The following is a 56495-nucleotide window of genomic DNA, read 5'->3' as shown; positions in this document are numbered from 1 at the left end:
AGGCTAGCGGCAGGTGCCGGTCAGGCGCCTCTGACCAGGTCCACGTCGTCTCGGAAGGCGGCGTAGAGGGCCAGTTCCTCGCTGATGGGCTCGAGCACCTTCTGCTCGGTCACCGTCGCGATGCGGTCGCGCATGTGGCGTTCCATGCGTTCGCCGTGCTTGGTGGACGAGAGGGCCACCAGGTTCCGGGAGGTCGCGGTGGTCAGCCAGCCCATACCTAGCGTGCAGACCACAAGGACGGCCACGTACGGAATGAGCCCGGCCTCGCCGACCCAGCCGCTCGGGGCCTTGGCCACGTGGGCCACGCCGTAGGCGACGAGCAGGCCGATCCAGGCCAGGCCGAGGACGGAGACCAGGACGAGGAAGTACTGCCAGGTCTTCACCAGCCACCACCAGCGTGGCACCTGGTTGAAGCCTGGAAGCGCGTCCCGCATGGCCTCGCCGAGCTCTTCGGGCAGGTCGGCGGCGTTCCGGCGCGCGGCGGCGCGGACGGAGCGGGCCCAGGCCGCGGGGAGGTCCGCGACGACCTCGTCCGTGACGTCCAGCAGGGCGGTGTCGACCTCGCCCTGCTGCGCGCCGGTCGGGCCGGTGAAGGCGCCGCGCAGCTCCTCGCGGAGCCGTCCCAGGCGCATGCGGCGCAGGGGGTCGCTGCGGAGGCGGGCCGCCATGGACAGGATGGGCCAGTTGATGAAGTCGGCGGCGCGCAGCTCGTAGGCGCTCTCCATGGCCTCGGCCACGGCGGGAGCGCCCGCGGCGTCCGTGAGGGCGCGCTTGAGGGCGTCGCCGTGGGGAACGTCGACGGCGGTGGGCGGCTCGGCCTCGCCCTTGTAGGGCGCGAAGCGTTCGCCGATGTCGTTGACGTCCACGGCGAGGCGGTCGCCGCGCACCTGGCGGGCGGCGACGGTGTCGACGAGCACCTCGCGCAGGCCGCGCACGCCCTCGTCCGTCACGGCGGACGTGGTGACGATGCGGGGCTTGGCCAGGCCCTCGGCCTCCAGGAGGCGGCGCAGGTCGGCGACGCACTCGTCGACCTCGTCCGCGGCGAGCCGGTCGACCTGGTTCAGGACGATCAGCGTCACGCCCGCGTGCCTGGCGAACGGGACGATGTAGTTGCGGTGCAGCGCGGCGTCGGCGTATTTCTGCGGGTCGACGACCCAGATCAGCAGGTCGGCGACCGAGACGAAGCGGTCGACCTCGGCGCGGTGCATGGCCTGGATGGAGTCGTGGTCGGGCAGGTCGATGAGGACCAGGCCCTGGAGCGAGTCGTCCGCGCGCTGGAGGTCGAGGGCGGACGCGCGCGCGTAGCGGTGCCGCTTGTCGACGTCGAGCCAGTCGAGGAGCGGGCCCGCGCCGTCCAGGCCCCAAACGCACGCGTGCGCGCGGGAGGTCATCGGGCGGCGCATGCCCGTCGGGGACAGTTCCAGACCGCAGACGGCGTTGAACAGCGAGGACTTGCCGCTGCCCGTGCCGCCCGCGAGGGTCACCACGGTGTGCTCGCCGGACAGGCGGAGCCGCTGGCCCGCGCGGTCGAGGAGGACGGCGGCGTCGTCCAGCAGGGCCGGGTCGAGGCGTCCGGCACCCGCGGTGGTGATCCGGTCGAGCGCGTCCAGCCTCGCGGTCAGGCCCGGGGCGGCGGCCGGATCCCGTGGCAGGTCGGCGACGGCGGGCGGGGCCGAGGTGGTCATCGGGCGACCTCGAGGTTGTAGACGGCCTGGTAGAGCCGGACGGGGACGGTCTCGTCGGGGATGCCCGCGGAATCGAGCGCCTGCCCGAACCGCAGGCCCTCCTCGTCGAACAGCATCGCGATCCGGCTGCGCAGGTCGGCGCGCGCCTTGGCGCCCATGCCGCGCAGCGACTCGGCGCCGAACAGGGCCTTGAGCAGCCGCTGCGGGACGGCGCTGTTGCCGCCCTCGACGTTCACCTCGGACGTGCCGTAGCCGAGCAGCCCGATCATCAGGACCAGCGCGAGCGCCTCGGTGTCGAACGACACGACCTTGGCGACCGAACGCTTGGTGACGCCCTCGGTGCGGACGAGTTCCTGCACGTGGTCCTGCCAGGAGCTGACCGCGCGCGAGACGCGGCGGGACAGCTCGGGCGAGATCTCGCCGAGGCCGGAGACCGACGATCCGGCGAGCACCTGCGCTCCGGCCGGATGGTCGCGCCAGGCGGTGACGGCCTGCTCGGCGGCGTGTTCGGCGGACGCGATGATCAGCGACTCCAGGCCGCTGCGCAGGGCGCCCTTCAGCGCGCGCACACGAGCCGGGCTGCGGTGCCGCCGCGCGGAGCGCCGTCCGAAGCCGAGCTTGTTGCGGCGGGTGCGGAGCGCGCGCAGGAGGTCGCCGGTGCCCGCGAAGTCCTGCCAGCGGGCGAGGACCTCGCCGCGCAGGAGGGAGCCGTTGCGGGTCGCCTCGTCCAGCTCGGCGAGGTTGCCGCCGTAGGCGGACTCGACCAGCCCGGCCAGCTCGGCGCGCACCTCGACCTGCGCCTTGACGTGCTCGGCCAGCTCGGGGACGCGGGTGCGGAGACTGTCCAGGACGCCGCCGAGGGTGTCGCCGATCACCACGCGGCGGTGGTCGGGGTCCTCGGCGATGCCGGTCATCCAGGCGCGGATCTCCTCGACGGCCTCCTCGGGCAGGCGGCTCTCCTCGACCCGGGTCTCGGGGACGGTGAACCGGCGCGCGTCGCCGACGCCGTGCTCGACGAGCATCTCGCCGAAGTGCTCGACGATCTCGCCGCCCGCGCCGTCCTGGACGCGGGACAGCACGACGCCGATGGTCGCGCCGTTCTCGCGGGCGCGTTCGAGCATCTGCCAGACCATCGCGTCGGCGTACCGGGACGCGGTGACCACGCACAGCCAGACGTCGGCGGCGGCCATGAGCTTGGTCGCGAACTCGTAGTGGTCCTCGAAGACCGAGTCGAAGTCGGGGCTGTCCAGCAGGGCCAGGCCCGGCGGGATCTCCTCGCTGGTGATCACGACGAGCTGGTCGCCAGCGATCGCGTCCGGCGCGGGGCCCTTGACGCGGCCCATGCCGGGCAGCAGCGGGCCCTCGAGGAACCACTCGGCGTGCTCGGGGTGGCAGACCAGGATCGGGCTGGACGTCGTCGGACGCAGCACCCCGGTCGCGCTGACCCGGCTGCCGACCAGCGTGTTGACCAGTGTGGACTTGCCCGCGCCGGTGGATCCGCCGAGCACGACCAGCATCGGGGCGCTCGCGCCCTCGATGCGCGGCAGCGCGTAGTCGACGAGCTGGTTGCGCAGGTCGAGCCGCTGCTCGCGGGCCTCCTCGACACCGGGGACGGGCAGGACCAGCTCGAACGCGCCGAGCTGGTCGCGCAGCCCGGACAGCGCCCGGGTCAGCTCGCCCTGGCGCGTCCCGACGCCGGGCAGCGTCCCGGCCTCGGCGGCCTTCGCCGCGGCGACCAGCTTCTCGCCGGTCGTCCAGCCCCCGATGCCCGCGAGGTCGACGTCGTCGGGGGTCCTCTTGGCGGTGTCGGCCGTGGACGGGCCGTCCCCGGGGGTGGGCTTCGGTCTCGGTTTCGCCGTGCTGAACAGGACGTTCGCTTCGGGCGCCGTCGTGGCGCCGGTGCCGGTGGACGGTTCGGTGGCGGTGCCGGTGCCGGTGGCGGTGCCGGTGTCGCCGGCGGGAGCGGGTGCGGAGACCGGCGCGGAGTCAGGATGGACGCTCATGTTGGACGTGTGGTCCTCGGGCGACGGAGGGTTTGCGGCGGGGGTTGCCGGAGCGGCGGACGCTGAGGGTTCGGCGGACGCTGAGAGGTCGGCGGACGTCGTGGGTTCGGCGGACGCTGGAGGTTCGGCGGACGCTGGAGGTTCGGCGGACGCTGGAGGTTCGGCGGACGCGGTGGGATCGGCGGGCGGTGCGGAGTCGGAGGGCGCGGCAGAGTCGGCGGGCGCGGCGGATCCGGGGGACGGCGCGAGGCCGCCTGGGCCGACGCGATCCGCGGACGGCGCGGACTCGCCGGACGGCGTGGACTCGGCGGGCGGCGCGGAGTCGGTGGGGCGGTCGGGGTCGGTGGGGGGTGTGGGCTCGACGGAGGTCGGGCGGGCATGGCGGGGGGACGGAGCGCCCTGCCGGGCGTCCGGGCCGGCGGGCCGGTCGCCCGCTCGGGGGGCGTCCCCGCCGGGGGCCGCGCTCTGCTCTGCCGGGGGTCTCACGGATCCCGCCCCATGTCCGCTCGGATGATGTCGACCTGCTGTGCCACGGTGACGACGTCGCCCACGACCACGATCGCCGGAGGCCGGACGCCGGAGGCCGCCATCTCCTCGGTCACCGTGCCCAGCGTGGCGGTGAGCGCGCGCTGACCGGGGAGCGTGCCGTCCTGGATCACGGCGACCGGCGTGTCGGACGAACGACCATAGCGCATGAGGCTCGCGGCGATGCGATCCATCCGCTCCACCGCCATCAGCAGCACCAGGGTGCCGTGCGAGCGGCCGAGGGCCTCCCAGTCGACGGTGGACGCGGGGTCGCCGGGGGCGACGTGCGCGGAGACGACGTGGAACTCCTGCGCGACGCCGCGGTGGGTCACCGGGATGCCCGCCGCGGACGGGACGGCGACGGCGCTGGTGATGCCCGGGACGACCAGCACGGGGATGCCGTGCTTCGCGCAGTGGATCACCTCTTCGCCGCCGCGGCCGAACACGAACGGGTCGCCGCCCTTGAGCCGGACGACGAACTTGCCGAGCGCGACCTGCTCGACGATGTGCTCGTTGATCCGGTCCTGGGTGACGGTGCGTCCGTAGGGGATCTTGGCGGCGTCGATGATCTCGACGTCGGCGGGCAGCTCGTCCAGCAGCTCGCGGGGGGCGAGGCGGTCGGTGATCACCACGTCCGCCTGGGCGAGGAGCTGGCGTCCGCGCACGGTGATCAGGCCGGGGTCGCCGGGACCGCCGCCGACCAGGGCGACGCCGGTCGGCTTGGTGCGGGAGTGCCGGGCCTCGAGGGTCGCGTCGCGCAGGCCGTCCACGACGGCGTCGCGGATGCCGGCGGCGCGGCGGGGGTCTCCCCCGGCGAGCACGCCGACCGTGGTCTCCCCGACCTGGCCGGACGCGGGGGTCCAGGCCGCGGACGCCTCGGCGTCGTCGGCGCGGACGCACCAGACGCGGCGGGCCTCGGCCTCGGCGGCGACGGCCTCGTTGACCTTGGCGTCGTCGGTCACCGCCTGGACGAGCCAGACGCCGTCGCAGTCACCGGTCTCGAACGGGCGGGCGTGCCAGGTGATCCGGCCGTCGGCGACCAGGTCGTCCAGGGCGGGGGTGACCTCGGGCGCGATCAGCGTGATGTCGGCGCCGGCGGCCAGCAGGGCGGGCACCCGGCGCTGGGCGACCCGTCCGCCGCCGACGACGAGGACGCGTCGCCCGCCGAGGCGCAGGCCGAGCAGGTACGGAGGCACGGAAATCTCTCGTTCGGTGGACCAGGTGACGGACATGGCTGTTTGTGGACCAAAGGTACTCGGCCCCGGGGGCCCGTGCCGAGTTGTCCCCGGCACTCGACACCCGAGCGTGACTCAAAGCGTGATCATCGTGTTACGCGCCCGCGTCCTTCTCGTTCACGCCCGCCTCGTTCACGCCCGCCGGTTCCTCCCCGGCGCCCGCCGGCTTCTCGCTGACGCCCGCCGAATCGAACGTGGCGACCTCGTGGAGCACGCGGACGGCGCTCTGGACCAGCGGCAGCGCCAGCAGCGCGCCGGTGCCCTCGCCGAGCCGGAGCTCCAGGTCGACCAGGGGCCGCAGGCCGAGGTGGCCGACGGCGGCGGTGTGGCCGGGCTCGGCGGACCGGTGCCCGGCGACGCAGGCGCCGAGCGCGTCCGGGCAGAGCGCGGCGGCGACGAGGGCGGCGGCCCCGGCGATCACCCCGTCCAGGACGACCGGGACGCGCAGGGCCGCCGCGCCGAGGACGAACCCGGCGATACCGGCGTGCTCCAGACCGCCGACGGCCGCCAGGACGTCCAGCGGATCGCGTCCCGGCATCGGGTGGACCAGGTCGTGGCGGCGGAGAGAGGCGCGGACGACCTCGACCTTGTGGGCGTGGGTGGCGTCGTCGATGCCGGTGCCGCGGCCCGTGACGTCCTCGGGCGGGAGGCCGGTGAAGGCGGAGATCAGGGCGGCGGACGCGGTGGTGTTGGCGATGCCCATGTCGCCGGTGATCAGGCAGCGCGCGCCGGACGCGACCAGCTCGCGGGCGACCTCGATGCCCGTCTCGACCGCCCGCCGGGCCTGGTCCGCGGTCATCGCGGGCCCCTGGGTCATGTCGGCGGTGCCGGGAGCGACCTTGCGCGGGAGCAGGCCGGGGGCGACGGCCAGGGGCGTGGCGACGCCGATGTCGACGATCGTGACCCCCGCGCCGACCTGGCCCGCGAAGGCGTTGACGACCGCGCCGCCCGCGAGGAAGTTGGCGACCATCTGCGCGGTCACCTCCTGCGGCCACGGCGTGACGCCCTGGGCGTGGACGCCGTGGTCGGCGGCGAAGACGGCGACGGCGGCCGGTTCGGGCAGCGGCGGCGGGCACGTCCCGGCGAGGCCCGAGAGGCGGACCGAGACGTCCTCCAGGACGCCGAGGGAGCCCGGCGGCTTGGTGAGGCGTCCTTGCAGGTCGCGGGCGTCCTGCATGGCGGAGGCGTCGAGCGGCCGGATGGCGGCGACGGTGTCGGCGATCAGATCCACGGTGTCCACGATGTCCTCGGTGTCCTCTTCCGGCAGCGCGCGCCGCCCGTCTTCGTTGCTGTCAGGTGCCGAGGTCACGGAGGGCCTCGAGGAGTTCGTCGTCGGCCGCGCGGTCGCGGACGGCGATGCGGAGCCAGTCCGGGCCGAGGCCGGGGAAGGTGTCGCCGCGCCGGACGGCGAAGCCGCGCTGCCGCAGCAGGACGCGGATGCCGAGGGCGTCCGGGACGCGCAGGCACAGGAAGGACGCCCGCGGGGACGGCACGACGTACAGGCCGCGCGAGGTCAGCTCGGCGGCGAGGCGGTCGCGTTCGGCGCCCATCTCGGCGGCCCACGCGTCCGCCTCGGCGACCGCCTCGGGGGCGCTGCACGCCTCGACGGCGACGAGCGCGGGCGTCGAGACGGCCCAGAGCGGCTGCGCCGCGCCCAGCCGGGACACCAGGTCGGGCGCGGCGAGCAGGTAGCCCGCGCGCAGCCCGGCCAGGCCCCAGGTCTTGGTGAGGCTGCGGACGACGACGAACCCGGACGGCAGCCGCCCGGCGAGGCTCTCGGGCTCGCCGGGAACGCAGTCCATGAACGCCTCGTCGACGATGACCGTCCGGCCGGGCCGGACGAGCGAGGCGATCGCGCCCGCCGGGTGCAGCACCGACGTCGGGTTGGTCGGGTTGCCGATCACCACCAGGTCGGCGTCGGCCGGGATGTCGGCGGGGTCGAAGGTGAAGTCCTTGGCGAGCAGGACCCGCTCGACCTCGTGCCCGGCGGCGCGCAGGGCGGCCTCGGGCTCGGTGAACTGCGGGTGGACGACCACGGCCCGGCGCGGCCGCAGGACGCGCGCGAGCAGCACGAACGCCTCGGCGGCCCCGGCGGTGAGCAGGACCTCGTCGGGCGAGCGGCCGTGCCGCCGGGCGACGGCCCGGCGGGCGGGCTCGGGATCGGGATAGGCCGCCAGGTCGGCGACCGAGGCGCGGATGCGCTCGGCCAGCCACGCGGGCGGGGTGGCGGTCCTCACGTTCACCGCGAAGTCGCGCAGTCCGTCGCCCACCTCGGCGTCGCCGTGGTGGGAGAGATCGACATCGTCGCCGGTCAGTGCCTCAAGGTTCACTTGGTACCCCAACGTCTCAGCGGGCGTGAACGTGCCCGTGGCCGTGATCGAGGCCGTGGTCATGGGCGTGGCCGTGACCGTGGCCGGAGGGATCGTCCGGATGGTGGTGGGGGGTCTGCGGGGCTCCGACCTTGTCCTCGAAGCCGGGCATGGCGATGCGGTAGACGCAGGTGTCGCAGTTCATGCGGATGTCGCCGCGCAGGGCCTCGCGGTACCGCTCGACGACCAGGTCGGCCAGGCCGTCGCAGTCGCCGATGACCTCGGCGCAGCGTACGTCCACGCCGGGGTGTGACGAGGCCCACTCCCGCGACTCGGCGACGACCCGGTCGGGCAGGACGCCGGAGAACAGGAAGTAGGGAAGCACGACGATCCGCTCCGCGCCCAGGCGGCGCAGGCGTTCCAGGCCCTCAGGGACGCTCGGGCGGGCCAGCGAGATGAACGCGGGCTCGACGGCCGAGAGGCCGTGGCCCTCGCCGGGGCCGCCCGCGCCGCGTCCTTCCCAGAACAGGCGGGCGACCTTGTGGACCTCGGCGTTGGCGTCCGGGTCGGTGGAGCCTCGTCCGACCAGCAGGACGGCCGTGCCGGGGCCGGGCTCGGGGCCGGGCTCGGGCGAGACGGCTTCCAGGCGCTCCTCCAGGAGGGTCAGGAGCGTCGGATGCGGGCCCAGTGGACGTCCGTACGCGTAGGACAGTCCTGGATGGCGGACGGTCTCGCGTGCCATCGCGCCCGGGATGTCGCCCTTGCCGTGTCCGGCGCCGACCAGGACCAGCGGGACGGCCGCGAGCCGCCGGTGGCCGTCCGCGTACAGGCCCGCGACGGCCTCGGTCAGCGGCGGGCGGGACAGCTCGATGAACCCTCCGGCCACCGGCGTCCCGGCCATCCGGAGGGCGAGCCGCCGGACGAACCGTCCGAAGTCGGCGACGCCGTCCGCCGACCGCGTCCCGTGGCCGACGAGCAGCAGCGGCGCGTTCACTGGGGGTCCCCCTCGTAGTAGAGCAGTGCGTTGCAGGCGGCCGCCGCGACGGCGGACCCGCCCTTCTCGGAGACGTTGCTGACCTGCGGCAGGCCGCTGTCGCGCAGGGCCTGCTTGGACTCGGTCGCGCCGACGAAGCCGACCGGCATGCCGATGACCAGGGCGGGCCGGACGCCGCGCTCGATGATCTCGGCCAGCGCGGTCGGGGCGCAGCCGACGACCCAGACCGCGCCGGGGCCGACCTCGGCGTAGGCGAGCCGGACGGCGGCGGCCGAGCGGGTGATCCCGGCGGCGCGGGCCATCCGTCCGGTCGCGGGGTCGGCGACCTGGCAGACGGTGTCGCGGGCGGTGATCCCGGCGGCGACCATCTCGACGTCGGTGACGATCGGCGCGCCCGCGCGCAGCGCCGCCAGCCCGGCGGCCAGGTGCTCCTCGGTGGTGAGGACGTCGACCGCGTACTCCAGGTCGGCGCTGGAGTGGATGACGCGCTCGGTGACCGCGCGCCAGAGCGGCGGCATGGGCGACAGGTCCACGCGGGACCGCAGGATCTCGAACGACTCGATCTCGATCGGGTGCGGCTTGCGGACCCTCGGGTTCGCGGCCCGCTCGGCTCCGCCCACGCCGCCGTTCGCGGCGGGGTCCATGGTCGCTTGGTCGGTCATCGTGTGGGCTCCTCTTACGGTCACGCCACCTCCTCGATGGCGTCCACCGGACAGACTTCGACGCACTCGCCGCAGCCGGTGCACAGGTCGGGCAGCACGAGCAGGGGGTCTCCGTGCGGCCTGATCGCGTGCTCGGGGCAGGTCAGCAGGCACGCGCCGCAGCCCTGGCACCGGTCGGTGACGGCGACCAGGGTGACACGGCCCGGGACGGTCACGCCCATCGGTAGCCCCGAGGGGTGACGAACCGTCCGGCGACGTCCCGCGACCGGCTCGACCCGACCAGGACGACCGTGAACATGTCCACGTCGGCGGGGTCGAGGTCGGCGAGCGTGGTGAGCGTCGCGGTCTGGTCGCGGCGGGTGGCGTTGCGGACGAACCCGACCGGCGTCTCCGGCGGACGGTGCTCGGCCAGGATCTTCAGGACGGCGGCCAGCTGCCAATCGCGCGCGCGTGAGCGTGGGTTGTAGAAGCAGACCGTGAAGTCGCCCTCGGCGGCGGCCCGGACGCGGCGCTCGATGACCTCCCACGGCGTGTGCAGGTCGGAGAGCGAGATGTAGGCGTGGTCGTGGCCGAGGGGCGCGCCGAGCAGGTTGGACGCGGCGAGCGCGGCGGTGACGCCGGGGACGCCGTCCACGTCGACGCGGGCGTCGGCGAACTCCAGGGCGGGGCTCGCCATGGCGTAGACGCCCGCGTCGCCCGAGCCGATCAGGGCCACGGCGTTGCCGCGCGCGGCCTCCTCGACGGCGGCGCGGGCGCGCTCCTCCTCCTGGCCGAGGCCGGTCTCCACGACGCGGGTGCCCGGACGGACCAGGTCGCGGATCTGGTCGACGTACTGGTCGAGGCCGACGATCACGGCGGCGCGGCGCAGAGCGTCCTCGGCGCGCGGGGTGAGCAGGTCGCGGGCGCCGGGGCCGAGGCCGACGATGCTGAGCCGTCCGCGCGGGGTGAGGCGGGCGACGGCGCAGGTCGCGTTGGCGGTCTTGCTCTTGGCCGCGACCAGCTCGCCCGCGCGCCCGAGGACGCGGGCGGCGTGCAGCGCGGAAGCCTCGGCGACCGACGGCGTCCCGACCTCGGCCTGGACGACCTCGGACGGGTTCGGCACGTCGACGGCGGCGAGGGCCTCGGCCGGGTAGGTGACGACGTCCCAGCCGCGCTCGCGGGCGGCGTCGAGGATGCCCTGCTCGTCCGCCTTGAGGTCGATCGTGGCGACGCAGCGGACGGACTCGGGGGCCAGCCCGGCCTCGGCGAGGGTCCGGTCGACCAGCTCGCCGACCTCGGCGGACGTGACGCCGCGGGCCGAGCCGATCCCGACGACCAGGGACGGCGGCCGGTACACCAGGCGGCTGCCGAACCAGCCCTCGTGGCACATGCAGGTCGGCTCGGCCTCGTCGCTGACCAGGATGCCGGTCGCGGCGTCCGCGGCGTCCTTGGAGACGTTGGGCGGGAGGGCGGGGAGCGGCCAGGGGTCCGCGCCCTCGATCAGCACCGGCTCACCGGACAGGACGGCCGCGCCGACGTGCGCGAGCAGCTCCGGGTTGTGGACCGTGAAGCCGAGGTCGCGGCCGAAGGAGTCGAGCGCGGAGACGCCCGCGCCGTCGCTGGCCGTCGTGATCACCGGCTGCGTGCCGAGGACGCCGGTCAGCCTCCTGGCCAGCAGGTTCGCGCCGTGGTGGCCGCCGAGGACGGCGACGGCGAAGCGCATCGACTCGTCCACGCAGACGACGGCCGGGTCCTCGGTCTTGTGGCCGAGCAGCGGCGCGAGGACGCGGACGGTAGCGCCGACGGCGAGGAACGACACGACGGCGTCGCAGGTCCGCCACGCCTCGCGCAGCGCGTCGGCGGGCTTGCGGCCTTCGGCGTGCTGGTCGGGCAGCACCCGGACCTCGCCGGGCCAGGCGGCGGCGAGGGTGGCGGCGGCGGTGCGGCCGCTCGCGGTGGCCGCGATGACCCCGATCACAAGGCGCCTCCAGGCAGGTCGGTGATGGGCCGCCGGTGCGGCGGCTCGGGCGGGCGGACGGTCGTCGGGTTCCGTTCGCCCCAGACGACATGGACGGGATTGGTGGCGGCGAGCCTGTGCACGTCGCCGGGCAGCGGCGACAGGCGGTTCGCCTGGAGCTGGACGGCCTCGACCGTGAACCCCTCCGCGCGCAACGCGTCCATGGACGGACGGACGCGTTCGAGCGCGGCGAGCGTGACGACGACGGTACGCAGTGCCCGCTCCGCGCACGCGCGCACGACGTCGGGTCCGCCGCCGCCCACGAACACGGCGTCCGGGTCGGGCAGGTGCCGGAGGACGTCGGGGGCCGTGCCGCGCGAGACCGCGACCTTCACCTCGTGCGCGCGCACGTTGGCACGGATGCGTTCGCAGGACGCCTCGTCCTTCTCGATGGCGATGACGGCCGCGCCGAAGCGGGCGCACTCGATCGCCACCGAACCGCTGCCCGCGCCCACGTCCCAGACCATGTCCCCGATGCGCGGGCCCAGCTTGGCCAGGGCGAACGCGCGGACTTCGGCCTTGGTGACGAGGGAGTCGCGGTGGGCGAAGGCGTCTTCGGGGAGGGCCCAGACGGACGGCCCGGGGCGTCCGCCCGCGAGCCAGCCTTTGGCACCGACCGCATGGCGTGGGTCCAGGACGAGCACGACGTTCGGGTCGCGCCACGGACGGGTCGACGCCTCGGCCGGACGGACGTGCACGACCCGCTCGTCCGGTTCGCCGAGGTTCTCGCAGACGACGAACGTGCGCGGGGTCTGCGGGAACAGCTCGCGCGCCAGCTCGGCGGGCCCCGAACCCGGCGCGGTCAGGACGGCGACCTTGGGGTGCGCACGACACGCGTTCACGACGCGCCGCAACTCGCGCCCCTGCTCGGACGCTCCATAAGCGGGGGCTCCCTGCGTGGGGGATCCGTGGGCGGAGACGATGAGGGCGTCGTCCCAGGGGAGGCCTGCGCGCGCGAACGCCTGGGCCACCGACGACACGGCGGGCAGGACGCGTGGCTCGTGCCCGCGCGCGCGTAGGGCGCGGACGATGCCGAAGAAGCCCGGATCGCCGCTGGCCAGCACGACGACGTCGCCGGACGCGTCGGCGACGGCGTCCAGGGCGGCGGGGACGTTGCCCATGACGACCGTCCGCGCGCCCGGGGGCACGGGCACGGCGGCCAGGTGCCGCGCGCCGCCGACGATCAGCGACGCGGCCGCCAGCAGTCCGGGGAGGGAGGGCGGGGGCGGGCCGCCGTCCAGGCCGACGACGGTGATCATCGCGATCTCGCCATCCGGCCGAACATTCCGACCATCTTCTCTCCGGTGAAGTCGACCAGGACGACCTGCGCCGCGATCGGGCTCCGCTCCGTCCCCGCCTGTTCGGCGGCGAAACGTTCCAGGACGTCCGCGACGCGCCTGCACAGTTCACGGCCGCACGGCCCGAGGACCCCGGCGGCCTCCCAGAGCTCGTAGGCGTGCCGTCCGGTGTTGGCGACGGCGACCTGGGCGGCCAGTTCCTCGTTCCCGGTCATGTCGCGGGTGAGGTCGCCGAGCAGCGCGGTGTCGACCTTCGAGCGGGTGTAGTGGGTCATCAGGATCCCAGCGGCGAGCTTGGTCAGCTTGCCCGCCATCCCGACGAACACCAGCTGCGTGACGCCGTGCTCGACGGCGCGCCGGATCGCCGCGCCGGTGAAGTCGCCGACCTCCACGAAGCACACCTCGGGAAGCTTGGGCAGCATCCTCATCGCGCCCTTCTCGGTGCGTCCGCCCGTGCACAGGACGAGCGTCGACTCACCCTGCGCGGACATGACCGACACGGCCTGCTCGACGCTCGCGCGCCACGACGCCGTGGAGAAGGGGCGGACGATGCCGGTCGTCCCGAGGATCGAGATGCCGCCGAGGATGCCGAGCCGCTTGTTGGTCGTCTTGCGCGCCATCCGCTCGCCGTCGGGGACGGAGATGACCACGCGGACGCCGCGCCCGGTCGCCGGGTCGGAGCACTCCTCTGGGCCCGGGGCCTCGTCGAACACCGCGTCGTGCAGGGCCTCGGCGACGGCCCGAGTGATCATCGCGCGCGGGACGGGGTTGATCGCCGGGCCGCCGAGGTCCAGGCCGAGGCCGGGCTTGGTGACGACGCCGACGCCCTCGCCGCCGTCCAGGTCGAGGCCCGGCTCGTCCCGCCAGGACACATCCGCGGTGATGTGCGCGCCGTGCGTGACGTCGGGGTCGTCGCCCGCGTCCTTGACAACGACCGCCCGCGCGCGCCCGCGTTCGCCGTCCGTCGCGGTCTCCTCGATCTTGAAGGTGACGCGGTTCCCGGACGGCAGGGCGATCTCCACGTACCCCGGCAGCTCCTCGCCGCGCAGCAGCAGCGTCGCGGCCTTGGCGGCGGCCGTCGCGCAGGATCCGGTCGTCCAGCCCGTGCGCAGCGCCTTTTGCCGCACCTTCATCGTTCGGGGAAGGTCCGGTTCAAGCAGGGTTCGGGGAAGGTCCGGTTCGCGCAGTTCGCGGTCGTCGGTCATGGGTGTTCTCCGTCGCGCGTCGGGGTCAGGACGACCGACGAGCCTCTCGAAGAGAGCGGCGCGCGGCGGGCTCGGCACGCCGGAAACCGTGGAAGTGACCGGGGTGGTACAGGTGCGAGCGCGTGCCGCCCGCGGCCAAAGCGGGACCGACCAGCACGAGCGTGTGCTTCCACAGCTTGTGCGCCTTCACGGTCGCCGACAGCTCGCCGAGCGCGCACCGGACGATCAGCTCGTCCGGCCAGCTGCACTGGTAGGCGACCACGCAGGGCGTGTCCTCGGGGTAGCCGCCCTCGATCAGCTCGTCCTGGAGCTGGCCGGAGCGCGCCGCGGACAGGAACAGCGCCATCGTCGTCCCGTGCCGGGCGAACTCGCGGACCTCCTCCCCCGGCGGCATCGGCGTCTTGCCGCCGCCGAGCCGGGTCAGGACGACCGACTGCGCGACCTCGGGGATCGTCAGTTCGCGTCCGACCGCCGCCGCGACCGCGCTGAAGCTGGACACGCCGGGGATGACCTCGGTGTCCAGGCCCATCTCGACGCACCGGTCGAGCTGTTCCTGGAGCGCGCCCCACAGCGCCGGGTCGCCCGAGTGGATGCGCGCGATCGTCAGCCCCTCGGTGAGGGCCCGCTCGTAGTAGGGCAGGACGCCTTCCATCGGGAGCTGCGCGGAGTCCACGATCTCGGCGTCCTCGCGCGCGTGCACGAGGACGTCCGGGTGGACGAGCGAGGCGGCCCAGATCACGACGTCGGCGTCGGCGATGGCCTTCGCTGCACGGAACGTCAGTAGATCGGCCGCACCAGGCCCGGCCCCGACGAACAGGACGCGTCCGGTGCTCACAGTTTGCCTCCTCGGCTGGTCCGGCGGCCCGGAACGATCAGGGTGGAGAGATAGGGGACGGGACCGTCGATCGCGGCGGCGGGCCCCACGGCCTCGCCGGGCAGGCCGAGCCGGGCCCCGTAGACGGCGTCGTCGAGCCGTCCGGCGTCCTTGAGCGCGTCCACGACCTCGGACGCCCTGGAGCCGAACTTGTAGGCCACGACGGTGTCGCCGGTCTGGAGGGCGTCTTGGAACGTGCCGTTTCCAGCGGTGAGCGGGACGAGCACGACCGACTCGGTCCCCTCCGCGAGGACGGTCCCGGAGCGGGCGGCGAGGTCCTGCATCGCGGTGATGCCGGGGACGGTCTCGACCACGACGTCCGGACGTCCGGCGCGGACGCCCTGCGCCAGGTAGGTGAAGGTGGAGTACACGTTCGGGTCGCCGATCGTGGCGAACACGACCGTCCGGGCCCCCTGCTCGAAGGCGTCCAGCACGCGCGCGGCAGCGGCGTCCCAGGCGGCGGCGCGCTTCTCGGTGACGCCGCCCCGGTCGTTGAGCGCGAAGACGACGCGTTCGGCCTTCGCCGTGTACTCCCGGACGACCGACTCGGCGCGGCCCGGCTCGTCCAGTGCCAGGACGGGGACGAGCACGACGTCGGCCTCCTGCAGCAGCCGGACGGCCTTGGCCGTGACCAGCTCCGGGTCGCCCGGCCCGACGCCGATGCCGACCAGCCGCACCGGGCCGTCCGCCGGGACGTCGGTGGCGAGCCGGGAGAACATGACCAGGTCCTGGCGCCTGCCCGCGCCACGCTGGACGCCCTCGCGCCGGAACCCGGCCTTCTCCGCGACGCGCATGGACGCGATGTTGTCGGTGAGGGTCCGCAGCTCGATCCGGTGCAGGCCGCAGTCGTTCAGCGCCCAGTCGGCGCCCAGCAGCAGTGCCTCGGTGGCGTGGCCGCGTCCGCGCACGCCCTGGCGGAGCGCGTACCCGACCTCGCAGGAGTCGTGCGTCGCGTCCACCCGGAACAGGCCGAGGAACCCGACGAGCGTGTCGGTCTCGCGGTCGGCGATCGCCAGGTGGACCGACACCCCGAACCGCTGCCCGTTCGGCACCGACACCGTCAGCCAGTGCGCGAGCGCCTCGGCGTCGTGCACGCCCTGAAGGGTCTGCGGCAGGATCTCCGGCTCGGTCCGGACGATGGAGACCAGCGCCTCCGCGTCGTCCAGGGTGAGCTGGCGGACGATCGTCCGGTCGGCGGTCAGCCGGACGGGGCGTCGGAACACACTCTCGTTCATAGGGTGGCGGCCTCCACGAGACGGCGGGCGGAATCAGGCGATCCCGCCCAGTGAAGATGCAGGTAGGAGGCGACGCAACCGCCCTGGACGAATCCGGCCGCTCTGTCCTTGCTCCACTGCCATGCGGCGGTCGCGCCGTGTACGGGGTCGGTCGCGGTGCGGTGGAACTCGTGCCCGTGGAAACGCTCGCCCGCGCGCGCGACCACCGAGTCGGACACGGCGACCGCCGCCCGGTAGCCGAGCGTGAGTTTCGAGGTCATCGTCGCCTTCACACCGTGCAGGACGCCGCACATCGGTTTTCCGTCCAGCTCGTCCGCGAGGTAGAGCAGGCCGGCGCACTCGGCGTAGAGCGGGCCGGTGAAGGCGGAGATCTCCTTGCGCAGCGGCTCGTTCGCCGACAGGTCCGCCGCGTACACCTCGGGGAAGCCGCCGCCGATGACGACGGCGCGCGTCCCGTCCGGCAGGTGCTCGTCGCGGAGCGGATCGAACCGGACGACCTCCGCACCCGCCGCCGCGAGCAGTTCCTCGTTCTCGGCGTAGCCGAACGTGAACGCCGCGCCCCCGGCGACCGCGACGCGCGTGCGCGCGGGCTCGTCGTACGGCGGCGACCACGGCTCTTCGTGCAGGTCAGGGGCCGAGTGCGCGAGCGCCGTGAGCGCGTCCAGGTCGCAGTGCGCCGCGACCAGCTCACCCAGCCGCCGGACGGTCTCGACCGCCTCGGCGTGCCGTTCCGCCGCCGGGACCAGCCCGAGGTGCCGGGACGGCTTGGCGATGTCGTCCGTCCTCGGCAGCGCGCCCAGCACCGGGACGCCCGTCTCCTCGATCGCGTCCCGGCACAGCGCGGCGTGCGCCTCCGACCCGACCCGGTTGAGGATCACCCCCCCGAACCGGACGGATCTACCCCGACCAACCGACCCCGACCGACCTCCCGTGCCGAAACTCCGGAAACCGTGCACGGTCGCGGCGACCGAACGGCTCGCCGCCGACGCGTCCACGACCAGGACGACCGGCGCGTCGATCAGCGTCGCGACGTGCGCCGTCGACGCGAAGTCGCCGCCGGACGCCCCGCCCGGACCGGCCTTCGCCGCGCCGTCGAACAGCCCCATGACGCCCTCGACGACGGCGATGTCCGCGCCGCGCGCGCCGTGCAGCAGCAGCGGCGCGACCAGCGCCTCCGAGGTCAGCCAGGGGTCGAGGTTGCGGCCCGGACGCCCGGTCGCGAGACCGTGGTAGCCGGGGTCGATGTAGTCGGGGCCGACCTTGTGCGGCGAGACGGCGAGGCCGCGCGCGGCGAGCGCCGCCATCAGCCCGGTCGCGACCGTCGTCTTGCCGCTCCCGGACGCGGGCGCGGCCACGACGAGCCGGGGAAGCGCTACCACTCGATGCCCTTCTGCCCCTTCTGTCCCCGGTCCATCGGGTGCTTGACCTTGCCCATCTCGGTCACCAGGTCGGCGGCGTCCAGCAGGCGCGGATCGGCGTCCCGGCCGGTGATGACCACGTGCTGGTTGCCCGGCCGGGCCGCGAGCGTCGCGACGACGTCCTCGACGTCCACCCAGCCCCACTTCATCGGGTAGGTGAACTCGTCCAGGACGTACAGGCGGTAGGTCTCGGCGGCCAGGTCGCGCTTGATCTGCTCCCAGCCCTCGCGGGCGTCGGCGGCGTGGTCGGCGTCCGAGCCCGGACGCTGGATCCACGACCAGCCCTCGCCCATCTTGTTCCACGCGACCGTCCCGCCCTCGTCGCTGTCGCCGAGGACCTTCAGCGCGGTCTCCTCGCCGATGCGCCACTTCGCGGACTTCACGAACTGGAAGACCCCGATCGGCCAGCCCTGGTTCCAGGCGCGCAGCGCGAGCCCGAACGCGGCCGTGGACTTCCCCTTGCCGGTGCCCGTGTGCACGACCAGCAGCGGACGGTTCCGGCGTTCGCGCGTGGTCAGGCCGTCCCTCGGGACGTACTCCGGCTTGCCCTGCGGCATCGTCAGGCCACCTTCCGCACATCTCGGACGACCCCGGCGAGGGAGTCGGCCCCCAGTTCCTCCAGCCGGACGACCTCGCCGCCCAGCCGCTCCCCGAGCCGTCCGGCGAGGCCGAGCCGCACCGGGCCGGACTCGCAGTCCACGACCACCGACGCCACGTCCGCGAGCAGCGCGGCGACGCGCGTCGGGTCGTCGCCGTGCGTCGCGCGGCCGTCGGTCACGACCACCAGCAGCGGACGCCGCGCCGGGTCGCGCAGCCGCTCGACGCGCAGCACCTCGGCGGCGCGCGTCAGCCCCGCCGCCAGGGGCGTCCTGCCGCCGGTCGCCAGCCGCTCCAGCCGCCGCGCGCCCGCGTCCACCGAGGACGTCGGAGGGAGTGCCAGCTCGGCGGACGTCCCCCGGAAGGTGATCAGGCCGACCTTGTCGCGGCGCTGGTAGGCGTCCAGGAGCAGGCTGAGCACCGCGCCCTTGACCGCCCGCATCCGCTGCCGGGCGGCCATCGAGCCCGACGCGTCCACGAGGAAGAGGACGAGGTTGCCCTCCCGTCCGTCGCGGACGGCCTCACGCAGGTCCTCGGACGCGACGACCAGACCGGGTCCGGATCGTCCGCGTGCCTTCTGGTGCGGCGCGGCGGCCCGCAGCGTCGCGGTCAGGTGGACGCCGCGCGCGCCCGGCCTCGCACCGGCGACGCGTCCGAACGGGCTGCGCGCCTTGGACCTGCGTCCCGGCGCTCCCGTCCCGGTGCCGGGCACGGTGAACAGCCGTGGCTTGTACTGGGCGGCGGGCTCGGCGGCCTCCTGCTCACCACTCCCCTGCCGCTGGCCCTGCTCCTGCCCGCCGTCTCCGGACGGCTGCCGGGCGTCGCCGCCCGACGCGTCCACACTCTCGGGCTCCGGCGCGCCGCCGGGGCCTCCGTCCGGGCCTCCGTCCGGGCCTCCGTCGGGGTCGCCATCCGGGCCGCCGTTCGGGGGTTCGGGTTCGTCGTCGTGCTCGTCGAGGACGTCGTCCAGCCGCTGCTCGTCCAGGCCGGGCGCGTCGAACGGGTCGCGGCGGCGACGGTGCGGCAGGGCGAGCCGGGCCGCCGTCCGGACGTCCTCGGACGTCACCGACGTGCGCCCGTTCCAGGCGGCGAGCGCCATCGCCGCCCGCGCGGTGACCAGGTCGGCGCGCAGGCCGTCCACCTCGAACGCGGCGCACACGGCGGTGATCTGGCGCAGCGCGGCGTCGGTCAGCTCCACCTCGGGCAGCAGCGCGCGGGCGGCGGCGACCCGCAGCGCGAGGGCGGCCTCCGCGTCGGTCCAGGCGGCGGCGAACCCGGCCGGGTCCTCCTCGAACCGCAGCCGCCGCCGGACGACCTCGGCGCGCTCGGCCGGATCGCGGGTGGCGGCGACCTCGACGGTCAGGCCGAACCGGTCGAGCAGCTGCGGACGCAGCTCGCCCTCCTCCGGGTTCATCGTCCCGACCAGCAGGAACCGCGCCGCGTGCCGCACCGACACGCCCTCGCGCTCGACGTGCGACTCGCCCATCGCCGCCGCGTCGAGCAGCAGGTCGACCAGGTGGTCGTGCAGCAGGTTGACCTCGTCCACGTACAGGACGCCCCGGTGCGCGGCGGCCAGCAGGCCCGGCTCGAACGCCTTCACGCCCTCGGTCAGCGCCCGCTCGATGTCCAGGGACCCGGTCAGCCGGTCCTCCGACGCCCCGACGGGCAGTTCGACGAGCCGGGCGTCCCGCTCCTCGCCGGGAGCGGCGTCGTGCGGCCCGTCCGGGCACCGCGGGTCGGGATCGGCGGGATCGCACGAGAACCGGCACCCCGGCACGACGCCGACGGCCGGCAGCAGCGCCGCGAGCGCCCGGACGATCGTGGACTTCGCGGTGCCCTTCTCGCCCCGCACGAGCACGCCGCCGACGGCGGGCGACACGGCGTTGACCAGGAGGGCGAGCTTGAGGTCGTCCATTCCGACGACGGCGGAGAACGGGTACCGGACGGCGGAGCCGCGCGTCATCGGCGCATCAGAGAGCGCATGCCTCAGAGTCCTTCCCTCGGGTGTCCACGCCCGTGGTCGGCGGTCGGTGTCACGACGACCGGAGTTCCTGACTCACCGGCTCCCACCGGCTCACAGTTGCGGGCACAGCCCCGGATTCGCACCGGGTTCCTCCGCCTTCGTCGCCTGGACAGGATGACACACCGCCCCGCCTCCACCCAAGCCGCCACCACCCAGGAACACCCGCCCGAGCTGGGACGCCACGGTCACCCGGGGCCGGATCAGGCCGCCGCGAGGACCCCGTTCCGGACGTCCATATCCAGCTGCGCGACCGCGCACCGCATCACGTCGACGCACTCGGTGGCCGGACACGTCCACGCGCCGTACGCGCCGAGCGCGGAGGCGCTGGTCTCCGGCCCGTCCGGCATCACGTGGATGCGCGGGCCGACGCCGACGACCGTCCGGTACGAGCACTGCGCGCCCGTGCTCGCCTGGCCGGACGGCGCCCGCACCCGCCCTGGACGCCGAGCCGTACGAGGCGGCCGTCCCGCTGGTGAAGCACCGGCGCGCGGCCCCCGACTTCGACCACGAGGCGCTGACGGCCAGTTGCCGAAGGTGGAGTCCGGCGATCTGGACGCCGGTCTCGCGCTGCTGGCCGGAATACGCGACACCCTGAGGACCGCGGCCTGGTGGCCGTGCGGCTCGGCCGTCCGCACATCGAGCGGCTCGCGGAACTCGCCGCGTCGCGTCCGGACGACCCCGACGCCCAGCTCTGGCTCGGCTCGGCGCGCATCACCCACGCGTGGGAGGCCAGGACCAGCGGGCTCGCGGAGAACGTGGACTCCGTCCGGTTCCACGCCTTCTGGCGGCGGCTGGCCCTGGCGGGCGAGCCGCTGTACCGGGCCGCCAGCTGCTGCCGGAGGACCCCGCCCCTGGGAGCGCCTCCAGTGGCACGCGATCGGCCTCCAGCTCGGACGGCCCGAGCTCGACCGCCTCTGGGACGAGGCGGTGCGGCGCGGCCCGGCCCTGTACGCCGCGCACCAGGCCCGGCTGCAGGCCCTGTGCCGCAAGGGGTGGGGCTCGAACGCCGAGGTCCTCGCGTTCGCCGAGCGGGCCTCCGCGGACGCCGGACCCGGCGGGGTCGTGCCCTCCTCCACGTACACCCGTGTACCGCAGGCCCTTGGTCATGTAGATCGAGGCGTGCCCGTCCGCTTCCTCGTGCGAGTACTCCGCGTCGAGGAACGCCGCCGTGAAGAGCGCCATGTGCGTCGCCGTGAAGGCGGCGAACAGCGCGAAAACCGCCACCGGAACGTCATTGATGGCGCGCGCCGCTGACCGGTGGGTCGAGACGTCCCGGCGGCGCCTGGACGGCCCTCGCGCGCACAACGAGTTCGGGACGGCTTTCTCCTACGCGGGCGACTTCGAGCGGGCGCGGCGGCACCTGAAGCTGGCGGGCGTGGTCTTCCCTGGGGAAGCGGCGAAGGCGATGCGCCGCGACCTGGGACTGAAGCCACGCCACATCCGGCGGCCCGCCCGCTGACCATCCCGGCCGCCTCCGACCGGCCTGCTCACGGCGGGGCGGTCAGAGGGGGACGGCGAACCAGACGGCCTTGCCGGGCGACGGGGGGCCGAGGCGGGACGTGGTGCGGACCATGCCCCAGCGGCCCTCGGAGAGTTCGCGGACGATGGACAGGCCCCGGCCGCAGTCGCCGGACGTCCAGGAGTAGCCGGGCAGGTCGCAGGCGAGGCGGTCGAAGATGGCGCACCGGACCTCGTGCCCGTGGCCGGGCGGGCCGTCGGCGAGGTACAGCCAGAGCTCGTGCGGGGCGTGGTCGCCCGCGTGCTGGTAGGCGTTGGTCGCGAGCTCGCTGACCATGAGCTGGGCGTCGGAGATCTCCGAGCGGCCCGCGCCGAGGTCGGCGAGGGCCTCGCGCAGGACGGCCCGGGCGTAGCCGGGACAGGCCGGGCCGCCGGGCAGCGCCCACACGCGGCTGCGGCGCGCGCCCTCGGCGCTCGCGCCCCTCGCGCTCGTGTGCCCTGCGCTCGTGTGCGCCGCGCTCGTGTGCGCCGCGTTCCTGTTCCCTGCGCTCGCGTTCCCTGCGCTCGTGTCGCCCGAGCCCGGGCGGGGCGCCAGGGCCAGGCGGGCGGACTGGTCGTCCACGGCGTCTCCGGCGATGTCTGGAGAGGTGGTCACGGGGTTCCCTCCCTGGGAGCGGACGGCGGGCGCGAGAACCGGCCGCAACCCTCACGGTGAGTATCTGGTCACGTAACTCTGGTTACGCAACGACACCGAACGGTCACGGTTCTCAGAATCGCGTGAGATTCTCAGTACCGCAACACCGTTGGGCAGATTGCTCTGGCGGGAGAGATTCCTCTACCCGGTTCGTCATTCCCGTTGTGGAACGTGGGGCGAACGGCGAGACTCCCCGCCATGAGCTACCGGCCCACCGTCCGCGGCCGCCGCCTGGCGCGTGAGCTGCGGACGCTCCGTGAGAAGCGCAACCTCACCCTGCAGGAGGTCGCCGACAGGCTGAGCATGTCGCGGGCGACCGTGTCCCGGCTCGAGACGGCCCAGACCAGGCCGAAGGCCGAGGACATCGACCGGTTCCTCGACCTGTACGGCGTGCCGAGCCCCGAGCGCGACGCGCTGTCCAACCTGGCGAACGCGGCGCAGCGGCGCGGCTGGTGGACGGCCTACTCCGACGTGTTCACCGGCAGCTACGTCGCGATGGAGCACGAGGCGTCGCTGATCCGGACCTGGGACCCGCAGCTCGTCCACGGGCTGCTCCAGACCGAGGACTACGCGCGGGCCGTCATCACGGCCGGCCGCATGCTGCCCAACCCCGAGGACGTGGAGCGGCGGCTCGCCGCGCGCCGCACCCGGCAGGCGCTGCTGGACCAGGCGGAGGCGCCGCGCGTGCACATGGTCGTGGACGAGGCGGTCCTGCACCGCCCGATCGGCGGACGGGAGGTGCTCGCGGAGCAGTTGCGGCATCTGGCCCGGCTGGCCGAGCGCGACCGGATCACTGTCCAGATCCTTCCGTTCACCGTGCGTGAGCACGCCGGACTCGACGGCCGCTTCACAATCCTGTCGTTCCCGGACCCCGCGGACCCCGATATCGCCTACGTGGAGGGCACGATGGGCGACGTTTATGTCGAAAGCATCGCGGAAATAGCCAGTCACGGGGAACGCTTCCAGCGGATCGCCGAGGCGGCCCTCCCTCCGGAGGAGTCCGCGCGACTCGTCGCCGACTCAGCAAGGAGAGCTTCGTGAACCCATGCCCCGCAGACGAGTTCGACGGCCCGATCGACCGCGGCCCGGGTGGTCCCACGGGCCGCTCGCTCGACCGCTCGCCCGCTCGCGAGCTCGACACCGCGCTGTGGACCAAGTCGTCCCACAGCGGCAGCGGCGACCAGTGCGTCGAGGTCGCCGCCCTGTCCGGCGCGCGCCGCGCGGTGCGCGACTCCAAGGACCCGCGCGGCCCCGCGCTGCTGCTCGCGTCCGGCGAGTGGCGCGCGATGCTCGACAGCGTCGCCCGCCTCTGACCAGCACGCCCTCCGCCCGTCCCGCACCACCTCAGTTCGACTGTTCATCTGTTCGTCCAGCGTTCCCCCCGTACGTCGCACGTTCCCCCGCGTTTCGCGTCATTCCTGATCGTCGTGCGCCCCCCGATCCCTGTTCGCTTCTGATCCGTGTTCGCTCCTGATCCGTGTTCGCTCCTGACGTCCGCGGCCTCCGGCTCCGGCGTCCCGACTCCCGCAGGCTCCGGCCCCTCGTCCCCGACTCCCGGCGGCGCCGCTCCGCGCGCGGCCCGCCGGCCCTTCCGAGAAAAGTAGAACGTGTTCTAGCATCGCGGTGTCCCCCCACGGGTGTTCCCCTGCGGGCGTTCCCCCTACGGAAGGTGCCACCGTGACCTCTGCCGACCTGAAGCTCGGGATCAACGTCGGCTACTGGCAGCGCGACCCGGACGACCAGACCGAGACCGTGCTCGCCGCCGAACGGCTCGGGTACCACGCGGTCTTCACCGCCGAGGCGTACGGATCGGACGCGTTCACCCCGCTCGCCTGGTACGCGGCCCGCACGTCCCGGATCAGGCTCGGGACCGCCGTCGCGCAGATGTCCGCGCGCACGCCCGCCGCGACCGCCATGCACGCCCTCACCCTGGACGCCCTGTCCGGCGGACGGATGATCCTCGGCATCGGCGCGTCCGGTCCGCAGGTCGTGGAGGGCTGGTACGGGGTGCCGTTCCCCAGGCCGCTCGCGCGCACGCGGGAGTACCTGGAGGTCATGCGGCGGGTGTGGCGGCGGGAGGAGCCCGTCACCAACGACGGCCCGCACTATCCGCTCCCCTACCCGGGCGGGACGGGCCTGGGCAAGCCGCTGAAGTCGATCGTGCATCCGGTGCGTCCGGAGATCCCGGTGTACCTCGGCGCGGAGGGGCCGAAGAACATCGCGCTCGCCGCCGAGCGCACGCAGGGGTGGCTGCCGCTTTTCGTGGACCCGGCGCAGATCGACGCGCTGTTCGGCGCGTCCCTGGCGGGCCGTCCGGCGGACTTCGAGATCGCCGCGACCGTGACCACGATCGTCACCGACGACCTGGCGTCCGCGCTGGAGTTCGCCAAGATCCCGCTCGCGTTCTACATCGGCGGGATGGGCGCGAAGGACCGCAACTTCCACCTCGACCTGATCGGCCGCCTCGGGTACGCCGAGCAGGCCGCGCGCGTGCAGGAGCTGTTCCTCGCCGGACGGCGGGACGAGGCGGTCCGGGCCGTCCCGGACGAGCTGGCCGACTCGATCTCGCTGCTCGGCCCGATCGGGCGGATCAAGGAGCGGCTCGAGCTGTGGCGGAACAGCCCCGTCACGACGCTCCTCGTCGCGGGCGTCCGGGACGAGCCGACGCTGCGCGCCGTCCGTGACCTGGTGCTCGGCTGAGCGGAGCGACACGCTCGGGGTGAGGTTGGCCACAGCGGGAAATGCGCCGGGGGGTGAAGGATGCTCTCCAGGCAGCACCCCACAACAACACCCCACAGCACCACCCGACCTCACCGAGGAAGAAGGACAGGCGATGTCCACGCAGGCGGACGCAGCGAAACTCCTGGTCCGCACCCTGGAGGCCGAGGGCGTCGAGTACGTCTTCGGCATCCCGGGTGAGGAGAACATCCACTTCGTCCAGGCATTGGACGACTCGTCCATCCGCTACGTCCTGGTCCGCCACGAGCAGGGCGCGGCGTTCATGGCGGAGATCTACGGGCGGCTGACCGGCAGGGCCGGGGTCGCGTCCGCGACGCTCGGGCCCGGCGCGATCAACCTCCAGCTCGGCGTCGCCGACGCGCAGACCAACTCGACCCCGGTCGTGGCGATCTCCGCGCAGGTCGGGCTGGACCGGATCTACAAGGAGTCGCACCAGATCGTCGACCTGGTGTCGCTGTTCCGGCCGATCACCAAGTGGTCCGAGCTGGTGCCGACGCCCGAGGCGCTGCCGGAGATCGTCCGCAAGGCGTTCAAGACCGCGCAGACCGAGCGTCCGGGCGCGGTGTACCTGGCGATCCCGGAGGACGTGGAGTCGGCGTCGGTCTCGGTGGACCTGAAGCCGCTGCCCGTCAACGTCGTCCAGCCGCAGGAGCCGTCCGCGGCGCAGATCGCGCGGGCCGCCGACGTGCTCGCGATGGCGAAGCAGCCGGTCGTCCTCGCCGGGCACGGCGCGACGCGCGCGCACGCGAGCGAGGCGCTCGTCCACTTCTCCGAGAAGCTCGGGCTGCCGGTCGCGACGACGTTCAACGGCAAGGGCGTCTTCCCCGACGACCACCGCAACGCGCTCGGCGCGGTCGGGTTCATGCGGCACGACTACGTGAACTTCGGGTTCGACGAGGCGGACGTGCTGATCGCGGTCGGCTACGAGCTGCAGGAGTTCGACCCGGTCAAGGTCAACCCGAACGCCGACAAGAAGATCATCCACATCCACGCGATGCCCGCCGAGGTGGACGACCACTACCCGGTCGAGGTCGGCATCCAGGGCGACATCTCGCGCTCGCTGCGCGCGCTCGGCGACGCCGTGCACCGCCGCTGGGACGTGAACGGGACCGGCCGCCGGATCCGCGAGCTGATGCGCGACGAGCTGGCCCAGGGCCGCTCCGAGGACGGTTTCCCGCTGTCCCCGCGCCGCATCGTCGCCGACGTCCGCGAGGCGATGGGCCGCGAGGACATCGTGCTGGCCGACACCGGCGCGGTGAAGATGTGGATGGCCCGGATGTACCCGACCTACGAGCCGAACACGCTGCTGGTGTCGAACGGGCTGTCGTCCATGGGCTTCTCGGTGCCGGGCGCGCTCGCGGCCAAGCTCGCGCACCCGGAGCGCAGGGTGCTCGCCGCGACCGGCGACGGCGCGTTCCTGATGAACTCGCAGGAACTGGAGACCGCCGTCCGTGAGAACATCCCGATCACCGTCCTCATCTGGGAGGACGACGCGTACGGGCTGATCGAGTGGAAGATGGACCTGGAGATGGGGCGCAGCTCGAACATCAAGTTCGGCAACCCCGACTTCGTCGCCTACGCGGAGAGCTTCGGCGCGCACGGGTACCGCGTGAACTCCGCGGACGAGCTGCTCCCGACACTGCGGAAGGCGCTCGCCGACGAGGGCGTGTCGGTCGTGACCGTCCCGGTCGACTACTCGCACAACATGCAGCTCACCGACAAGCTCGGCGAGCTGACCGACCCGTTCTGATCTGACCTGCACTGACCCGACCGGCCCGTGTGGGCCGGTCGGGTTCGCATGTCAGGTGCGGCAGAGGATCTCGCCGTGCTGGGCGGTGAAGGTCCCGTCGGGCGCGGCGGCCCACTCCTGCCAGCCCTGGTGGATGCGTTCCAGGTCCTCGCGGGTCGCGTGGCCCTTCTCGACGGCCGTGTCCGCGAGGGTCGAGTGGAGCATGCGTCCGCCCCACGATCCGCTCCACCACTCGCGCTCTTCCGGGGTCGCGAAGGCCCACGCGGACGAGGTGAACGTGATGTCGGTGAAGCCCGCTTCGCGCGCCCAGGAGACGAGGCGGCGTCCGGCTTCGGGCTCGCCGCCGTTGCCGCGCGCGACCTTGGAGTAGACGGGCAGCCAGTCGGCCATGGCGGGCGGCTCCGGGTACCAGGTGAAGCCGCCGAAGTCGGCCTCGCGGGCGGCCACGACGCCGCCCGGCTTGCACACGCGCCGCATCTCCGACAGCGCCCGGACGGGTTCGGCGATGTGCTGGAGCACCTGGTGCGCGTGGACGATGTCGAACGTGTCGTCCGGGAAGGCCAGGTCGTGGACGTCGGCCACCGCGAACTCGATGTTGTCGCGTCCACGACCGGCCGCGTGCGCCCGGGCCTGCTCCAGGACGGTCTCGGCGGCGTCCACGGCGACGACGCGTCCGGGGGCGAGGCGTTCGGCGAACTCGGTGCTGATCGTCCCGGGGCCGCATCCGACGTCCAGGAGCGTGAGGCCCTCGCGCAGGTGTCCGGCCAGGTAGGCGGCGCTGTTCTCGATGGTGCGCCAGGTGTGGGAGCTGAGGACGGTCGGGTGGTGGCCGTGCGTGTAGACGGTCATCCGGATCACCTCTCGTGGGATCGGCCGGTCTGCGCTGTGCCACGACCCTGCCACGGTTCTCAGGGATTGAGAAACACGTCTCGGAGAATGAGATCCCAGAAACCTAACGTTTGCTGATAAATCCACCGAACGCGATCATCTTTCACTACCGTGACGTTCGCGACTGAAGGGGCGAACGTGCGCAAGAAGACCGAACGCAAACTTGCCGTGGGCGCGGTGGCCGTCGTCGCCGCCGTGCCGACCGCTCTCGTGCTGATCCCGTGGGACGGGTCCGGCGGGCAGCAGCCCGCGGCCGGGACCGCCCCCCTGGGCGCGCAGGCCTCCGCGTCCGACCCGAAGCCGGTCAAGCAGACTCCGCCCGCGCCGTCCCCGGCGCAGGGCAGGATCTCCAAGCTGCCCACCGCGCAGCCGACGACCGCGCCCGTCCCGACCCAGGTGCCCACCAACCCGCCGAGCACCCCGCCGAGCGGCGGCGGAGGCCTGAAGGGCTGGGCCGCCGCCGACGACGGCGCGGTCGTCACCCGCGCCAAGTGGTCGGGCAAGTACCAGGTCGACCTGAGCGTGAAGTCCCCCGCCCTGGGGACGAGCCGCTACGTCCGGGTGCTGGTGCCGCGCGGCTGGAAGGCCAAGACCACACAGACCTGGCCGACCCTGTACGCGCTGCACGGCGGCAACGACACCTACGTGTCCTGGACGCGCAGCACCGACATCGCGACGGTCGCCCGCCAGTGGAACACGATCGTCGTGATGCCCGAGGGCTCGAACGGCTCCTACACCGACTGGTACAACGGCGGACGCGGCGGCACCCCGCGCTGGGAGACCTTCCACACCGCCGAGGTCCGCCAGCTCGTCGAGCGCAACCTGCACGCCGGGACGACGCGGGCCATCATGGGCATCTCGTCCGGGGCGCAGGGCGCGGTCACCTACGCGGCGCGGCACCCCGGGATGTACAGGTACGCGGCGTCCTACAGCGGTGTGCTGTCGATGCTGTCGCCCGGCATCCCGGCGCTGCTGCTCTACATCAACATGCGGCCGGGCACCAACCCCATGGACATCTGGGGCGACCCGTTCACGGCGCGCGCGAACTGGGCCGCGCACGACCCGGCGACCCTGGCGAAGAAGCTGCGCGGGACGAAGCTGTTCGTGTCGTCCGGGAACGGCAAGGAGGGCCCGCTCGACAAGCCCGGCAAGAGCCCCTGGGACATCGGCTACCTCAGCGAGAGCCAGGTGCTGCGCGCCACCGGCGACTTCGTCACGGCCGCGAAGGCCGCGGACGTGCCGGTCAAGACCGACTTCTACGGCGCGGGCTCGCACAGCTGGCCGTACTGGAAGGCCGAGATGCACAAGACGTGGCCCGAGATCATGGCGAGCATCGGCGCCAAGAAGTTCTAGGCGGCCGGGAGTTCTAGGCGGCTGGGAGTTCTGGGCGACCGGCCTGTGACGGGCCGGTCAGGCGGGCTGGAAGGTGTCGCGGTACGGCTGTGGCGCGACACCGACCACCTTGCGGAAGTGCGGGCGCAGCGCGACCCCGTTGGCGAAACCGACCTGCCGGGCGATCGAGTCGATCGGCAGGTCGGTGCTCTCCAGGAGCCGCTGCGCGTGCAGGACGCGCTGGGACAGCAGCCACTGCAGGGGTGAGGTGCCCGTCGCCTCGCGGAACCGGCGGTCGAAGCTGCGTCGGCTCATGTGCGCGCGGTGGGCGAGGGCGTCGACGTCCAGGGCCGGGTCGTGCAGGTTCCGTACGGCGTGCTCCAGGACGGGCGCCAGCGGGTCGTCCATGCCGGGCTCGGGGATCGGACGCTCGATGTACTGCGCCTGCCCGCCCGACCGCTGCGGCGGGACGACCATCCGGCGCGCGATCGACGCCGCCGCCCGTGCCCCCGCTTCCCGCCGGACGAGGTGGAGGCACGCGTCGATCCCCGCGGCCGTGCCCGCCGAGGTGACGATCGACCCCTCGTCCACGTACAGGACGGCCGGGTCGACGCGGACCTTCGGGTAGCGCTCGGCGAGCGCGGGCGCGTACCTCCAGTGCGTGGTCGCGCGGAGCCCGTCGAGCAGGCCCGCCGCGGCCAGGACGAACGCGCCCCGGCACAGGCCGACGACGGTCGCGCCGTCGGCGTGCGCGGCGCGCAGGGCGTCGAGCGCGGCCTCGGGCGGCTCCTCTTCCCCGAAGCGCCAGCTCGGGACGACGACGAGGCCCGCGTCGTCCAGCGCGTCGAGGCCGGGGGGCGCGTGCAGGACCAGGCCCGCCTCCATCCGGATCGGGCCGGGCTCGGCCGCGACGGCGCGCACCTCGAACGGCGTCGCGCCGCGCGGGTCGCTGCCGAAGACGCTGAGCGGCACGCTCGTCTCGAACATCGGGACGCGGTCGAACAGGAGCACCGCGACCGTCCGGGGATCACGCATGGCTGGAATCTATCGCACGGTGGCTTTCTCGCCACTCACTCCCGGACCCGTCCGGGCGGCAGGATCGGTGCCATGACGATCACCATCACGGCCCTCGGCGGCCCCACCTCCCTTCTCGAGCTCGGCGGCCTGCGGATGCTCACCGACCCGGCGTTCGACGAGCCGCGCGACTACGTCCTCCCCGGCAACCGCAAGGTGACCAAGACCGGCCCGACGGCCCTCACCACCGACGAGGTCGGCCGGATCGACGCCGTCCTGCTGTCACACGAGCAGCACCCCGACAACCTGGACGAGTCGGGCCGCGCGTTCCTGCCGAGGGTGCCGCTCGTCCTGACGAACGCGTCGAGCGCCGCGCGCGTCCCGGGCTCGACGGCGCTCGGCCTCTGGGAGCACCACGACATCGCCCGTCCGGACGGCGGGACGCTGCGGGTCACCCGCGTCCCCGCGCTGCACGGCCCGGAGGGCGCGGAGGCCGTCACCGGTGAGGTCGCGGGCTTCGTCCTGACCGCGGACGACCTGCCGACCGTGTATGTCAGCGGCGACAACGCCTCGCTGGACGTCGTCCGCGAGATCAAGGAGCGGTTCCCCGTCATCGACGTGGCGCTGCTGTTCGCGGGCGCGGCCCGGACGATCCTGCTGGACGGCGCGCTGCTGACCCTGGACAGCGCGGGCGCGGCCGAGGCGACCCGGATCCTCGACGCGCGCCACACCGTCCCGCTGCACTTCGAGGGCTGGGCCCACTTCACCGAGGGAGGCGACCTGCTCACCAAGGCGTTCGCCGAGGCGGGCCTCACCGACCGGCTGACCCTGCTCACCCTGGGCGGGTCCGCCACGCTGTGACCCGGCCGGGGCCGGGACAGCGGCCGGAGGACGGATCAGGCGACGGCCAGCCCCTCGGGGCGCCCGACGGGCTGGCCGACGAGCTGGGGGGCTCGCCTCAGCGTCACGACCTGGCCGTCGACCGGCTCGTCGGCGTAGGCGTTGAGCGGAAGGCGGGTCAGCTCGCTGAGCCACGGTTCGACGATCGTCCGCTCGGCCGGGCCGGTCAGGCTGGCCCGGGAAAGGTGCCGGGAAAACCCGTTCACGTAGCCCACAACGACCCCTTTCCATGCCACCGCCGAACCGTCCGGCTCGGGGTGTTCCCCCACGTCACAAGGCAAACTCTAGGCACCGCCTACGACATTTCCGGGGGACCGGAGCAGGGGCGGTCAGAGCCAGCGGGCCACGCCTCCGTGGTGCGAGCAGGTGCCGCGCCGATGCTGCGAGAAGGAGAACGTCCCGTCCCGGCAGATCGCCGTCGCGCCAGACGGGAACCGCGGCGTCTTCGGCTTGGCGCTCGGCCTCTGCGGACTCGGCGTGGACGGCTTCGGGCGGTGGACCGGCGACGTGGACGGGCGCGGCGTCGGCGGTGACGACGGCCGCTTGCGCGGGGGCGTCGTCGTGACCGTCCTGCTCGGGGATCCGGTCGGCGAGGTGGCGGACGGGCTGTTGGTCGGGATGACCGCCGCCTTCGGTTCGGGAACCGCGTTGCAGCCGGTCAGCAGGACGGCGGAGAGCAGGACACCGGTGAGGCTCTTGCGCATGGACCACTTCCTCGGTGCGGGCGTGTCAGGGGAGGACGCCGGTCCGCCCGCCCTGGTTCACCGTCCGCCGATGTCGGCCACGGCGCGGCCCGTCAGTCCGGACGCGGGGCCGGGTCGGTCGTCACCGCGCGGAGCAGCGGACGGCTCAGGGCGCTCGCGGCGAGGACGCCGCCGAAGCCGAGGACGAGGAAGCCCGCCAGGGTGACGGCCCCGGAGGTCCCGAGGCCCATGGCGAAGGGCGCGGCGAAGAACAGGCCGGTCAGCACCGAGCCGCCGCCCATGACCAGGAGCGGGATCAGGGTCTCCTGGCGGCGGGCCTTGTCGAGGACCGCCAGCGGGGTGCCCGCCAGGCGCAGCATGGCGTAGGTCTGGCGGCGGTCCAGGACCGCGGACGCGCCGGTGATGCCCGCGCTGGTGATCGCGATGAGGAACGAGACGCCGAGGACGGTCAGCGCGCCGGTCCGCAGGTCGGCCAGGAGGTTGCCGGACGCGACGGCGGCGTCCGCCTCGGTGGTGGCGGTGTGGCCGGGGACGAGGCCGGTGAGGGCCGTCCGGGCGCGGTCGACGTTGTCCTGGCCGCCGTCCACGGTGGCCTGGAGGGTCGTGGAGTCCTTCTGGCGCGTGCCCTGCGGGCTGGCGTTCTGCCGCGGGGCGTCCTTCCGGTGGTCGATGGTGACCTTGGCCGGGAGGCCGCGCAGGCGGTCGCGGGCGGCGGACGCGAGTCTCTCGGCGGACGCGGCGGGCACGGAGATCTCCAGGCGGTCGGCCGACTCGTGCCGGAGCGCGCCCGCCGACGGGTTCAGCAGGGCGAGGAAGCCCGCGACGAAGCCGGTGAGGGCGATGCCCGCGACGGTGCGCCAGGCCGAGCGCGGGTCGTCCATGAGGCGGCGTCCGGCGAGCAGGCGGGCGGGGCCGCGGGCGGTCCCGGCGGCGATCCGCCCGATGAGCGCGACGATCCACGGGCCGACCAGGTTGATGCCGAGGAAGGCCAGGGCCAGGAAGACCAGCAGGATCACCAGGCCCGCCCGGCCGAGGGACGTCAGGGTCCCGGCCATCAGGCCGAAGACGACCACGATCGCGAGGAAGACCAGCGGCCGGACGGCGCGGAGCGCGGGCGGCGTCTCGCGGCGGGCGACGCCGAGCGGGCCGACCACGACGCGACGCAGCCCGACGACGGCGCTGATCCCGACCAGGACGGGCACGGCGAGCAGGACGAACGGCGTCCAGACGCCGGGCCACAGGTCGGAGGCGTACCACGTGCCGCCCGCGATGCGGATCCGGGTGAGGGCGGGCAGCGCGGCGCCGAACAGGGCCGTCCCGAGGACGGCTCCGGCGGCGGCGGTCAGCACGGCCTCGGCGGTGGTGACCGCGACGACCTGCCCGGGCGTCGCGCCGACCAGCCGGAGCGCGGCGAGCCGCTGGTCGCGGCGGGCGACGGTGAGCCGGGCGGCGGCCCCGCCGAACACCAGCAGCGGGACGACCATGAGCACCGACGCGATGGCGGCGAGCACCTGGTAGAGGAACGCGTTGGAGGAGTCCGACGCCGCCGCGTAACGGTCGATGCGGGTCGGCGACGCGACGTCGTCGACGGCCGACGTGTCCGCGCGGACGGCCGTCATCGACGGGTCGGACGCGGCGCGCCCGACGACGGCGACGAGTTCGCCGGGGTGGGCGACGGCGGCGCGGCCGAGCGTCCCGGTGGGCGCGTGGGCCGGGAAACGCCGGGAGAGCCGGTCGGCGGGCAGCGTCCGCATGAGGTCGGCTAGCGCCGGGGACGTCCAGACCTCACCGGGCTTCGGGAAGGCCCTCATCCCGGGCGGGACGGGCGCGTCCCCGGACAGCGCGGCCAGCTCGACCACGGTGACGGGCTTCCCACGCACGTAGTCGGTGGTCAGCGCCTCGATCGCGGTCGGCGTGCCGTGCGCCCGGGCCGGGTGCCGCCACGCGTCGGCCGCGGACCGGGCGGCGAAGGCGTGGTTCGCGCCGACCGCGAACAGCAGCAGGCCGGTCGAGACGGTGACGGCGGCGAGGGTGAGCAGGGAACCGAGCAGTCCCCGGCGTCCGCCGCCGCGCAGCAGCCGCCAGGAGAGGTCGAGCGTCGTGCGCATCACGCGGCTCCGCGGGACGAGAACGGAAACGGAGTCTGGGGTGCGGAGGACGGTTGGGGCGCCGATGGGGGCGGGGGTGCGGAGGACGGTTGGGGCGCCGATGGGGGCGGGGGCGCGGACGTGGGCTGGGACGGGGTGAGGAGGCGGCCGTCACGGACCTCGACGGTGCGGTCGCACCAGGCGGCGACGCCGGGGTCGTGGGTGACGACGACGAGGGACGCGCCGTTGTGCCGGGTGGCCTCCACGAGCAGGCGCATCGTGTCGTGGCCGGTGGCCTGGTCGAGGGCGCCGGTCGGCTCGTCCGCGAAGACCACGGCGGGCTCGGTCACCAGGGCCCGGGCGATGGCGACGCGCTGCGCCTGCCCTCCGGACAGCTCGCCGGGACGGCGGCCCTCCAGCCCGGCCAGGCCGAGCGGCCCGAACCAGGCGCGGGCCGCCCGCACGGCCTCGTGGCGTCCGGTGCCGCCGAGCATCAGCGGCAGCGCCACGTTCTCGTCCGCAGGCAGCTCGGAGAGCAGCTGCCCGAACTGGAACACGAATCCGAACCGGGTGCGGCGCAGGGCGCTGCGGCGGCGCTCGCCGAGGTCGTCGATCCGGTCGCCGAGCAGCCGCACCTCGCCCCGGTCCGGGCGCATGATCCCGGCCAGGCAGTGCAGCAGGGTGGACTTGCCGGACCCGGACGGGCCCATGATCGCGACGGCCTCGGCGCGGCCGACCGCGAGGTCGACGCCGCCGAGCGCGACGGTCGGGCCGAACGCCTTGGCCAGTCCGGTCCCGCTCAGGACGGGTGGGGCGGGGACGTTCACGCGGCGGCCTTCCGGTCGGTGCGGTCGATGATCTCGGGACGGTCGATGGCCTCGGGGCGGTCGATGGGCTCGGGGCGGCCGGTGGGCTCGGGGTGGTCGGCGCGGAGGCCGATCGGGTCCGTCCGGCCGTCCGGGCCGCGCGGGCGGCGGTGGCGGGGGGAGAGCGAGTCGCGCATCTCCTTGGCGGGCATGACCAGCCCGCCGTAGATGACGAACGTGACGAACGCGACAGCGACGGGGATGTAGACGAGGGAGAGGCCGTTGAAGTCCATGCCCCCATGGTTCGCGAGCGCCCTGGTCCGGCACATCGGACGCAGGATCGGTCCTCGGAGGCCGGGCATCAGCCGAATGGTCGATCCGGGCATAGCCCCCAAGCCGTAGCCTCGGTTTCCATGAACGCGACGGGGGGCGTGCCGGGGACGCCGTACGGGACTCCGAACAAGGGGCCCGAACCGGAGCCCCGGCAGCCGGACCGGCTGGCCCGGGTGCAGTCGGTGGGCGGCTGCCTGTTCCGGCTGATGGCCTGGGGCTGCGCCGCGCTCTACCTGCTGCTCTGCCTGGCGGGGACCTACCACCGCCGGAGCCCGTGGGACCTGGCCGGGATCCTCGTCGCGGCGCTCGTCGCCTACGCCTGCCTGACCCGGCGCGGCCTGGAGCGGTGGGCGGCGGCGAGCGCGTTCGCGTCCCTCCTGCTGACCTGGGCGGTCGCGGCGCTCGACCCGAGCATCCAGGACCAGGCGGGGGTCGTCGAGGTGACCGGGCTGCTGGTGCTGGTCTCCCGGATGGCCTGGACGGCCCCGCAGAACCGGCTGGTCGCGATGACGGCGCTGGTCGGCGTCCCGGTCGTGGTGCTCCCGCTGCGCGGCTCGTCGATGCTGCTGCTCGGCCTCGCCGGGCCGATGGCGGTGCTGGTCGCGGTCGCGATCGGCGCGGGCCTGTACCTGCGGGCGCTGGACGCGCGCCGCCGCCGGTCGCTGTCGGACGCGCGCCGGGACGAGCGCCTGGAACTGGCCCGCGACCTGCACGACTTCGTCGCCCACCACGTGACCGGGATCGTCGTCCAGGCGCAGGCGGCGCGGTTCGCCGCGTCCTCGGGGGCGGCGGCGCAGTCCCCCGAGCAGCTGGACAGGATGTTCGGGCAGATCGAGAAGGCGGGCACCGAGGCGCTGACGTCGATGCGGCGCATGGTCGGCCTGCTCCGGGACGCGCAGGACGCCACCCGTCCGGGCGGCGCGTCCGAGGGCGGGGCGACGCGTCCGGTGGGGGATCTGACGCAGATCGCCGACCTGGTGGACGGCTTCGGCGACACCCCGCCCGCGACCCTCGCCCTGGCCGACGACCTGGGCGAACTGCCGCCCGAGGTGGTCACCTCGGTGCACCGGGTCGTCCAGGAGGCGCTGACCAACGCCCGCAAGCACGCCGCGGACGCGTCGGTCGTGCGGGTGTCGGTGGCGCGGCTCGGGGACGGCTCGGTCGAGGTGGCCGTCCGGGACGACGGGCAGGGGCGCGGGCGGCGGCTGCCGTCCGGCGGGTTCGGGCTCGCCGGGCTGGCCGAGCGCGTGGACGCCGTGGACGGCCGCCTCACCGCCGGGCCCCGGCCCGAGGGCGGCTGGGAGGTCGTCGCCGTGATCCCCGTCCCGGACGGGGCGTAGCGTCGTGGTGATCCCGGTTTCGGAGAACTGAGAGAATCCCACCCGTGACGATCCGCGTACTGATCGCCGACGACCAGGAGATGGTCCGCACCGGCTTCCGGATGATCATCGACTCGCAGGGCGACATGGAGGTGGTCGGGGAGGCCGCCGACGGCGCGGCGGCCGTGGAGCTGGCCCGCCGGCTCCGTCCCGACGTGTGCCTGTTCGACATCCGGATGCCGCACATGGACGGCCTGGAGGCGACCCGCCTGCTCGCCGGCCCGAACGTGCCGGACCCGCTGCGCGTCGTGATCGTCACCACCTTCGACATGGACGAGTACGTCTACCGGGCGCTGCGCGGCGGCGCGGCCGGGTTCCTGCTCAAGGACAGCGGCCCGGCGCTGCTGGTGGAGGCGGTGCGGGCGGCGGCGAACGGCGAGGCGCTGGTGTCGCCGTCGGTGACCGTCCGGCTGCTGGCGAACCTGTCCGCGCCCAGGCCGGAGCCGCCCCGGCTGCCCGAGCCGCTCACCGGGCGGGAGCTGGACGTGGTCCGGCTGGTCGCGCGCGGGCGCACCAACGAGGAGATCGCCGCCGAGCTGTTCGTCTCGCTGTCCACGGTGAAGACGCACCTGGGCAGCGTCCAGCGCAAGCTCGGCACCCGTAACCGCACCGGGATCGCCGCCTGGGCCTGGGAGTCCGGCCTGATGCGCGGCTGATGGCGGCCGGGACCATCGGCGGAGCCTCCTGGCCGCTGTTCACCGTGTGGATCGTCGCCGCCGTCGGCTGGGGCGCGCTGCTCGCCATGCTCCGCAGGTCGGGGGCGGACGGGTCGGCGGCCTTCCTGCACGTGATCACCCCGCCGACGCTGGTGCTCGGCTTCGCCTTCGTCGGCTACGGCTCGCTGCACGCGACGGTCTTCATGGCCGTCCAGTGGTGGACGCTGATCGCCGCCACCGGCGGACGCCCCGAACGGCTCCTGCGCGGCGGGCCGTCCGCCGTCTGGACGGCCGTCCTCTGGCTCGTGCTGACCTTCGCCGCCGCCTACGCCGTCACCCGCGCCCTCCTCTGACGGCGTCCGCTGCGGGCGCCCTCTGAGGACGTCCGTAATTGTCACCTGCGGCGTTCCGGCCCGGCGCGCGGTATGAGGCAAAGGTACGTAGTATCCGAGGCAATGGACGAGTAAGTCCTCGGAGGTGTCCCCCATGCCGTGTGCGCTGTGCGGCGACATCGTCCCGGCGGACGTCGCGCGCTGTCCGGCCTGCGGAGCGTGGGCCAGGCGCAGGGACTTCCGCGCCGTCGGGGTCGCGGTGTTCATGCTGCTGGGCTTCCACGCGTTCCTCGCCCTGGGCGCCGGGATCAGCCTGCTCCGGATGGAGCATCCGCTGCGGACGGCCACCCAGGACGGCTACGACCCGGCCTCGACCCGGCACTCCCTCGTCCCGTTCGCCGACCTGTTCGTCATCTGCGCGGTGCTCGCCGGGGTCACCGGGGTGATGTTCGTCTCCTGGCTGTGGCGGGCCTACACCCAGTCCCCCGGCCCGCACCGGCACCGCCGGGGCTGGGTGGTGCTCGGCTGGATCGTTCCGGTCGCCAACCTGTGGGTGCCGCCGCGCCTGCTGTACGACGTGTGGGTCACGACCGGCCGCTACCGGATGTCGCAGCGGCACGTCGCCGGGGGCCTGATCACCGCGTGGTGGCTGAGCGTCCTGCTCACGCTGCTGCTGTCCCGCTCCTTCGCGCGGGGCGGGGCCGACTCCCTCGCCGACGCCCGCCTGACCGTCCACGTGGGCGTGGCCGCGGCGGCCCTCCAGTCCCTCGCCGCGACCCTCGCGATGACCGTCGTCTACCAGGTCACCCGCCTCCAGATCTCCCGCCCCGACTAGTGCCGGTCAGGGGCCGGTTCAGGGATCCGTTGGGCCGGAGCTGCCCTGGCTGGCGTGCCAGAGCCGGGCGGGCGGCCCGCGCCGGACCTGCGGGCCCGCGTGGCCGACGTCGGCGTACGGGCTGACGGCGAAGCCGGAGCTGTAGGTCGTCCGGCGGCCGATGGGCCGTCCGCCGGAGGACGGCCCGGACGCGGCCATGATCCGCCGGACGGCCCCGATGCCGCCCTCGCGCCACGCCTCATCCAGGACGCCGAGGTCCCAGCACTCGGACGCGGTCAGGGACGCGGCCCGGAAGCCCGGCTTGTGGACGCGCCCGCGCGCGAGCAGCAGCCACGACCCGAACACCGTCGCGGCGCAGCGGTCCTGGACGGACTCGAAGAAGGTCAGGTCGACCGGGCCGGTCGCGTCGTCCAGGGTCGCGAAGATCACCCGCTGCCCGGACCGGACGGCCGGGGTCTGCGTCGCCACCTTCACCCCCGCGACCAGCACCTCCTCGCCCTTCCCGCGGTCGGGCAGGTCGCGGGCCGGGACGACGCCGAGCGCGCGCAGCAGGTCGCCGTAGAAGCTGATCACGTGGCGGCTGACGTCCATGCCGAGGATGTCGAGCTCGGCCTCCACGATCTCCGACGGCGCCATCGGCGGCAGCTCGCCCAGCGGGACGTCCTCCAGCATCCCCGGCTCGGGCGTCGCGAGGTCGTCCCCGAGCGGCAACTGCCCGGCGACGAGCCCGGCGGACGGCCGCACCGACGAGGCCCGGTCGAGCGCCCCGACGCGGCACAGCAGGTCGCGGCGTCCGACCGGGGTGTCGCGGTACAGCGCGTCGAACGCGCCCGCGAGGACGAGCCGCTCCACGGTCGGGCGGGACGCGTGCGCCCGCCGCCAGAAGTCGCCGAGCGACGCGTACGGGCGGCGTCCGGCGATCCGCTCGACCTCGACCTCGCTGATCCCCCGGACCTCGGCGAGCGCCACCCGGATCCCGCCGTCCTCGACCCGCCAGAGCGCCTGCGAGTGGTTCACGTCCAGCGGCAGGATCGGCACGCCGAAGTGCCGCGCGTCGTCCAGGATGACCCGTTTCGGGTACATGCCGGGGTCGTGGCTGAGGACCCCGGCGAAGAACGCGGCCGTGTGGTGCCGCTTCAGCCACGCCGACTGGTAGGTGGGCAGCGCGAACGACGCGGCGTGCGCCTTGCAGAACCCGAACGCGCCGAACGCCGCGAGCGTCCGCCAGACGCGCTCGACGGTCGGGCCGTCGTACCCGCGCGCGTGCGCGCGTTCCCGGAACCACGTCCCGACCGCCTGCAGCCCCTCGTCGCTGGACATCCGGCGGCGCATGCCCTCGGCGTCGGAGAGCCCGCACCCGGTCATGACGTCCAGGACGCGCAGCACCTGCTCGTGCCAGACGACGATGCCCTGGCTCTCCCGCAGCACCGGCTCCAGGTCGGGGTGCGGGAAGACCGCCGGGCGGCGTCCGTGCCGGGCGTCCAGGAACGGGTTGACCATGTCCGAGCCGACCGGACCCGGCCGGAACAGGGAGATGTCGACGACCAGGTCGTCGACCGTGCGCGGCAGCAGCTTGGCGACCAGCTCGCGCTGGCCGGGCGACTCGATCTGGAAGCAGCCGAGCGTCCGCGCGGACCGGATCATCTCGAAGGTCGGCTCGTCCGCGCGCGGGACGGCCGCAAGGTCGAGGCGCTCGCCGGTCGTCCGCTCGATCTCGGCGACCGTGTGCGCCATCGAGGACTGCATCCGGACGCCGATGACGTCCAGCTTCAGCAGGCCCATCGTCTCGACGTCGTCCTTGTCGAACTGGCTCATCGGGAACCCGGCCGTGCTCTGCTCGACGGGCGTCCGGTCGCGCAGCGTCGGGTTGGACAGGATCACGCCGCACGGGTGCAGCGCGATGTGCCGGGGCAGGCCGTCCAGCCGCTCGGCGATCCTGAAGATCACGTTGAGCTGCGCGTTGTTCAGGTTCGACCGGCGCAGCTCGGGCAGGTCGGTGAGCGCCGCCCGGATCTGCCGCGCCCGGATGTGCGGGAACGCCTTGGCGATCGCGTCGATCTCCTGCGGCGGCAGGCCCATCGCGCCGCCGACGTCCCGGATCGCGCTGCGCGCCCGGTAGGTCTCCATCATCGACACGCACGCCGTCGCGTCCGTCCCGAACCGGTGGAACAGCGCCTCGTACGCCTCCAGCCTCCGCGCGGACTCCACGTCCAGGTCGATGTCGGGCAGGCCGGGACGGCTGTCGGCGAGGAACCGCTCCATCACCAGGTCGTGGCGGAGCGGGTCCAGGTCGCCGATGCCGAGCAGGAAGTTCACCAGGCTGCCCGCGCCGGACCCGCGGATCGCGCACCGTATGCCCAGGTCGCGGATGAGCGCGGCGGCGTCCGCGACGGTCAGGAAGTAGGACGCGAAGCCCTTGCGCCCGATGATGTCGAGCTCGTGCGCGAGACGCGCCTCGTAGCCCTCGCGGCGCTCCAGGCCGCGCCCGCGGAGCCCCTGGAGGCATCGCGCGAGGAGTTGGCCGTGCGGCTCGGGCCCGGTGTCGGGCAGGTGCGCCCGGCCCATGCCGAGGTCGCGCCCCGGATCGAGGACGCACCGCTCGGCGAGCCGTTTCGTGGCCGCGACCAGGTCGTCCGCCTCGTCCAGGCCGCAGGCGAGCGCGGCCGACCGGCGCATCTCCTCCTCCGACTTCAGGTAGGCGTGGCCGGTCTGGTCGTCCAGGTGACGGCGGTGCAGCGGGACGAGTTTGCGCGCCACGTCCAGCACCTGCGCGACGGGATGGTCCGCGCCCTCCAGGTAGCGGACGCCGTTGCCGAGGACGGCCGGGACCCCCGCCTCGCGCGCGAGCGCGAGCATCCGCGCCGCGCGAGGGCCGTCCCCTCGGCCATGGTGGTTGACGATCTCGACCGCGACCTCGGCGCCTGTCGCGCGCCAGGCGTCGAGCAGCGCCACCGCCCGTCCACGCTCACGCTCCGTCACGGCCCGTCCGAAATCGGAGGACGGGCCGAGCAGCACGACCAACCCGGCCGAGTGCTCGGCGACCATGGCGCGTGTGATCCGCGCCTGGCCGCGCTCGCCCGCCGCGTGCGCGGCCGTGACCAGCCGGCACAGCGACGTCCAGCCCGCCTTCCCCTCGGCCAGCACGACGACGCGTTCCAGGCCGGGGCCGCCGGGGCGTGCCTGATCGGCGGGGAGCAGGGCGAGGTCGGCGCCGAGGACGGGGGCGATCCCGGCCTCGGCGCAGGCCCGGACGTGCCGGACCGCGCCGTACAGGCCGTCCCGGTCGGTCAGGGCGAGGGTGCGCATGCCGAACTCGGCGGCCCGGTCGGCGAGCGCCTTCGGAGAGGCCGCGCCGAACCGCATCGAGTAGGCGGACGCGACGTGGAGATGCATGGCGGCCCGTCAGTCCCACAGCCGCGAGAGCGTCCAGGCGTCCGTGGTGGAGTCGTGCCGCAGCTCGTACACCCCGGGCTCGCCGCCGTTCGCGGCGGCCTCGACCCGCCAGTACTCCCGCTCCCCCGGCTCGTCGGCGTCCGGCTCCCGCTCCCGCCACCAGTCGCGGGTGGTCACCCAGTGCTCCAGGACGCGGCGCACCGCGTACCGCCGCCCCCGCCAGGCGAATCCGGCCGGCCGCCCGCCGGTCACCCGGACCTCGACCGGATCGCCGAACACGCGTGTCATCCGCCTCCCCCTCACGCTCACCGCACGGGGGAAGGCATGCGGCCACTATCTCGAACATACGTTCGTATCCGAGTCTAGGGAAGAGCCACCGGCCCAGCAAGGCGGGGTCGTCCCACAGACCGGGACGACGATCGAAACCCCAGGTCAGAGCACGCAAAGAACCCCGACAAGGCGAACCACGGACGCCCACCGGACGAGGCGGAGCAGGTCAGCGCAGGCCCAGGCGGAACGAGGCGGGGCGAGGCAGCGCGGGACGAGGCAGGGCTGGCCGGGGGTGGGCAGGTCAGCGCAGGGCCGGGCGGAACGAGGCGGGCGAGGCAGCGCGGGACGAGGCGAGGCTGGCCGGGAAGTGGGGCAAGGCAGCGCGGGGCGGGCCGGGCCGGGCCGGGTCGGCGGGGTGGGGGTGGGTCAGGTCAGGAGGCGGGCGAGCTGGTCGGCGACGCCGGAGACCCGGGACACGTCGGCCATGCCGCCGCCGGACCAGAGGTAGGACCAGCCGGTGCCGACCGGGGTCGCGACGACCATGATCTGGCGGCGGCTGACGGGGCCGACCACGCCGAGCACCATCTCGTCCGGCCCGGCGAGCCGCCAGCGCAGGCCCCGGGCCTCGACCTCGTAGGCCAGGGCGGCCAGGTGGTGCCGGCGCACCTCGGCGATTTCCCGCTCCCCGACAACAGACACCGCGATCAGCCGCCTCATCCCTGGATGGATCCGCCGTCCACAGGATGGCCCGCGGCAAAGAATCACCGCAGGGAAATCCCGAGGACCGGGTATACCTCTTCGCTTCCCCCGCGCACACCCGCGTCCTTCGGAACGGAGAGTGACGGCATGCTTACGTCGCCGCACCGCGCGGCGCCGCGTTACCGCCGAAACGGACGAGACGCCCGCCGCCGTGGTAGACCGGCTGGTGGAGCATCCGGCCCGTGCTCCGCACCCCGCCGTCCAAGGAGCCCGTCGTGTCGTCGTCCGCCCCAGAAGCACCGAACGCGCCGAACGTCCCGGATCGTCCGGGTCTCGGTTCGCCGGGCTCCGCACCGTCCGAGGGCGCGTCCCCGGCCGACGCGCCGTCCGGAGGCGGCGGGCTGCGCGAGCGCAAGAAGCGGCTGACCCGGACGGCGCTCATCGACGCCGCGCTCGAGCTGTTCCTCGCCCAGGGCTACGACGCGACGACGGTGGACGAGATCGTCGCGGCCGTGCACGTGTCCCAGCGGACGTTCTTCCGGTACTTCGCGACGAAGGAGGACGTGGTCACCGACTTCCTCGGCGAGCACGACCAGTGGTTCGCCGAGCGGCTGGCGGAGCGTCCGGCGGACGAGCGTCCGTTCACCGCGCTCCTCGGGACGCTGCGCCTGGTGCTGAAGAAGATCGCCGAAGGCGATCCCGAGGAGACCGAGCGGTTCCGCCGCGTCCGCCGGGTACTGGAGGCCGAGCCCGCGCTGAACGCCGCGCAGATGGCCCGCTACAAGCGCACCGAGACCCGGCTCGCGAGGATCATCGCCGACCGGGAGGGCGTCGACCCGGACGTCGACCCCCGTCCCGAGATGGTCGTCGCGTTCTACACCGGCGCGTCCCGCGTCGCGTTCGAGCGCTGCGCCCACGCCGACATCTGGGAGCCGAAGGAGATCGCCGTCCGCGTCGGCGCGGTCGTCGACCTCGCCGGCGCGACCCTCCGCGACTGGATCTGACCCGACCCGCCCCTGGTCGGACGGACAGGGCCGCGTGGTCGCCCACGCCGGGACGGGCAGCGCGCCGTTCGCGGGAAGCGCCGTCCTGGAGATCCTCTACCGCGTCGCGCACGAGCCGCCCGCCCTGGACGGCCTGGACGCCGGAGATCAAGGGCTGACGTCGCCGTCCGTGACGGCTTCGCCGGGCAGGTAACCGCGCATCCAGCGGCCCAGCTCGCCGAACACCTGGTCGCGGACGGGCTTGGCCGACAGGACCAGGTCGTGCAGGCCGCCCTCGATCCGGACGAGCGTGACGACCGGCCCGAGCCGGGGCGCGTAGCGGGCCATGTGCTGGACGTCCAGGACGGCGTCCGCGCTGGTCAGGTCGGGGGCTCCGGGCTTCGGCCGGACGCTGCGCACCGACGCCATGACCAGCACCGGCACGTCGATCGCGAGGCCCTTGTGCAACCGGAGCTGGCCGCGGCGGATCGCGTCCAGCCAGGCCGCCCGCACCGGGAAGCCGAGCAGCGGCTTCCAGCCGAGGTCGAAGTCCCACTCGCCGTCGTGGTCGCGGTGCAGGCTGCGCGGGTACAGGTCGGACACCCCGGCGGGCAGCTTCGCGGTCGGGAACCGTCCGCCGAGCATCCGGGCCAGGCCCGCGCCCGCCTTCCGCAGCGGCCACGGCTCGGCGATGTCGAACCACGGGCTGTTCAGGAACAGGCCGTCGACCAGGCCCTGCCCGCGCACCCGGTCGGCCCACAGCGCGGCGATCAGCCCGCCGGTGGAGTGCCCGTTCAGCAGCAGCGTGTCGTGACCGTCCACCTCCCGGACGATCCGGACCGCCTCGTCGATCTCCGGGAAGTACTCGCTGAGGCTGCGGACGAAGTTCGGGGTCTGGTGCGGACGCAGCGACCTCCCGTACTTGCGCAGGTCGAGCGCGTAGAAGTCGTAGCCGAGCGCCACGTAGAAGTCGGCGAGGTGGCGCTGGAAGAAGTAGTCCACGAACCCGTGCAGGTAGAGGACGGCCCGCCGGGACGGCTCCTCGCCGCGCCGCCGCACCAGCGTCGCGACGACCTCGCCTTCGGCGTCCTCGCCGAGCGGCAGCTCGATGGCCTCGTACCCGGGTCCCAGCACGTCCGCGGTCGCGTTCATGGGACCAAGGGTACGACCGGGCGATCACCGGCTCCCAGGTGATCCACTAATGTCCCGAACATGCCCACCGCACCCCGTCCCGGCGACCCCCCACGCCCTGACGCCCCACCCCCCACCACCCCGGGCACCGGCGCGGCGGGCCCCAACGGGCTGGGCACCGGCACGCCGAGATCTGGCACGCCGGGCACCAGCGCGGCGGGCACCGGCGCGGCGGGCACCGGCGCGGCGGGCACCGGCGCGGCGGGCACCGGCGCGGCGGGCGTCAGTGGGCTGGGCGACGGCTTGCCGGGGCCCGGGGAGCCGCTGCGTTCGGGGGATCCGGAGCGGCTCGGCGCGTACCGGCTGACCGCGCGGCTGGGACAGGGCGGGATGGGGACCGTCCTGCTGGGCGAGGACGCGTCCGGCGGCCGGGTCGCGGTCAAGGTCGTCAACCCCTCGCTGGCCGGGGACGAGGCGTTCCGGACGCGGTTCCGGCGCGAGGTGACCGCCGCCCGCCGGGTCAGCCGGTTCTGCACCGCGCCCGTCCTGGACGCCGAGCTCGAGCGCGACCCGCTCTACGTCGTCACCGAGTTCGTGGACGGCCCGACGCTCGCCGAGGCCGTCCGGGACGGCGGGCCGCTGCGGGGCGGCGACCTGGAGGGCCTCGCGGTCGGCGTCGCCACCGCGCTCTCGGCGATCCACGCGGCCGGGATCGTCCACCGCGACCTGAAGCCGTCCAACGTGCTCCTCTCCGCGACCGGCCCGCGCGTGATCGACTTCGGCATCGCGCGCGCCCTGGAGTCCTCGGACGGCCCGACCGCGACCGGCCAGTTCCTCGGCACCCCCGCCTACATCGCGCCCGAGCTGATGCGCGACGGCCCACTCACCCCGGCCGCCGACGTCTTCGCCTGGGGCTGCGTCGTCGCGTTCGCCGCGACGGGACGTCCGCCGTTCGCGGGCCGCAACGTCCACGAGACCCTGTACCGCGTCGCGCACGAGCCCCCGCTCCTGGACGGCCTGGACGACACCCTGCGCCCCCTCGTCGAGGCCGCCCTGGACAAGGACCCGACCCGCCGCCCACCCGTCCCCGACCTCCTCGCCACCCTGATCACCACCCCGCCCACCCCGCCCGTCCCGTCCACCCCGCCCGTCCCGTCCACCTCGGCCGCTCCGACCACCCTGGAGGCTCACTCCACCGCGGAAGCTCCGGCCACCCCGGAAGTTCCGTCCGCCCCTGAGGCCCCCTCCGGGCCGGACGCGACGCGAGTGCTGGGGTCGGCGCCGTCCGAGTCGGAGGCCGGGAAGAGGGGGCGTCCGGTCGTCTCGAAGTGGATCACCGCGGTCGCTCTCGCGGGGGTGTTGGTACTCCTGCTGGGTGGCGCGGTCGGCTGGCGGCTCCTGAGCGGCGAGTCGGACCCGAGTGTGCCGCGGCTCGGCGCGGCCCTCGTCCCGGCCGGGTCGCTGACCGACAAGGACTCGGGCTGGGACGAGGACGACTGCGGCACGTACGGCAGCCACGGCTTCGAGATCCAGGGCGACAGGGACGACCCCGGATACTGCGTCGCCCCGAACGAGACCTTCGCGTCCCACTTCGTGGCCGCGGCGCGGGTGCGGCTGGGCCATGCCTCCAAGAGCGGGCTCTGGCAGGCGGGCCTCCTGCTCCTCGGCACGGACGATCAGGACTACGCCGTCCTGCTGCGCTCGGACGGCTCCGCCCGGCTGGTCAAGGAGACCAGCGACGGCGAGACGCACGTCCTCGACAGCGTCCCGGCCGGGAGCTACGAGCCGGGTTCCAGGGCCGTCCGCGTCCAGGTCGAGGTGCGGGTCGCGGCGGGACGGACGAGCCTCCGCGCCTGGCTGGACGGCGACTACGCCCTCGACGCCGACGACGAGGACCACCCGTTCACCAATGGCCGGACCAGCCTGGTCGCCGATCCGCTGAACACCGCGACCGGCAAGGACGACTACGTCGAGGCCTGGTTCTCCGCCTTCACCCTGAACCGTGCCCGCTGACCCCCACGGCCCGCCGCCCTCAGCCCGACCCCGAACCGCCCCGCCGAACACGCCCCCGCACCAACCAGGCACGCCCGCAGCGGCAAGCTGAGCACGCTCGCCGCCCCCTGAGTACCCATCACGCCCCCAAGCACGTCCAGCCGCCCCCTGAGCACGCCCGCCCCACCCCCTGAAGGCGCCCCCTGAGAACGCTGGCCGAGGGCGCTCGCGGGCCGCATCGCACGGCCACATCGCAGGGCGGGTGTCGCAGGGCGGGTGTCGCAGGGCGGGTGTCGCAGGGCGGGTGTTTCAGTATCTGGACCTCGGTACGCATTGCGGTGCGTCGTAACCTAGAGTGATCGAGTCCATTTTGCCCATGCGACAGGATCAATTTAGGCATGTCCGAAAACAGTCCAGACCGTCCGGGCGAGCTGCGCACCGGGTTGCGCCGCCGCCACATGACCATGCTCGCCATCGGCGGGGCGGTCGGCGCGGGCCTGTTCGTGGGCAGCGGCCAGGTGATCAGGACGGCCGGTCCGGCGGCGATCCTGTCCTACGCGGCGGCCGGGCTGCTGGTGCTGTTCGTGCTGCGCGCGCTCGGCGAGATGGTGGTGGCGCGGCCGGTCGCGGGCTCGCTCGCCGAGTACGCCCGGATGGCGCTCGGCCCGTGGGCGGGCTTCACCATCGGCTGGATCTACTGGTACCTGTACGTGATCCTGGTCGGCGCGGAGGCGGTCGCGGGCGCGGCGATCCTGGCGTCCTGGATCGACCTGCCGCAGTGGCTGCTCGCCGCCGCGCTGCTGGTCCTGATGACCGGCGTGAACCTGGCCTCGGTGCGGTCGTTCGGCGAGTTCGAGTTCTGGTTCGCCTCGATCAAGGTCGCGGCGATCATCGTGTTCCTCGTCCTCGGCGTCCTGTACATCCTCGGGCTGTGGCCGGACTCGCCCGGCGGCCTGCACAACCTGACCGCGCACGGCGGCCTCATGCCGAACGGCCTGACCTCGGTCTTCACCGCGATCGTCGCGGTCATGTTCGCGTTCGGCGGCACCGAGATCGTCACGATCGCCGCCGCCGAGTCCGCCGAGCCGGGACGCGCCGTCGCCCGCGCCACCGGCAACGTCCTCTGGCGGGTCGCCCTGTTCTACGTGTTCTCGATCTTCCTCGTCGTGTCGATCCTGCCGTGGAACGACGCCCAGGTGCTCCGGAGCCCGTTCGTCAGCGCCCTCGACCGGCTGGACGTCCCCGCCGCCGGGACGATCATGCAGGCGGTCATCCTCACCGCCGTCCTGTCGGTGCTGAACTCGGCGATCTACGTCTCGTCCCGGATGCTCTACGTCCTCACCCGCGACGGCGACGCCCCGGCGGGCCTGACCAAACTCAACGCCCGCGGCGTCCCGGTCCGCGCGATCCTGCTCGGCACCGTCGCCGCCTGGGGCGCGGTCGTCGCGTCCTACATCTCCCCCGACCAGGTCTTCAAGTTCCTGATGAACTCCATCGGGACGATCCTGGCCTTCGTCTACCTGGCGATCCTGCTCTCCGAGCTGCGCCTGCGCCGCCGCCTCGAACGCGACGACCCCGCCAGCCTCACCTACCGCATGTGGTTCTACCCGGTCCTGCCGATCCTCTGCATCCTCGCCCTCGTCGCCGTCCTGGTCTCAATGGCCGTCATGCACGAGGTCCGCTCCCAGCTCATCGCCTCCCTCATCAGCCTCACCGCCGTCGCCGCGATCTACCCCCTCCGCCGCCGCTACGGCTCCCGCCCCCCGGTCACCACCCCACCCCTCACCCGCACCCGCTGACACGAACTTCGTCCACTGAGCGCATACAAACCCTCGACTGTGGGGATTTTCGTCGTAGAGTGCTGCCAGACTGCTGTCTACACGCGAACACATTGAGGGAAGATCATGAGGTTGCTGCGCTTCCGGGTCGCCAACCACAAATCGATCCGGGACGAGCAAGCGCTGTCGTTCGTCGCCGTCCCGAAGCGCGGCGAGCCGAAGCCGCGCGCCACCGAGATCCCGCCCACGACCCGGGTAACGGGCGTCTACGGCGCCAACGCCTCCGGCAAGTCCAACGTCCTGGACGCGTTGATCTTCATGATCGGCTGTGTCGACCGGTCACAGACGGACTGGTCGCCGACCGGCGGAGTCCCCCGCAGGCCGTTCAAGCCGGTGCAGGGGGAGCCTTCGCTCTTTGAACTCGACTTCATCCTGGACGGCATCCGGTACACCTACGGCTTCGAGGTCGATGACAAGGCCGTATGTTCCGAGTGGCTGTTCTCCTTCCCTCATGGCAAAGCACGCCGGCTCTTCGAGCGGACTAGTCCGGAGGACTACGAGTTCGGACGCGCGCTGACCGGTCCGACCAGCCAGATCGCCAGGCTCACGCGCTCCAATGCTCTCTACCTGTCGTCCGCCGCGAGTAACAGCCATCCACTCCTGGGCAGGCTCTACGAAGCCTTGACGAAGAACATCCAGGTTGCCCGTCAGAGCGACCGGGATACTCGCCTCCGACTCACCAAGAGAATCCTCAAGCACGAGCACACGCCCCAACTCCTGGCCCGACTGCTCAAGGTCGCGGACCTCGGCATCGAAAGCGTCCACGTCGAGGAAACTGAACTGCCCGCCAACGTTCAGCGCGCCATGGCCCGTTTCGGCGAAGAGTTGGACGGGCTCGAGCTGACACCTCCCCCAACCCATATCGATGAGGTCTTCCTCTCTCATTCCAGCGCCCCGACGGTCCGCTTCAGCCTGAGCGAGGAGAGCGACGGCACGGTGGAGTGGCTGACGCTCATCGGCTATCTCATCGTCAGCATGAGCACGTCGAACGTCCTCATGGTGGACGAAGTCGACGCGAGCCTGCATCCCCATCTCACCTCAACCGTGATTCGCATGTTCAAGGACCCTGAGATCAACCGACACGGCTCCCAACTGCTCTTCGCGTCCCACGACACCACGCTGCTGGGCACGCTGCTCGACGACAAGATCCTTGATCGGGACGAGGTCTGGTTCACCGAGAAGGGCGAGGACGGTGCGACGACGCTCTACGCGCTCGCGGAGTTCAAGCCGCGCAAGGACGAGAACGTCGAACGCGGATACCTCCAGGGTCGCTATGGTGCTGTTCCCTACCTGAGTTACGCGGAGATCCGCCGGATCTTCCAGGAACTTCACGCGGAGTCGGATGAGTCGCGGACGTACCCCCCAGTCCCTCACCCGCAAGACGAACACCAAGAGCACGAAGAATCGGCTGCTCATCGTCTGTGAAGGGGAAGTCACCGAGGTCGAGTACTTCGAGGGCATCACCCGGCTCTACCGGGCACCGACGGTGAAGGTCGAGTGCGTCGGCATCGGACGCGATCCGCTCGCGACCGTGAACCGCGCCCTCCGGCTGCGTGAGAACTCCGAGAAGGCAGCGCGGAGCAAACGCGACTCGTTTCTGAAGATCGACCATGTCTGGTGCGTGGTCGACGTGGACGATCACACCACGCTGGACGCGGCGCTCCTTCTCGCGAGACGAAACGACGTGCACCTCGTCGTCTCGAACCCATGCTTCGAGATCTGGCTGCTCTGGCACTATCAGAACTTCGCATCCCAGACGAACCGCTTCGACCTGCCAAAGAAGCTCGACTCGCGCATCCCCGGCTACAGCAAGAGGAAGGCCATCCCTGGCGACTTCCCCTTCAAGGACGGCTACGAGAACGCGAGGAAGCGAGCCTTGGGCTGCGACCCTGAACACGACAAACCCTGTCGGCGCGGCCAGAACCCCTCGTCCAACGCGTGGCTCGCCGTTGAGGCCATCCGCGGCGAGGGCCGGAAGCGCTGAGGGTAGCGAAACGGCCCGCGTCCAGGGGGGGACGCGGGCCGTTCGGTTTATGGGGCTGGGGTCAGGCTTTACGGCGGCGGAAGAAGGTGCCGATGGCGCGGGAGAGCAGCACGATCGGCAGCAGGAAGACGAAGAAGAACATGTGGTACGTGCCGCCGGAGAAGATGAAGAGCAGGTAGAAGGCGTAGCCGGACATTCCGAGGCCGACCACCGCGTAGAGGAGACGGTCCCGGGCGGTCGAGCCGAGGCCGGTCGCCGCCGCGACCAGCATGGCAATGCCGCTGATCGCCATCAGCACCACGTACCAGGAGAACGCGGGCTCGGCACTGAAATCGAGGTTCACGAGCATTCCAGGGGTTGTTCCGAAAAAGTCGGGCAACGATATCGGAACACCCCCCTTCACGCCTACTGTAAAGCGGTCATTCAGGTTCTTCGAGGGTGCCTTCCAGGTCCAAGTAGGTCTGGCGGAGGCGGTTCAGGGTTTCGGGGTCGGGGGCGGCCCAGAGATCACGGTCGGCGGCTTCGAGAAGACGTTCTGTGACGCCGCGGAGGGCCCAGGGGTTGGACTTCTCCATAAAGGCGCGGTTCTCGGGGTCGAAGACGTATTCCTTGGCGAGCGTCTCGTACATCCAGTCGTCCACGACTCCGGCGGTGGCGTCGTAGCCGAAGAGGTAGTCGACGGTGGCGGCGAGTTCGAAGGCGCCCTTGTAGCCGTGGCGGCGCATGGCGGCGATCCAGCGCGGGTTGACGACGCGGGCGCGGAAGACGCGGTGGGTCTCCTCGGCGAGGGTGCGGGTCCTGACCTGGTCGGGGAGGGCCGAGTCGCCGACGTAGGCGGCCGGGTTCCGGCCGGTCAGGGAGCGGACCATCGCGACCATTCCGCCGTGGTACTGGAAATAGTCGTCGGAGTCGACGATGTCGTGCTCGCGGGTGTCCTGGTTTTTGGCCGCGACCGAAATACGGCGGAAAGTGGACTCCATATCGGTCCGGGCCTCGCGTCCGTCCAGGCCGCGGCCGTAGGCGTAGCCGCCCCAGACGGCGTAGACCTCGGCGAGGTCGGAGTCGTCGCGCCAGTTGCGGGCGTCGATGAGCGGCAGGAGCCCGGCCCCGTACGCGCCCGGCTTGGAGCCGAAGATACGGGTGGTCGCGCGACGCCAGTCGCCGTGCGCGGCGTGGTCCTCGACGGCGTGGGCGCGCAGGAGGTTGCGGTCGGACGGCTCGTCCAGCGCGGCGACGGCGCCGATCGCGTCGTCGATCAGGGCGATGACGTGCGGGAACGCGTCGCGGAAGAAGCCGGAGATGCGCAGCGTGACGTCGATGCGCGGACGGCCCAGCTCCGCGAGCGGGACGATCTCGAAACCGGTCACCCGGCGGGACGCGTCGTCCCAGGTCGGACGGCATCCGATGAGCGCGAGCACCTCGGCGATGTCGTCACCCTGGGTGCGCATCGCGGACGTGCCCCAGACGGTCAGGCCCACGCTGGACGGATACTCTCCGGTGTCGTCCAGGTGACGTTGGATGAGCGAGTCGGCGAGGGCGACGCCGACGTCCCACGCGTTGCGGGACGGGATGGCCTTCGGGTCCACCGAGTAGAAGTTGCGGCCGGTCGGCAGGACGTTGACCAGCCCGCGCGTCGGCGATCCGGACGGCCCGGCGGGCACGTAGCCGCCGTCCAGCGCGTGCAGGACGGCCCCGATCTCGTCGCGCGTGGCGTCCAGGCGCGGGACGACCTCGGACGCCGCGAACTCCAGCAGCCGCACGACGTCCGGAACGTCCGCGCCGAGGGTCCCGGCGGCGATCTCCGGGGCTCGGGCGGCGTCCCAGCCCGTGTCCTCCATGGCCTGGACGAGCCGCCGCGCGGTGTCCTCCAGGATGTCGATCACGTCGGACGCGGTGCGTCCGCCCAGCGCGTTCACGACCGCGCCCGGCTCGGCGAGCAGCGCCTTCTCGTCCAGGCCGTGCGGTGCGGCGAGCGCCGTCCGCAGCCCCGGCATGGCCCCGGCGACGCCTCCCCACACCTGCGTCGCGCGCAGCACGGCGAGCACGAGGTTGACGCGCGTCTCACCCTGCGGCTCCTGCCCGAGGATGTGCAGGCCGTCCCGGATCTGGACGTCCTTGATCTCGCACAGGTAGCCGTCGATGTGCAGGATGAAGTCGTCGAAGTCGGAGTCGTCCGGCATGTCCTCCTGATGGAGGTCGTGGTGGAGTTGCGCGGCCTGGACGAGGGTCCAGATCTGCGCCCGGACGGCCGGGAGCTTGGTCGGGTCGAGGTCGTTGACGGTGGCGTACTCGTCCAGCAGCTGTTCGAGTTTGGCCAGGTCACCGTAGGTTTCGGCGCGTGCCATCGGCGGCACGAGGTGGTCGACGACCGTGGCGTGCCCGCGCCGCTTGGCCTGCGTCCCCTCGCCCGGGTCGTTGACGATGAACGGGTAGACGAGCGGCAGGTCGCCGAGGACGCCGTCCGGGGCGCACCCGTCCGAGAGCCCGAGGCCCTTGCCCGGCAGCCACTCCAGCGTGCCGTGTTTGCCCAGGTGGACGACCGCGTCCGCGCCGAACTCGCCGTCCAGCCAGCGGTAGGCCGCCAGGTAGTGATGGGAGGGCGGAAGGTCCGGATCGTGGTAGATCGCGACGGGGTTCTCGCCGAACCCGCGCGGCGGCTGGATCATCAGCACGACGTTCCCGAACCGCAGCGACGCGAGGACGATGTCGTCGCCGTCCACGTACAGCTCGCCCGGCGGCTCGCCCCAGTGCTCCCGGATCCCCTCGCGCAGCGACTCGGGCATCGCTTCGAACCACGTCCGGTAGGACGCCAGGGACGCGCGCGCAGGAGCCCTGCTCAATTGCTCCTCGGTCAGCCACTCGACGTCATGTCCGCCCGCTGCGATCAGGGCGTGAATCAGCTCATCGCCCGTATCGGGGTCCTCCCATAGGGAATGGTCGTCGCCGAGGTCGTATCCGGCGTCCGCCATCTGCCGGAGCATCCGCACAGCGGACGTAGGCGTGTCCAGCCCGACCGCGTTCCCGACTCGCGCGTGCTTGGTCGGATACGACGACAGGACCAGCGCCACCCGCTTCTCCCCATTCGGGACGTGCCGGAGCCGCGCGTGCCGAACCGCGATGCCCGCCACCCGCGCGGCCCGTTCCTCGTCCGCCCTGTAGACGGGGATGCCGTCCGGGCCGAGTTCCTTGAAGGAGAACGGCACCGAGATGATGCGCCCGTCGAATTCGGGAATCGCCACCTGCATCGCCGCGTCCATGGGGACGAGCGCCGCGTCCGACTCGTCCCATGCCTGCCGCGACGACGTGAGGCAAAGCCCCTGGATGACCGGCACATCGAGCGTCCCTAGAGCCCCGGCGTCCCACGAGTCCTCATCGCCACCCGCACTGGCATCGGCCGCTACCGCCCCGCCCGCCGCCAAAACCGTCGCCACAACGGCGTCGCTCTGCCCGAGCAACGCCATCAGCTCCGGATCGGCTCCCCGCAACGATCCGCAGTACACCGGCAACGCATTGGCCCCGGCCCGCTCGATCTGCCTACACAACACGTCCACGAACGCCGTGTTCCCCGACAGCTCATGCGCGCGATAGAAAACCACGCCGACCGTGGGACGCCCGTCCACCCGCGCATACTCGCCGTGCACCCCGAACGAGGGCATCGCCACAGGCGCCTCAAACCCTTCCCCGGTGAGCAGCACTGTGTCCGAGAGGAACAGGGCCAGCTGGCGCATGTTCTCGACGCCGCCCTCGCGCAGATAGGCGAGCGCCTCGGCCGCAACCCCGGGTGGAACTGTGGACAACGCCATCAACTCGGCGTCCGGATCGGCCTCCCCACCGAGCAGAACCACGGGCAGGCCGCTGCCCACCAGCGCGTCCACCCCTTGTGGCCAGGTCTTCCGTCCGCCCAGCAAGCGGACCACGACAACGTCGACTCCGTCGACCAGTGAAGCCAGATCCTCGATCCGCGTGGGGTTGGCGGTCGCCCACCCCACGTCCGCCGCGCGCGCGGCGAGCAGTTCGGTGTCGGCGGTGGACAGCAGCAAAGCACGCATGAGCGTTGCCTCCAACGGGGTCCGCGCCCCGGCTCGGGTGAAGGGCCGCGACGGCGCGGAGTCTCCTGGCTCCCGGATCGACGCCCCCGCCCCGGCCTTCCGGCGGAACCGCCGTGGCCAAGCATGAGGGGGGACTCCCCGGTGACAGTTGCGGGACAGCTCCGGACTCACACCGGATTCCTCGCCCGCCGTCGCCGCGCCAGTCTACGGAACGCCTGCCTCGCCCTCACCCCCGCGATTCCGGTGGCCTCACCGCCACACAAGGCGTACCCTTCCGAGTGTCGGCGAGTGGGGAAGCTCGACCGGCCGAAACGCCCGACCTCACCTAGCCGAGGCCGGGCGTTTCGCATGGTCAGCCCCCACATTCGAACACCCGCCCCCACGTCGCCGCGGCCATGCCGACCCCGGAATCTCGGACGCTCCCAGCATCCCCGCGCGTCCCGCCCAACCCCCTCCCACCCCCGAAGGCTCGACCGCACCAACGGCCGACCGCCCTCGGAACTCCAAACGAAGTGCCGCTTCGCCATTCAGGAAATGGCGCGGAGGTCAGAGGAGGGAGAAGCCGATGGCCTTGCCTATGCCGGGGCGGGAGAGGGTGGTGGTGGGGTAGGCGGCGCAGTGGCCGGACGTGAGGGTGTGGACCATCGAGAGGCCGCGGCCGTCCGTGCTCAGGGTGTCGATGAGGGCGTCCAGGTCGTCGCCGTCGAGGACGGGCGGCGGGCGCAGGAGGTCGGGGACGCGGCCGAGGAACGGGTCGGCGTCCGCGATCTCGCACCACACGGGACGGCGCGACGAGCCCGCGAACAGGACGCGCATCTCGAGCGGCGGTTCGGCGTGCTGGACGCCGTTCGCGGCGAGCTCGGCGGCGACGAGTTCGAGGTCGTTGACGCCGTCCTCCGGGACACCGGCACGCACCAGGAGGTCCCGGACGATCTCCCGCGCCCGCCGCTCGGCCCGCGCCGGATGCAGCCGCCACACCCGAGCGGTCCACGGCCCGACCCCTAACGTCGCACCCCCCGGCTCCACCACCATCCGCGCCGCCACCGTCCTCCACAACATGGCCCCGCCTTCCCAGTCGTGTCCTCGTGATCGGAGGTCCGGAATCGATCGAAAGGCGTCCGGACGATCACTTTGAGTACTAGCTTTGTCACTTAGAGCTTCCTCGGGCGACGGATGGTGCGCAACAAGTTGCGCGATACGTAACGCCGGATCGGCGGTTCCAGGCACGCGTCAGCGGATGACATCGAGCACAGGAGGGGCCCTTGACCAGCAGAAAAGCGACCACGGCCCGTGGACGCACCCTGGGTGCCGAGCTTCGCGAGCTCCGGGACCGGTCAGGGCTCAGCACGCGAGAGGCCGCGTCGCGCATCGGCTGGACGGCGGCGATGCTGAACCGCACCGAGAACGGGCTCCGCGCCACCAACCCGGAGGAGGTCGCGTCGATCCTCGGGGCTTACGGCGTGACCGGCGCCGACCGAGAGCGGCTCCTCGCCTTGGCCCGAGACGCCGAACGGCCCGGCTGGTGGGAGCCGGGTGACAGCATTTACCCGGCCGCACTCAAGGCTCTGATCGGCTTCGAGACCCAGGCGACCCGCATAACGGACGTGGAGACATCACTCGTCCCCGGTCTGTTGCAGACTGCCGAGTACACACGCGCCGTCATGCAGGCCTGCGGCGTCCCTCCACTTGAAGTGGAGACACGCGTGGCCACTCGCCTTGGACGCCAGGCGATCCTCAGCCGTCCGGCGCCGCCTATGTTCTCGGCGTTCATCGACGAGGCGAGCCTGCGCCGTCCGGTTGGCGGAGCACGCGCCATGGCAGAGCAGCTGCACCACATCAGGCGGGCCGCGTCCAGGCCCAACATCAGCGTGCGGATCATTCCGCTTCACACCGGCGCCCATGCCGCGCTGAGCGGGCCCTTCACCATCCTGGAATTCGAACGCGCGAAGCCACTGGTTCACCAGGAAGGCAAGAGCACCCTGTGCTTCGTGGATTCCAGTGCCGAGGTGAAGACTTTCGTCACGTGCGTGGATACGCTGAAGTCGACTTCCCTCACCCCCGAGCGTTCGATCGAGTACCTGGACTCGATCATCGCGGATCACGGGAGACAGGAGCCAGCATGAAGCGCGGCGACCTCACCTGGAGAAAGTCCAGTCACAGTGGCGAAGAGTTCAACTGCGTCGAAGTTGC

General features: G+C 73.1%; 51 protein-coding genes and 2 riboswitches (1 of these 53 only partly in view). Of the genes, 19 read left to right on the top strand and 32 right to left on the bottom strand.

Annotated elements, in window-relative coordinates; translation table 11 throughout:
- Positions 1-20 precede the first annotated feature (20 nt).
- The 17 genes from P696_RS0136225 to P696_RS0136145 all read right to left on the bottom strand — a co-directional run bounded on the left by P696_RS0136225 (position 21) and on the right by P696_RS0136145 (position 20490).
- On the bottom strand, positions 21-1685 hold the full coding sequence (locus P696_RS0136225; protein WP_026416152.1) for a GTP-binding protein: 1665 nt from the start codon (positions 1683-1685) through the stop codon (positions 21-23).
- Complete coding sequence (locus tag P696_RS0136220; RefSeq protein ID WP_245627943.1) at positions 1682-3688, bottom strand: GTPase family protein; 2007 nt, start codon at positions 3686-3688, stop codon at positions 1682-1684. The genes P696_RS0136225 and P696_RS0136220 overlap by 4 nt, the downstream gene beginning before the upstream one ends.
- Before the next feature lie 482 nt (positions 3689-4170).
- Positions 4171-5409 carry a uroporphyrinogen-III C-methyltransferase gene (cobA, locus tag P696_RS0136215; RefSeq protein ID WP_026416150.1) on the bottom strand — a complete coding sequence of 413 codons (1239 nt, stop codon included), beginning with the start codon at positions 5407-5409 and terminating at the stop codon, positions 4171-4173.
- A gap of 133 nt (positions 5410-5542) precedes the next feature.
- Positions 5543-6757 carry a nicotinate-nucleotide--dimethylbenzimidazole phosphoribosyltransferase gene (gene cobT / locus P696_RS50425; protein WP_245627942.1) on the bottom strand — a complete coding sequence of 405 codons (1215 nt, stop codon included), beginning with the start codon at positions 6755-6757 and terminating at the stop codon, positions 5543-5545.
- Complete coding sequence (cobC, locus tag P696_RS0136205) at positions 6741-7778, bottom strand: Rv2231c family histidinol phosphate aminotransferase CobC (protein ID WP_026416149.1); 1038 nt, start codon at positions 7776-7778, stop codon at positions 6741-6743. The genes cobT and cobC overlap by 17 nt, the downstream gene beginning before the upstream one ends.
- A gap of 16 nt (positions 7779-7794) precedes the next feature.
- Positions 7795-8751, bottom strand: a complete 957-nt coding sequence (locus P696_RS0136200; RefSeq protein WP_026416148.1) for a sirohydrochlorin chelatase — start codon at positions 8749-8751, stop codon at positions 7795-7797.
- The gene (locus P696_RS0136195) at positions 8748-9413 is read right to left on the bottom strand and encodes a precorrin-8X methylmutase (protein WP_245627941.1); all 666 of its coding nucleotides are present in this window, start codon (positions 9411-9413) and stop codon (positions 8748-8750) included. Before P696_RS0136195 ends, P696_RS0136200 begins: the two co-directional genes overlap by 4 nt.
- 20 nt (positions 9414-9433) lie before the next feature.
- Positions 9434-9634 (bottom strand): DUF362 domain-containing protein, encoded by a 201-nt coding sequence (locus P696_RS0136190; RefSeq protein WP_034488422.1) that lies wholly within the window; start codon positions 9632-9634, stop codon positions 9434-9436.
- Positions 9625-11370 carry a precorrin-3B C(17)-methyltransferase gene (gene cobJ, locus P696_RS50420; RefSeq protein ID WP_034488419.1) on the bottom strand — a complete coding sequence of 582 codons (1746 nt, stop codon included), beginning with the start codon at positions 11368-11370 and terminating at the stop codon, positions 9625-9627. Before cobJ ends, P696_RS0136190 begins: the two co-directional genes overlap by 10 nt.
- Complete coding sequence (locus tag P696_RS0136180) at positions 11367-12668, bottom strand: bifunctional cobalt-precorrin-7 (C(5))-methyltransferase/cobalt-precorrin-6B (C(15))-methyltransferase (protein WP_026416145.1); 1302 nt, start codon at positions 12666-12668, stop codon at positions 11367-11369. The genes cobJ and P696_RS0136180 overlap by 4 nt, the downstream gene beginning before the upstream one ends.
- Positions 12665-13912 carry a cobalt-precorrin-5B (C(1))-methyltransferase gene (locus tag P696_RS0136175; protein ID WP_026416144.1) on the bottom strand — a complete coding sequence of 416 codons (1248 nt, stop codon included), beginning with the start codon at positions 13910-13912 and terminating at the stop codon, positions 12665-12667. The genes P696_RS0136180 and P696_RS0136175 overlap by 4 nt, the downstream gene beginning before the upstream one ends.
- Before the next feature lie 25 nt (positions 13913-13937).
- The gene (gene cobM / locus P696_RS0136170; protein WP_026416143.1) at positions 13938-14747 is read right to left on the bottom strand and encodes a precorrin-4 C(11)-methyltransferase; all 810 of its coding nucleotides are present in this window, start codon (positions 14745-14747) and stop codon (positions 13938-13940) included.
- Positions 14744-16021 carry a precorrin-2 C(20)-methyltransferase gene (cobI, locus tag P696_RS55240; protein ID WP_084338693.1) on the bottom strand — a complete coding sequence of 426 codons (1278 nt, stop codon included), beginning with the start codon at positions 16019-16021 and terminating at the stop codon, positions 14744-14746. The genes cobM and cobI overlap by 4 nt, the downstream gene beginning before the upstream one ends.
- The gene (locus P696_RS0136160) at positions 16018-17400 is read right to left on the bottom strand and encodes a cobyrinic acid a,c-diamide synthase CobB (RefSeq protein WP_026416141.1); all 1383 of its coding nucleotides are present in this window, start codon (positions 17398-17400) and stop codon (positions 16018-16020) included. The genes cobI and P696_RS0136160 overlap by 4 nt, the downstream gene beginning before the upstream one ends.
- Positions 17394-17996, bottom strand: coding sequence for a cob(I)yrinic acid a,c-diamide adenosyltransferase (gene cobO, locus P696_RS0136155; protein WP_026416140.1), 603 nt, complete (start codon positions 17994-17996; stop codon positions 17394-17396). Before cobO ends, P696_RS0136160 begins: the two co-directional genes overlap by 7 nt.
- A 2-nt stretch (positions 17997-17998) precedes the next feature.
- Positions 17999-19999, bottom strand: a complete 2001-nt coding sequence (locus tag P696_RS0136150) for a putative cobaltochelatase (RefSeq protein WP_026416139.1) — start codon at positions 19997-19999, stop codon at positions 17999-18001.
- A gap of 60 nt (positions 20000-20059) precedes the next feature.
- Positions 20060-20201, bottom strand: a riboswitch (cobalamin riboswitch).
- 58 nt (positions 20202-20259) lie between these two features.
- Positions 20260-20490 (bottom strand): hypothetical protein, encoded by a 231-nt coding sequence (locus P696_RS0136145; RefSeq protein ID WP_026416138.1) that lies wholly within the window; start codon positions 20488-20490, stop codon positions 20260-20262.
- A gap of 737 nt (positions 20491-21227) precedes the next feature.
- Here P696_RS0136145 and P696_RS0136140 point away from each other — a divergent pair.
- On the top strand, positions 21228-21518 hold the full coding sequence (locus tag P696_RS0136140; RefSeq protein WP_034488416.1) for a hypothetical protein: 291 nt from the start codon (positions 21228-21230) through the stop codon (positions 21516-21518).
- Positions 21519-21560: 42 nt separating this feature from the next.
- On the opposite strand, the gene P696_RS50415 is transcribed toward P696_RS0136140, so the two are convergent.
- On the bottom strand, positions 21561-22172 hold the full coding sequence (locus P696_RS50415) for an ATP-binding protein (protein WP_157430119.1): 612 nt from the start codon (positions 22170-22172) through the stop codon (positions 21561-21563).
- Between the two features lie 237 nt (positions 22173-22409).
- On the opposite strand from P696_RS50415, the gene P696_RS0136130 reads away from it, so the two are divergent.
- The 4 genes from P696_RS0136130 to P696_RS0136115 all read left to right on the top strand — a co-directional run bounded on the left by P696_RS0136130 (position 22410) and on the right by P696_RS0136115 (position 26700).
- The gene (locus P696_RS0136130; RefSeq protein ID WP_026416136.1) at positions 22410-23252 is read left to right on the top strand and encodes a helix-turn-helix domain-containing protein; all 843 of its coding nucleotides are present in this window, start codon (positions 22410-22412) and stop codon (positions 23250-23252) included.
- Entirely contained in the window at positions 23249-23524 is a 276-nt protein-coding gene (locus tag P696_RS59140) for a DUF397 domain-containing protein (protein ID WP_342669053.1), read from the top strand. The genes P696_RS0136130 and P696_RS59140 overlap by 4 nt, the downstream gene beginning before the upstream one ends.
- A gap of 364 nt (positions 23525-23888) precedes the next feature.
- The gene (locus P696_RS0136120; protein ID WP_245627940.1) at positions 23889-24911 is read left to right on the top strand and encodes an LLM class F420-dependent oxidoreductase; all 1023 of its coding nucleotides are present in this window, start codon (positions 23889-23891) and stop codon (positions 24909-24911) included.
- 133 nt (positions 24912-25044) lie between these two features.
- Positions 25045-26700, top strand: a complete 1656-nt coding sequence (locus P696_RS0136115; RefSeq protein ID WP_026416133.1) for an acetolactate synthase large subunit — start codon at positions 25045-25047, stop codon at positions 26698-26700.
- Positions 26701-26751: 51 nt separating this feature from the next.
- On the opposite strand, the gene P696_RS0136110 is transcribed toward P696_RS0136115, so the two are convergent.
- On the bottom strand, positions 26752-27675 hold the full coding sequence (locus P696_RS0136110) for a methyltransferase domain-containing protein (RefSeq protein ID WP_281175024.1): 924 nt from the start codon (positions 27673-27675) through the stop codon (positions 26752-26754).
- A gap of 51 nt (positions 27676-27726) precedes the next feature.
- Here P696_RS0136110 and P696_RS50410 point away from each other — a divergent pair, with 51 nt between their 5' ends.
- Entirely contained in the window at positions 27727-28941 is a 1215-nt protein-coding gene (locus P696_RS50410; protein WP_051468564.1) for an alpha/beta hydrolase, read from the top strand.
- Positions 28942-28998: 57 nt separating this feature from the next.
- On the opposite strand, the gene P696_RS50405 is transcribed toward P696_RS50410, so the two are convergent.
- Complete coding sequence (locus P696_RS50405) at positions 28999-29955, bottom strand: helix-turn-helix domain-containing protein (RefSeq protein ID WP_051468563.1); 957 nt, start codon at positions 29953-29955, stop codon at positions 28999-29001.
- Between the two features lie 72 nt (positions 29956-30027).
- Between P696_RS50405 and P696_RS0136095 the strand changes: the two genes are divergently transcribed.
- Complete coding sequence (locus P696_RS0136095) at positions 30028-30795, top strand: MBL fold metallo-hydrolase (protein ID WP_026416131.1); 768 nt, start codon at positions 30028-30030, stop codon at positions 30793-30795.
- Between the two features lie 35 nt (positions 30796-30830).
- On the opposite strand, the gene P696_RS0136090 is transcribed toward P696_RS0136095, so the two are convergent.
- The 5 genes from P696_RS0136090 to P696_RS50390 all read right to left on the bottom strand — a co-directional run bounded on the left by P696_RS0136090 (position 30831) and on the right by P696_RS50390 (position 34724).
- Positions 30831-31040, bottom strand: coding sequence for a hypothetical protein (locus tag P696_RS0136090; RefSeq protein ID WP_157430118.1), 210 nt, complete (start codon positions 31038-31040; stop codon positions 30831-30833).
- 123 nt (positions 31041-31163) lie between these two features.
- Positions 31164-31538 carry a DUF3761 domain-containing protein gene (locus P696_RS58950; protein ID WP_051468562.1) on the bottom strand — a complete coding sequence of 125 codons (375 nt, stop codon included), beginning with the start codon at positions 31536-31538 and terminating at the stop codon, positions 31164-31166.
- Between the two features lie 92 nt (positions 31539-31630).
- On the bottom strand, positions 31631-33646 hold the full coding sequence (locus tag P696_RS0136080; RefSeq protein WP_026416129.1) for an ABC transporter permease: 2016 nt from the start codon (positions 33644-33646) through the stop codon (positions 31631-31633).
- Positions 33646-34452, bottom strand: coding sequence for an ABC transporter ATP-binding protein (locus P696_RS50395; RefSeq protein ID WP_084338691.1), 807 nt, complete (start codon positions 34450-34452; stop codon positions 33646-33648). Before P696_RS50395 ends, P696_RS0136080 begins: the two co-directional genes overlap by 1 nt.
- Positions 34449-34724 carry a hypothetical protein gene (locus tag P696_RS50390; protein ID WP_026416128.1) on the bottom strand — a complete coding sequence of 92 codons (276 nt, stop codon included), beginning with the start codon at positions 34722-34724 and terminating at the stop codon, positions 34449-34451. The genes P696_RS50395 and P696_RS50390 overlap by 4 nt, the downstream gene beginning before the upstream one ends.
- A gap of 120 nt (positions 34725-34844) precedes the next feature.
- Here P696_RS50390 and P696_RS50385 point away from each other — a divergent pair, with 120 nt between their 5' ends.
- From P696_RS50385 to P696_RS0136050, 4 genes are all read left to right on the top strand, one after another.
- The gene (locus tag P696_RS50385) at positions 34845-36104 is read left to right on the top strand and encodes a sensor histidine kinase (RefSeq protein WP_245627938.1); all 1260 of its coding nucleotides are present in this window, start codon (positions 34845-34847) and stop codon (positions 36102-36104) included.
- Between the two features lie 44 nt (positions 36105-36148).
- Complete coding sequence (locus P696_RS0136060; RefSeq protein ID WP_026416127.1) at positions 36149-36799, top strand: response regulator; 651 nt, start codon at positions 36149-36151, stop codon at positions 36797-36799.
- Entirely contained in the window at positions 36799-37152 is a 354-nt protein-coding gene (locus P696_RS53325; RefSeq protein ID WP_051468561.1) for a hypothetical protein, read from the top strand. Before P696_RS0136060 ends, P696_RS53325 begins: the two co-directional genes overlap by 1 nt.
- Positions 37153-37285: 133 nt before the next feature.
- Complete coding sequence (locus P696_RS0136050) at positions 37286-37966, top strand: DUF4328 domain-containing protein (RefSeq protein ID WP_026416126.1); 681 nt, start codon at positions 37286-37288, stop codon at positions 37964-37966.
- Between the two features lie 18 nt (positions 37967-37984).
- Here P696_RS0136050 and P696_RS0136045 read toward each other — a convergent pair whose 3' ends face one another.
- The 3 genes from P696_RS0136045 to P696_RS0136035 all read right to left on the bottom strand — a co-directional run bounded on the left by P696_RS0136045 (position 37985) and on the right by P696_RS0136035 (position 42346).
- Positions 37985-41359 carry a DNA polymerase III subunit alpha gene (locus tag P696_RS0136045; RefSeq protein WP_026416125.1) on the bottom strand — a complete coding sequence of 1125 codons (3375 nt, stop codon included), beginning with the start codon at positions 41357-41359 and terminating at the stop codon, positions 37985-37987.
- Positions 41360-41368: 9 nt separating this feature from the next.
- On the bottom strand, positions 41369-41647 hold the full coding sequence (locus tag P696_RS0136040) for a DUF6504 family protein (RefSeq protein ID WP_026416124.1): 279 nt from the start codon (positions 41645-41647) through the stop codon (positions 41369-41371).
- Positions 41648-42055: 408 nt separating this feature from the next.
- On the bottom strand, positions 42056-42346 hold the full coding sequence (locus tag P696_RS0136035; protein WP_051468560.1) for a hypothetical protein: 291 nt from the start codon (positions 42344-42346) through the stop codon (positions 42056-42058).
- Positions 42347-42570: 224 nt separating this feature from the next.
- Between P696_RS0136035 and P696_RS53320 the strand changes: the two genes are divergently transcribed.
- Both P696_RS53320 and P696_RS56565 read left to right on the top strand, forming a co-directional pair.
- Positions 42571-43332 (top strand): TetR family transcriptional regulator, encoded by a 762-nt coding sequence (locus P696_RS53320; protein ID WP_051468559.1) that lies wholly within the window; start codon positions 42571-42573, stop codon positions 43330-43332.
- 34 nt (positions 43333-43366) lie between these two features.
- Complete coding sequence (locus P696_RS56565) at positions 43367-43525, top strand: hypothetical protein (RefSeq protein WP_157430117.1); 159 nt, start codon at positions 43367-43369, stop codon at positions 43523-43525.
- On the opposite strand, the gene P696_RS50370 is transcribed toward P696_RS56565, so the two are convergent.
- A complete protein-coding gene (locus P696_RS50370) occupies positions 43480-44463 on the bottom strand; it encodes an alpha/beta hydrolase (protein WP_051468558.1) in 984 nt (327 codons plus the stop codon). The genes P696_RS56565 and P696_RS50370 overlap by 46 nt on opposite strands.
- A 60-nt stretch (positions 44464-44523) precedes the next feature.
- Here P696_RS50370 and P696_RS57665 point away from each other — a divergent pair, with 60 nt between their 5' ends.
- The 4 genes from P696_RS57665 to P696_RS0136000 all read left to right on the top strand — a co-directional run bounded on the left by P696_RS57665 (position 44524) and on the right by P696_RS0136000 (position 50256).
- Positions 44524-46455, top strand: a complete 1932-nt coding sequence (locus P696_RS57665; protein ID WP_051468557.1) for a serine/threonine-protein kinase — start codon at positions 44524-44526, stop codon at positions 46453-46455.
- Positions 46456-46832: 377 nt separating this feature from the next.
- Positions 46833-48233, top strand: coding sequence for an amino acid permease (locus tag P696_RS50360; RefSeq protein ID WP_034488408.1), 1401 nt, complete (start codon positions 46833-46835; stop codon positions 48231-48233).
- Between the two features lie 105 nt (positions 48234-48338).
- The gene (locus P696_RS50355; RefSeq protein ID WP_051468556.1) at positions 48339-49697 is read left to right on the top strand and encodes an AAA family ATPase; all 1359 of its coding nucleotides are present in this window, start codon (positions 48339-48341) and stop codon (positions 49695-49697) included.
- Positions 49615-50256: an RloB family protein gene (locus P696_RS0136000; RefSeq protein ID WP_026416122.1), complete on the top strand. Its 642-nt coding sequence runs from the start codon at positions 49615-49617 to the stop codon at positions 50254-50256. The genes P696_RS50355 and P696_RS0136000 overlap by 83 nt, the downstream gene beginning before the upstream one ends.
- Positions 50257-50317: 61 nt before the next feature.
- Here the strand turns inward: P696_RS0136000 and P696_RS53310 are convergent, their stop codons facing one another.
- The 3 genes from P696_RS53310 to P696_RS50345 all read right to left on the bottom strand — a co-directional run bounded on the left by P696_RS53310 (position 50318) and on the right by P696_RS50345 (position 55283).
- Positions 50318-50599, bottom strand: coding sequence for a hypothetical protein (locus tag P696_RS53310; RefSeq protein WP_157430116.1), 282 nt, complete (start codon positions 50597-50599; stop codon positions 50318-50320).
- Between the two features lie 76 nt (positions 50600-50675).
- A complete protein-coding gene (gene cobN / locus P696_RS0135990; protein ID WP_157430115.1) occupies positions 50676-54305 on the bottom strand; it encodes a cobaltochelatase subunit CobN in 3630 nt (1209 codons plus the stop codon).
- A 58-nt stretch (positions 54306-54363) separates the two neighbouring features.
- Positions 54364-54488, bottom strand: a riboswitch (cobalamin riboswitch).
- 363 nt (positions 54489-54851) lie between these two features.
- On the bottom strand, positions 54852-55283 hold the full coding sequence (locus P696_RS50345) for an ATP-binding protein (protein WP_034488406.1): 432 nt from the start codon (positions 55281-55283) through the stop codon (positions 54852-54854).
- A 284-nt stretch (positions 55284-55567) separates the two neighbouring features.
- Here P696_RS50345 and P696_RS0135980 point away from each other — a divergent pair, with 284 nt between their 5' ends.
- Together P696_RS0135980 and P696_RS55230 are read left to right on the top strand one after the other, a co-directional pair.
- Positions 55568-56428, top strand: a complete 861-nt coding sequence (locus tag P696_RS0135980; protein WP_026416120.1) for a helix-turn-helix domain-containing protein — start codon at positions 55568-55570, stop codon at positions 56426-56428.
- Positions 56425-56495, top strand: partial view of a DUF397 domain-containing protein gene (locus P696_RS55230; RefSeq protein ID WP_026416119.1) — the 5' end (the start) only. The gene runs 124 nt beyond the window's last position; the window shows 71 of its 195 coding nt (coding positions 1-71); it begins with the start codon at positions 56425-56427; the stop codon falls past the right edge of the window. Before P696_RS0135980 ends, P696_RS55230 begins: the two co-directional genes overlap by 4 nt.

The sequence above is a fragment of the Actinomadura oligospora ATCC 43269 genome (assembly GCF_000518265.1).
Classification (GTDB): domain Bacteria; phylum Actinomycetota; class Actinomycetes; order Streptosporangiales; family Streptosporangiaceae; genus Spirillospora; species Spirillospora oligospora.
Note: the sequence above shows the minus strand (reverse complement) of the source record. Positions and strands in the feature narration are given on the sequence as shown.

What these genes read in the sequence shown, in the direction of transcription:
- P696_RS0136225 (WP_026416152.1), bottom strand. Translation starts at nt 1,685, where the DNA reads ATGACCACCTCGGCCCCGCCCGCCGTCGCCGACCTGCCACGGGATCCG.
- P696_RS0136220 (WP_245627943.1), bottom strand. Translation starts at nt 3,688, where the DNA reads ATGAGCGTCCATCCTGACTCCGCGCCGGTCTCCGCACCCGCTCCCGCC.
- P696_RS0136195 (WP_245627941.1), bottom strand. Translation starts at nt 9,413, where the DNA reads ATGACCGACCAAGCGACCATGGACCCCGCCGCGAACGGCGGCGTGGGC.
- P696_RS0136190 (WP_034488422.1), bottom strand. Translation starts at nt 9,634, where the DNA reads ATGGGCGTGACCGTCCCGGGCCGTGTCACCCTGGTCGCCGTCACCGAC.
- P696_RS0136180 (WP_026416145.1), bottom strand. Translation starts at nt 12,668, where the DNA reads ATGATCACCGTCGTCGGCCTGGACGGCGGCCCGCCCCCGCCCTCCCTC.
- P696_RS0136175 (WP_026416144.1), bottom strand. Translation starts at nt 13,912, where the DNA reads ATGACCGACGACCGCGAACTGCGCGAACCGGACCTTCCCCGAACCCTG.
- cobI (WP_084338693.1), bottom strand. Translation starts at nt 16,021, where the DNA reads ATGAACGAGAGTGTGTTCCGACGCCCCGTCCGGCTGACCGCCGACCGG.
- cobO (WP_026416140.1), bottom strand. Translation starts at nt 17,996, where the DNA reads ATGCCGCAGGGCAAGCCGGAGTACGTCCCGAGGGACGGCCTGACCACG.
- P696_RS0136150 (WP_026416139.1), bottom strand. Translation starts at nt 19,999, where the DNA reads ATGACGCGCGGCTCCGCCGTCCGGTACCCGTTCTCCGCCGTCGTCGGA.
- P696_RS0136130 (WP_026416136.1), top strand. Translation starts at nt 22,410, where the DNA reads ATGAGCTACCGGCCCACCGTCCGCGGCCGCCGCCTGGCGCGTGAGCTG.
- P696_RS0136115 (WP_026416133.1), top strand. Translation starts at nt 25,045, where the DNA reads ATGTCCACGCAGGCGGACGCAGCGAAACTCCTGGTCCGCACCCTGGAG.
- P696_RS50405 (WP_051468563.1), bottom strand. Translation starts at nt 29,955, where the DNA reads ATGCGTGATCCCCGGACGGTCGCGGTGCTCCTGTTCGACCGCGTCCCG.
- P696_RS0136095 (WP_026416131.1), top strand. Translation starts at nt 30,028, where the DNA reads ATGACGATCACCATCACGGCCCTCGGCGGCCCCACCTCCCTTCTCGAG.
- P696_RS58950 (WP_051468562.1), bottom strand. Translation starts at nt 31,538, where the DNA reads ATGCGCAAGAGCCTCACCGGTGTCCTGCTCTCCGCCGTCCTGCTGACC.
- P696_RS0136080 (WP_026416129.1), bottom strand. Translation starts at nt 33,646, where the DNA reads ATGCGCACGACGCTCGACCTCTCCTGGCGGCTGCTGCGCGGCGGCGGA.
- P696_RS50390 (WP_026416128.1), bottom strand. Translation starts at nt 34,724, where the DNA reads ATGGACTTCAACGGCCTCTCCCTCGTCTACATCCCCGTCGCTGTCGCG.
- P696_RS50385 (WP_245627938.1), top strand. Translation starts at nt 34,845, where the DNA reads ATGAACGCGACGGGGGGCGTGCCGGGGACGCCGTACGGGACTCCGAAC.
- P696_RS53325 (WP_051468561.1), top strand. Translation starts at nt 36,799, where the DNA reads ATGGCGGCCGGGACCATCGGCGGAGCCTCCTGGCCGCTGTTCACCGTG.
- P696_RS0136050 (WP_026416126.1), top strand. Translation starts at nt 37,286, where the DNA reads ATGCCGTGTGCGCTGTGCGGCGACATCGTCCCGGCGGACGTCGCGCGC.
- P696_RS0136045 (WP_026416125.1), bottom strand. Translation starts at nt 41,359, where the DNA reads ATGCATCTCCACGTCGCGTCCGCCTACTCGATGCGGTTCGGCGCGGCC.
- P696_RS0136040 (WP_026416124.1), bottom strand. Translation starts at nt 41,647, where the DNA reads ATGACACGCGTGTTCGGCGATCCGGTCGAGGTCCGGGTGACCGGCGGG.
- P696_RS0136035 (WP_051468560.1), bottom strand. Translation starts at nt 42,346, where the DNA reads ATGAGGCGGCTGATCGCGGTGTCTGTTGTCGGGGAGCGGGAAATCGCC.
- P696_RS50370 (WP_051468558.1), bottom strand. Translation starts at nt 44,463, where the DNA reads ATGAACGCGACCGCGGACGTGCTGGGACCCGGGTACGAGGCCATCGAG.
- P696_RS57665 (WP_051468557.1), top strand. Translation starts at nt 44,524, where the DNA reads ATGCCCACCGCACCCCGTCCCGGCGACCCCCCACGCCCTGACGCCCCA.
- P696_RS50360 (WP_034488408.1), top strand. Translation starts at nt 46,833, where the DNA reads ATGTCCGAAAACAGTCCAGACCGTCCGGGCGAGCTGCGCACCGGGTTG.
- P696_RS50355 (WP_051468556.1), top strand. Translation starts at nt 48,339, where the DNA reads ATGAGGTTGCTGCGCTTCCGGGTCGCCAACCACAAATCGATCCGGGAC.
- P696_RS0136000 (WP_026416122.1), top strand. Translation starts at nt 49,615, where the DNA reads ATGAGTCGCGGACGTACCCCCCAGTCCCTCACCCGCAAGACGAACACC.
- cobN (WP_157430115.1), bottom strand. Translation starts at nt 54,305, where the DNA reads ATGCGTGCTTTGCTGCTGTCCACCGCCGACACCGAACTGCTCGCCGCG.